Source organism: Chryseobacterium sp. RR2-3-20, from assembly GCF_017808115.1.
GTDB lineage: Bacteria > Bacteroidota > Bacteroidia > Flavobacteriales > Weeksellaceae > Chryseobacterium > Chryseobacterium oryzae.
This window is the reverse complement of the sequence record NZ_JADQBD010000001.1, coordinates 57,672-115,342: the sequence shown is the minus strand read 5'-3', so window position 1 is coordinate 115,342 and position 57,671 is coordinate 57,672. Positions and strand designations below refer to the sequence as shown.

General features: G+C 34.9%; 54 protein-coding genes and 1 pseudogene (1 of these 55 only partly in view). 29 read left to right on the top strand and 26 right to left on the bottom strand.

Translation table 11 applies throughout. The features are described from left to right. Positions 1–98 precede the first annotated feature (98 nt). From IV513_RS00495 to IV513_RS00445, 11 genes are read left to right on the top strand one after another with little or no spacing between them, the layout of a single operon-like run. A complete protein-coding gene (locus IV513_RS00495; RefSeq protein WP_209388555.1) occupies positions 99–863 on the top strand; it encodes a hypothetical protein in 765 nt (254 codons plus the stop codon). Beyond that, the gene (locus IV513_RS00490) at positions 851–1,369 is read left to right on the top strand and encodes an acyl-CoA thioesterase (RefSeq protein WP_209388554.1); all 519 of its coding nucleotides are present in this window, start codon (positions 851–853) and stop codon (positions 1,367–1,369) included. The genes IV513_RS00495 and IV513_RS00490 overlap by 13 nt, the downstream gene beginning before the upstream one ends. Before the next feature lie 36 nt (positions 1,370–1,405). After that, positions 1,406–2,602: a beta-ketoacyl synthase gene (locus IV513_RS00485; protein ID WP_209388553.1), complete on the top strand. Its 1,197-nt coding sequence runs from the start codon at positions 1,406–1,408 to the stop codon at positions 2,600–2,602. Then, on the top strand, positions 2,602–3,663 hold the full coding sequence (locus IV513_RS00480; RefSeq protein WP_209388552.1) for a beta-ketoacyl synthase N-terminal-like domain-containing protein: 1,062 nt from the start codon (positions 2,602–2,604) through the stop codon (positions 3,661–3,663). Before IV513_RS00485 ends, IV513_RS00480 begins: the two co-directional genes overlap by 1 nt. Positions 3,664–3,666: 3 nt before the next feature. Next, a complete protein-coding gene (locus IV513_RS00475; RefSeq protein WP_209388551.1) occupies positions 3,667–4,266 on the top strand; it encodes a hypothetical protein in 600 nt (199 codons plus the stop codon). Between the two features lie 26 nt (positions 4,267–4,292). Then, complete coding sequence (locus tag IV513_RS00470) at positions 4,293–5,048, top strand: polysaccharide deacetylase family protein (protein WP_209388550.1); 756 nt, start codon at positions 4,293–4,295, stop codon at positions 5,046–5,048. Then, on the top strand, positions 5,041–5,667 hold the full coding sequence (locus tag IV513_RS00465) for an outer membrane lipoprotein carrier protein LolA (RefSeq protein WP_209388549.1): 627 nt from the start codon (positions 5,041–5,043) through the stop codon (positions 5,665–5,667). The genes IV513_RS00470 and IV513_RS00465 overlap by 8 nt, the downstream gene beginning before the upstream one ends. Then, a complete protein-coding gene (locus tag IV513_RS00460; RefSeq protein ID WP_209388548.1) occupies positions 5,633–6,268 on the top strand; it encodes a hypothetical protein in 636 nt (211 codons plus the stop codon). Before IV513_RS00465 ends, IV513_RS00460 begins: the two co-directional genes overlap by 35 nt. A 2-nt stretch (positions 6,269–6,270) precedes the next feature. Beyond that, positions 6,271–6,645 carry a 3-hydroxyacyl-ACP dehydratase gene (locus IV513_RS00455; RefSeq protein ID WP_209388547.1) on the top strand — a complete coding sequence of 125 codons (375 nt, stop codon included), beginning with the start codon at positions 6,271–6,273 and terminating at the stop codon, positions 6,643–6,645. A gap of 3 nt (positions 6,646–6,648) precedes the next feature. Then, the gene (locus tag IV513_RS00450) at positions 6,649–7,134 is read left to right on the top strand and encodes a hypothetical protein (protein ID WP_209388546.1); all 486 of its coding nucleotides are present in this window, start codon (positions 6,649–6,651) and stop codon (positions 7,132–7,134) included. Further along, entirely contained in the window at positions 7,134–8,312 is a 1,179-nt protein-coding gene (locus tag IV513_RS00445) for a DUF2062 domain-containing protein (protein ID WP_209388545.1), read from the top strand. The genes IV513_RS00450 and IV513_RS00445 overlap by 1 nt, the downstream gene beginning before the upstream one ends. 63 nt (positions 8,313–8,375) lie before the next feature. On the opposite strand, the gene IV513_RS00440 is transcribed toward IV513_RS00445, so the two are convergent. Continuing rightward, positions 8,376–9,575: an endonuclease gene (locus tag IV513_RS00440; RefSeq protein ID WP_209388544.1), complete on the bottom strand. Its 1,200-nt coding sequence runs from the start codon at positions 9,573–9,575 to the stop codon at positions 8,376–8,378. A 240-nt stretch (positions 9,576–9,815) separates the two neighbouring features. On the opposite strand from IV513_RS00440, the gene IV513_RS00435 reads away from it, so the two are divergent. Together IV513_RS00435 and IV513_RS00430 are read left to right on the top strand one after the other, a co-directional pair. Continuing rightward, the gene (locus tag IV513_RS00435; protein WP_209388543.1) at positions 9,816–12,560 is read left to right on the top strand and encodes a TonB-dependent receptor; all 2,745 of its coding nucleotides are present in this window, start codon (positions 9,816–9,818) and stop codon (positions 12,558–12,560) included. Between the two features lie 10 nt (positions 12,561–12,570). Then, positions 12,571–14,688 carry a DUF5689 domain-containing protein gene (locus IV513_RS00430; RefSeq protein WP_209388542.1) on the top strand — a complete coding sequence of 706 codons (2,118 nt, stop codon included), beginning with the start codon at positions 12,571–12,573 and terminating at the stop codon, positions 14,686–14,688. 456 nt (positions 14,689–15,144) lie between these two features. Here the strand turns inward: IV513_RS00430 and IV513_RS00425 are convergent, their stop codons facing one another. The 8 genes from IV513_RS00425 to IV513_RS00390 all read right to left on the bottom strand — a co-directional run bounded on the left by IV513_RS00425 (position 15,145) and on the right by IV513_RS00390 (position 23,988). Then, a complete protein-coding gene (locus tag IV513_RS00425; RefSeq protein WP_209388541.1) occupies positions 15,145–15,906 on the bottom strand; it encodes a sulfite exporter TauE/SafE family protein in 762 nt (253 codons plus the stop codon). Further along, positions 15,897–16,349 (bottom strand): FixH family protein, encoded by a 453-nt coding sequence (locus IV513_RS00420; protein ID WP_209388540.1) that lies wholly within the window; start codon positions 16,347–16,349, stop codon positions 15,897–15,899. The genes IV513_RS00425 and IV513_RS00420 overlap by 10 nt, the downstream gene beginning before the upstream one ends. Before the next feature lie 10 nt (positions 16,350–16,359). Beyond that, positions 16,360–17,814: a cytochrome c oxidase accessory protein CcoG gene (ccoG, locus tag IV513_RS00415; RefSeq protein WP_209388539.1), complete on the bottom strand. Its 1,455-nt coding sequence runs from the start codon at positions 17,812–17,814 to the stop codon at positions 16,360–16,362. A 92-nt stretch (positions 17,815–17,906) separates the two neighbouring features. Beyond that, on the bottom strand, positions 17,907–18,785 hold the full coding sequence (locus IV513_RS00410) for a c-type cytochrome (RefSeq protein WP_209388538.1): 879 nt from the start codon (positions 18,783–18,785) through the stop codon (positions 17,907–17,909). Positions 18,786–18,796: 11 nt separating this feature from the next. Beyond that, complete coding sequence (locus tag IV513_RS00405) at positions 18,797–18,994, bottom strand: cbb3-type cytochrome c oxidase subunit 3 (protein ID WP_209388537.1); 198 nt, start codon at positions 18,992–18,994, stop codon at positions 18,797–18,799. Positions 18,995–19,011: 17 nt separating this feature from the next. Further along, on the bottom strand, positions 19,012–21,273 hold the full coding sequence (gene ccoN, locus IV513_RS00400) for a cytochrome-c oxidase, cbb3-type subunit I (RefSeq protein ID WP_209388536.1): 2,262 nt from the start codon (positions 21,271–21,273) through the stop codon (positions 19,012–19,014). Positions 21,274–21,278: 5 nt separating this feature from the next. Further along, positions 21,279–21,500, bottom strand: coding sequence for a cbb3-type cytochrome oxidase assembly protein CcoS (ccoS, locus tag IV513_RS00395; protein ID WP_209388535.1), 222 nt, complete (start codon positions 21,498–21,500; stop codon positions 21,279–21,281). A 109-nt stretch (positions 21,501–21,609) separates the two neighbouring features. Continuing rightward, positions 21,610–23,988, bottom strand: coding sequence for a heavy metal translocating P-type ATPase metal-binding domain-containing protein (locus tag IV513_RS00390; protein WP_209388534.1), 2,379 nt, complete (start codon positions 23,986–23,988; stop codon positions 21,610–21,612). An 87-nt stretch (positions 23,989–24,075) separates the two neighbouring features. Between IV513_RS00390 and IV513_RS00385 the strand changes: the two genes are divergently transcribed. The 3 genes from IV513_RS00385 to IV513_RS00375 all read left to right on the top strand — a co-directional run bounded on the left by IV513_RS00385 (position 24,076) and on the right by IV513_RS00375 (position 26,035). Further along, on the top strand, positions 24,076–24,789 hold the full coding sequence (locus IV513_RS00385; RefSeq protein ID WP_209388533.1) for a Crp/Fnr family transcriptional regulator: 714 nt from the start codon (positions 24,076–24,078) through the stop codon (positions 24,787–24,789). 107 nt (positions 24,790–24,896) lie between these two features. After that, positions 24,897–25,712: a 3-methyl-2-oxobutanoate hydroxymethyltransferase gene (gene panB, locus IV513_RS00380; protein ID WP_209388532.1), complete on the top strand. Its 816-nt coding sequence runs from the start codon at positions 24,897–24,899 to the stop codon at positions 25,710–25,712. After that, a complete protein-coding gene (locus IV513_RS00375; RefSeq protein WP_209388531.1) occupies positions 25,712–26,035 on the top strand; it encodes a hypothetical protein in 324 nt (107 codons plus the stop codon). The genes panB and IV513_RS00375 overlap by 1 nt, the downstream gene beginning before the upstream one ends. A 52-nt stretch (positions 26,036–26,087) precedes the next feature. Here the strand turns inward: IV513_RS00375 and IV513_RS00370 are convergent, their stop codons facing one another. The 4 genes from IV513_RS00370 to IV513_RS00355 all read right to left on the bottom strand — a co-directional run bounded on the left by IV513_RS00370 (position 26,088) and on the right by IV513_RS00355 (position 30,054). Then, positions 26,088–26,432, bottom strand: coding sequence for a hypothetical protein (locus IV513_RS00370; RefSeq protein WP_209388530.1), 345 nt, complete (start codon positions 26,430–26,432; stop codon positions 26,088–26,090). 68 nt (positions 26,433–26,500) lie between these two features. Beyond that, entirely contained in the window at positions 26,501–28,546 is a 2,046-nt protein-coding gene (locus IV513_RS00365; protein WP_209388529.1) for a S9 family peptidase, read from the bottom strand. A gap of 88 nt (positions 28,547–28,634) precedes the next feature. Next, positions 28,635–29,375 (bottom strand): uroporphyrinogen-III synthase, encoded by a 741-nt coding sequence (locus IV513_RS00360; protein WP_209388528.1) that lies wholly within the window; start codon positions 29,373–29,375, stop codon positions 28,635–28,637. A gap of 10 nt (positions 29,376–29,385) precedes the next feature. Then, the gene (locus IV513_RS00355) at positions 29,386–30,054 is read right to left on the bottom strand and encodes a DUF4271 domain-containing protein (RefSeq protein WP_209388527.1); all 669 of its coding nucleotides are present in this window, start codon (positions 30,052–30,054) and stop codon (positions 29,386–29,388) included. A gap of 75 nt (positions 30,055–30,129) precedes the next feature. Here IV513_RS00355 and IV513_RS00350 point away from each other — a divergent pair, with 75 nt between their 5' ends. From IV513_RS00350 to IV513_RS00335, 4 genes are all read left to right on the top strand, one after another. Then, complete coding sequence (locus IV513_RS00350) at positions 30,130–30,846, top strand: polyprenol monophosphomannose synthase (protein WP_209388526.1); 717 nt, start codon at positions 30,130–30,132, stop codon at positions 30,844–30,846. Positions 30,847–30,999: 153 nt separating this feature from the next. Next, positions 31,000–31,377, top strand: coding sequence for a DUF4296 domain-containing protein (locus IV513_RS00345; protein ID WP_209388525.1), 378 nt, complete (start codon positions 31,000–31,002; stop codon positions 31,375–31,377). Between the two features lie 52 nt (positions 31,378–31,429). Next, complete coding sequence (gene tgt, locus IV513_RS00340) at positions 31,430–32,560, top strand: tRNA guanosine(34) transglycosylase Tgt (protein ID WP_209388524.1); 1,131 nt, start codon at positions 31,430–31,432, stop codon at positions 32,558–32,560. A 9-nt stretch (positions 32,561–32,569) separates the two neighbouring features. Next, entirely contained in the window at positions 32,570–33,682 is a 1,113-nt protein-coding gene (locus tag IV513_RS00335) for an LptF/LptG family permease (protein ID WP_209388523.1), read from the top strand. Here the strand turns inward: IV513_RS00335 and IV513_RS00330 are convergent. After that, positions 33,676–34,389, bottom strand: a complete 714-nt coding sequence (locus IV513_RS00330) for a biotin--[acetyl-CoA-carboxylase] ligase (protein ID WP_209388522.1) — start codon at positions 34,387–34,389, stop codon at positions 33,676–33,678. The genes IV513_RS00335 and IV513_RS00330 overlap by 7 nt on opposite strands. An 86-nt stretch (positions 34,390–34,475) precedes the next feature. Between IV513_RS00330 and rsfS the strand changes: the two genes are divergently transcribed. The 5 genes from rsfS to IV513_RS00305 all read left to right on the top strand — a co-directional run bounded on the left by rsfS (position 34,476) and on the right by IV513_RS00305 (position 39,191). Continuing rightward, on the top strand, positions 34,476–34,844 hold the full coding sequence (gene rsfS, locus IV513_RS00325) for a ribosome silencing factor (protein ID WP_209388521.1): 369 nt from the start codon (positions 34,476–34,478) through the stop codon (positions 34,842–34,844). Positions 34,845–34,860: 16 nt separating this feature from the next. Then, positions 34,861–36,870 carry an ATP-dependent zinc metalloprotease FtsH gene (ftsH, locus tag IV513_RS00320; RefSeq protein WP_209388520.1) on the top strand — a complete coding sequence of 670 codons (2,010 nt, stop codon included), beginning with the start codon at positions 34,861–34,863 and terminating at the stop codon, positions 36,868–36,870. A 134-nt stretch (positions 36,871–37,004) separates the two neighbouring features. After that, entirely contained in the window at positions 37,005–37,586 is a 582-nt protein-coding gene (locus tag IV513_RS00315; RefSeq protein ID WP_209388519.1) for an LUD domain-containing protein, read from the top strand. Positions 37,587–37,608: 22 nt separating this feature from the next. Next, the gene (locus IV513_RS00310; protein WP_209388518.1) at positions 37,609–38,481 is read left to right on the top strand and encodes a phosphatidate cytidylyltransferase; all 873 of its coding nucleotides are present in this window, start codon (positions 37,609–37,611) and stop codon (positions 38,479–38,481) included. A 56-nt stretch (positions 38,482–38,537) separates the two neighbouring features. Continuing rightward, positions 38,538–39,191: a phosphatidylserine decarboxylase family protein gene (locus IV513_RS00305; RefSeq protein WP_209388517.1), complete on the top strand. Its 654-nt coding sequence runs from the start codon at positions 38,538–38,540 to the stop codon at positions 39,189–39,191. Between the two features lie 139 nt (positions 39,192–39,330). Here the strand turns inward: IV513_RS00305 and IV513_RS00300 are convergent, their stop codons facing one another. The 3 genes from IV513_RS00300 to IV513_RS00290 form a co-directional block, all read right to left on the bottom strand. After that, a complete protein-coding gene (locus tag IV513_RS00300; RefSeq protein WP_209388516.1) occupies positions 39,331–39,678 on the bottom strand; it encodes a DUF1801 domain-containing protein in 348 nt (115 codons plus the stop codon). A 20-nt stretch (positions 39,679–39,698) separates the two neighbouring features. Beyond that, positions 39,699–41,537: an ABC transporter ATP-binding protein gene (locus IV513_RS00295; RefSeq protein ID WP_209388515.1), complete on the bottom strand. Its 1,839-nt coding sequence runs from the start codon at positions 41,535–41,537 to the stop codon at positions 39,699–39,701. Positions 41,538–41,814: 277 nt separating this feature from the next. Beyond that, positions 41,815–42,204 (bottom strand): DUF4293 family protein, encoded by a 390-nt coding sequence (locus tag IV513_RS00290; protein WP_209388514.1) that lies wholly within the window; start codon positions 42,202–42,204, stop codon positions 41,815–41,817. A gap of 144 nt (positions 42,205–42,348) precedes the next feature. Between IV513_RS00290 and rho the strand changes: the two genes are divergently transcribed. Together rho and IV513_RS00280 are read left to right on the top strand one after the other, a co-directional pair. Beyond that, positions 42,349–44,166: a transcription termination factor Rho gene (rho, locus tag IV513_RS00285; protein WP_209388513.1), complete on the top strand. Its 1,818-nt coding sequence runs from the start codon at positions 42,349–42,351 to the stop codon at positions 44,164–44,166. 175 nt (positions 44,167–44,341) lie between these two features. Then, positions 44,342–44,938, top strand: coding sequence for a superoxide dismutase (locus IV513_RS00280; RefSeq protein ID WP_209388512.1), 597 nt, complete (start codon positions 44,342–44,344; stop codon positions 44,936–44,938). Between the two features lie 25 nt (positions 44,939–44,963). Here the strand turns inward: IV513_RS00280 and IV513_RS00275 are convergent, their stop codons facing one another. From IV513_RS00275 to hutH, 7 genes are all read right to left on the bottom strand, one after another. Next, positions 44,964–46,640, bottom strand: coding sequence for a C45 family peptidase (locus IV513_RS00275; RefSeq protein WP_209388511.1), 1,677 nt, complete (start codon positions 46,638–46,640; stop codon positions 44,964–44,966). 10 nt (positions 46,641–46,650) lie between these two features. After that, a complete protein-coding gene (locus tag IV513_RS00270) occupies positions 46,651–48,165 on the bottom strand; it encodes an NAD(P)/FAD-dependent oxidoreductase (RefSeq protein WP_209388510.1) in 1,515 nt (504 codons plus the stop codon). Positions 48,166–48,344: 179 nt separating this feature from the next. Further along, positions 48,345–49,229, bottom strand: coding sequence for a lipid A biosynthesis acyltransferase (locus IV513_RS00265; protein WP_209388509.1), 885 nt, complete (start codon positions 49,227–49,229; stop codon positions 48,345–48,347). A gap of 111 nt (positions 49,230–49,340) precedes the next feature. Then, positions 49,341–49,595 (bottom strand): acyl carrier protein, encoded by a 255-nt coding sequence (locus IV513_RS00260; protein ID WP_209388508.1) that lies wholly within the window; start codon positions 49,593–49,595, stop codon positions 49,341–49,343. Between the two features lie 4 nt (positions 49,596–49,599). Next, positions 49,600–50,820, bottom strand: coding sequence for a beta-ketoacyl synthase (locus IV513_RS00255; protein WP_209388507.1), 1,221 nt, complete (start codon positions 50,818–50,820; stop codon positions 49,600–49,602). A gap of 86 nt (positions 50,821–50,906) precedes the next feature. Further along, positions 50,907–51,638, bottom strand: a complete 732-nt coding sequence (gene fabG / locus IV513_RS00250) for a 3-oxoacyl-ACP reductase FabG (RefSeq protein ID WP_209388506.1) — start codon at positions 51,636–51,638, stop codon at positions 50,907–50,909. A 47-nt stretch (positions 51,639–51,685) separates the two neighbouring features. Continuing rightward, complete coding sequence (hutH, locus tag IV513_RS00245) at positions 51,686–53,203, bottom strand: histidine ammonia-lyase (RefSeq protein ID WP_209388505.1); 1,518 nt, start codon at positions 53,201–53,203, stop codon at positions 51,686–51,688. Between the two features lie 98 nt (positions 53,204–53,301). Between hutH and IV513_RS00240 the strand changes: the two genes are divergently transcribed. Then, positions 53,302–54,546 (top strand): NAD(P)/FAD-dependent oxidoreductase, encoded by a 1,245-nt coding sequence (locus IV513_RS00240; protein WP_209388504.1) that lies wholly within the window; start codon positions 53,302–53,304, stop codon positions 54,544–54,546. An 86-nt stretch (positions 54,547–54,632) separates the two neighbouring features. On the opposite strand, the gene IV513_RS00235 is transcribed toward IV513_RS00240, so the two are convergent. Both IV513_RS00235 and IV513_RS00230 read right to left on the bottom strand, forming a co-directional pair. After that, complete coding sequence (locus IV513_RS00235) at positions 54,633–56,390, bottom strand: ABC transporter ATP-binding protein (protein WP_209388503.1); 1,758 nt, start codon at positions 56,388–56,390, stop codon at positions 54,633–54,635. 151 nt (positions 56,391–56,541) lie between these two features. Beyond that, complete coding sequence (locus tag IV513_RS00230) at positions 56,542–56,883, bottom strand: hypothetical protein (RefSeq protein ID WP_209388502.1); 342 nt, start codon at positions 56,881–56,883, stop codon at positions 56,542–56,544. 87 nt (positions 56,884–56,970) lie between these two features. Here IV513_RS00230 and IV513_RS00225 point away from each other — a divergent pair. Then, positions 56,971–57,671: pseudogene (locus IV513_RS00225) on the top strand (IS982 family transposase); it runs 227 nt beyond the window's last position.

The window sequence follows — 57,671 nt, the reverse complement described above, 5'->3', positions numbered from 1 at the left end:
TATATTTTTACGAATAGTAAGAAATTGAAGTTTTTTATATTTCAACCTGAAAATAAATCTCTCAAAAACTCATTAAAAAATCATAAATTTGTCGCCAAATGAATATTTCAGCATACATTTTAGAATATCTGAAGCAATTCGGAACTGTTGTAGTTCCGCAGTTTGGTGCATTCTCTCTGGAAAACTCCAAAGCAGTTATTAATTCTGAAAACGGGAGTATTCTTCCGCCGTCCAGCCAAATTAATTTTCAGCAGGATTATCATATTCAGGATAGAAATTTTACTGTTTTTTTAAGTCAGCAAAAACAAATTTCTGAAGCATCGGCAGGAAGAGAGCTCGATCTTCAGGTAGATTTTTGGAAAAAAAGATTGCAGTCGGAAAAAACATTAAATATCAATGGTCTCGGAACACTTTCTTTGGAAAATGACCAATTTGTATTTAAAGGAAACCGCTTACAGTCGGACGATCCCGATTTTTATGGGTTAGAAGAAATCCGATTTTCAGAGATTAACGATCAGCATCCAACAGTTTCAGAGGAAAACTCCGAAAAAGATTACAAACTCAATAAATCGATACTTTGGATATTTCTTTTCATTGTTCCGGTTTTGGGAATTTTGTATTTTGCATATACGCAGCAGGAACTTATTTTTGGTAAAAAATCTTTTGATGATCTTTCGGTAAAAACAAAAACTCAGAGAATCGAGAAAAAAGCTCCGGTAAAAATAGATTCGGCAAAAATAAAATTTCAGGATTCTGTAAAGGCTTTCAAAGCAGATTCTTTAAAACAGGATTCTATCAAAAAACAATCAGCAAAAAGTTGGAAACCAACTTCTCATAAAAGAAAATCTAAATGGCAAAAGTAAAAAAGGCATCAGAATCTCTTACAGTAATGACGAATATCGTTCTTCCAAACGATACCAACCAGCTCAGAAATCTTTTCGGAGGCGAGCTTTTGGCAAGAATGGATAGATGTGCTTCTATCTCTGCGACCAGACATTGCGAGAGAAGAGTGGTTACCGCATCTGTGAATCACGTTTCTTTCGATCATCCCATTCCCGAAGGTGGTATTGTTGTGATGGAGTCTAAAGTTTCCAGAGCATTTTCTACCTCTATGGAGATTTATGTAGATGTTTGGTTAGACGATCCTATCAACAGAAAAAAAATTCATACCAATAAAGGAATTTATACTTTTGTTGCGGTTGATGAATTTAACAGACCTATACCCATTCCTGAAATGGAGCCAGAAACAGATTTGGAGAAAGAAAGATATGCCGCAGCTTTAAGAAGAAAAGAGCTTTCCTTAATTCTTTCCGGAAGAATGAAACCGGCAGATTCTGTGGAGTTGAAAAAACTTTTTCAGGAATCTTAATAAAAAACAATCACCAAGAATCACTTCCAATATTATATGAGTCAAAAAATTGCCATAACAGGGATGGGCATTATCTCCGCAATTGGAAACAATGTGGAGGAAAATTTGAGGTCGCTGAAATCAGGTCAGCAAGGTATTTCGGATATTAGTCTATTTGAAACACGTCATTCTGGAACTATTAAAACGGGCGAAATCAAATTGTCTAATGAAGAATTAGCACAAAAACTTCATTTAAACACAGAAAACAATGCAACCAGAACGTCTTTACTGGGAATGGTAGCGGCAAAAGAAGCTGTTGAAAGTGCCGGAATTTCTGATATTAATGAATATAAAACTGGACTGATTTCCTCAACCAGCGTTGGCGGAATGGATATCACCGAAAAATATTTCTACACATACGAAGACTTCCCTGAAAAGCAAAAATATATTGACTCTCACGATGCGGGAAATTCATCCTTACTGATTGCAGATTATCTGGGTTTGAAAGGTATGGTTTCTACCATCAGTACAGCCTGTTCGTCTGCTGCCAATGCAATTATGATGGGTGCGAAACTCATTAAAAATGGCGTTCTCGACAGAGTAATTGTAGGCGGAACAGATTCGCTTTCAAAGTTTACTTTGAATGGCTTTAATACACTGATGATTCTTACAGATTCTTACAACACACCTTTTGATAATGACAGAAAAGGTCTGAATCTGGGTGAAGCAGCCGCTTTCATCGTTTTGGAATCTGATGAAGTCGTGAAAAAACAAAATAAAAAAGTTCTCGGTTACCTTTCGGGATACGGAAATGCCAACGATGCCCATCACCAAACCGCTTCTTCGGAAAACGGACAAGGTGCTTTTCTGGCGATGGAAAAAGCATTGAAAGTTTCGGGTTTGGACAAAGAAAACATCGATTATATCAACGTTCACGGTACCGCAACTCCTAATAATGATTTGTCGGAAGGTATTGCAATGATTCGGATTTTTGGAGAAAATAAAGTCCCGGAATTTAGTTCTACAAAAGCTTTTACAGGTCATACTCTGGCTGCGGCGGCGGGAATTGAAGCGGTTTATTCGTTATTGGCGATTCAGAATAATTTGATTTTCCCGAATCTGAATTTTAAAACAAAAATGGAAGAATTCGATTTGACACCTGTAACGGAACTCAAAAAGAAAAATATCAATCACGTTCTTTCCAACTCATTTGGTTTTGGAGGAAATTGTTCAACCTTAATTTTTTCTAAATAATGAGTGCAGTTTACATCAACAGTACAGCCTGCATCTCGGTTCAGGATACATTAAAGGAAGATTTTTTCAAAAATCTTAAGCCAGAAAATTCAGTACAGATTTTAAAAGCCATTGAGCCGAATTACAAAGAATTTATTCCGCCCGCAGCAAGCAGAAGAATGTCTAAAACGGTAAAAATGAGCTCCGTAGCTTCGCAATATGCTCTGAAAGAAGCCGGAATAGAAAATCCTGACGCCATTATCGTGGGAACCGGAATGGGCTGCTCACAAGACTCGGAAAAGTTTCTGAAAAACGTAATTGAGAACAACGAAGAGTTTTTAACTCCAACTTATTTCATACAATCTACGCATAATACGGTTGCGGGGCAAATTGCTTTAGGTTTGCAGTGTCACGCTTACAATTTTACCTATGTGAACACATCTTCGTCTCTGGAATTTTCGTTTCTAGATGCGAAACTTCAGATTAATGACGGCGAAGTAAACAATGTTTTGGTAGGTTCTTGCGACGAACAAACCGACCGAACTATGGACTTGTACAAACTCAATAATACCATAAAAAAAGAGGGAAATCTTCCCGCAGATTTTCTCAATTCACAAACAGAAGGGGTAATTTGGGGAGAAGGTGCCAGTTTTTTTGTAGTCGGGAAAGAAAAAACTGAAACTTCTTATGCAAAACTTGAAGATATTCAGATTATTAACGAATTAAATTTAGAAGAAACCCAATCATTCATTCAAGATTTTTTAGCTAAAAACAATTTGAAAAATAATGAAATTGATGCTGTAATTCTTGGTTTTAGTGGCGACTCAGAATCAGATATTTATTATAAAAAGGCTTCAGAATTATTTCAAAATTCATCTTTATTATTTTTTAAACATTTGAGCGGAGAATTCAATACTGCAAGCGGATTTTCAATCTTTATGGCTTGTCAGATTCTCAAAAATCAGGAAATTCCGGAAGTGATGATGATTAATTCTGTTAACAAATCAGAAATTAAAAATATTCTTCTCTACAATCATTTGAGAGGAAAAGACCATAGTTTGGTTTTATTAAAAAAAGTTTAAAAAATGAATACTCGAACTCTTACATATCTTTTGTTAATTATAATACCTAATTTGTTTTATGCACAAGATATATTGGAGCAAAACGAAAATTGGGCAAAATATTCTAAGGTAAGCATACGATATGGCAAGTCGGATGAAATGGTAGTTTATGAACTTGAGAAAGGGAAACCCAATTTAGCGAAATTATATAAAAATGATTCGCTTGTTTCGGTTTCTAAAATTAATCTTACCCCAGAAAAATTAGAAAAAGACTCTCTTTCGGATGGTTTTACACCTAATATTAATCTTGATTACAAAGTAGAGATTAAGCGTAATAAAAAAGGGTTGGTTTCAGAAAAGTATCAAAGAAAATTTAATGGTTCTACAGGCTATCTGGAAGAAGAAATCGTTAAATATTCTTATGATCAATGCAATAACATCACCGAAGAAAAACGAAATTTTGCCAGATTAAAAAAAATCGACCAAGCCCGAACCTTTGATAGCTCGAACAAAAACATTATTAAATATCGATACGATTACAACAAAGACTGTTTGTGGACAAAAAAATATGTTCTTGATAAGCAAGGTGAAAAATTACTGTTAGCCACCAGAAAAATTGAATAATTTACATTTACAGAATAGCATACATAGTGAAACATTACCTATTCATCCTGTTTTATGTTTTCTGCAATGTGTTTATTTATGCATTTCAGGGGAGTTTTTGGGTGTATCTGTTGTGTTTTCTGATGTTTTCTGCGGTGGTTGCTTGGGGTTCTTTCGATATTCAGTTGAAATATTTTCTGAATTCGATTACTCATAAAAGGACAAGAATCAAGGAAGTAGCATTAACTTTCGATGATGGACCCACCGAATTTACACCTAAGTTTTTAGATCTATTAAAAGAAAATCATATCAAAGCAACGTTTTTCTGCATCGGAGAACAGATAGAAAAATATCCTGAAACTTTCCAAAGAATCATTGCTGAAGGTCATTCTGTGGGAAATCACACTTTTTCACATTCTAACAATACCGGATTTTTATCGACTTCAAAAATGATTGATGAAATTGAAAAATGTGATGAAGTGATGTTAAAATTTGGGAATATTAGAACTGATTTATATCGTCTACCTTTCGGTGTAACCAATCCGAATATCGCCAAAGCCATCCAAAAAACTCAGAAAAAAAGTATTGGCTGGAATGTACGTTCTTTGGATACCGTGATTGACGACAAAAATAAAATCTATAACAGAATCACAAAAAATCTCAATAAAGGAAGTATTATTCTTCTTCACGACACTTCCGAGAAAACGTATAATGTTTTGGTTGAATTATTGTTATTTTTGGAGCGTGAAAAGTATTCGACTTTCACAATGGATTCAATGATTAATTCTAAAAATAATGATTAAGAATATAGCTTTAGGCACATTCATATTAATTTCAAGTTTCGTTTTTGCACAAAATACAGCAATGTCTGGAGCGGAAGCAAAAGCGTTTGTTGCTAAAGTTTCCTCAGAAACCAAAGGGATAAAAACCCTGCAAAGTGACTTTATCCAAACCAAAAAAATGGATTTTTTAGATAAAAACATAGTTACCCAAGGCAAAATGTCCCTGAAAACCCCCAATACATTAAGCTGGAAATACACGAAGCCTTATCAATACAGCATTGTTTTCAAGGAGAATAAAATCTACATCAACGACCAGGGGAAAAAATCCTCTGTGGATGCAAAAAGTAAAACTTTTGAAAAAATCAATAAACTGATTGTAGGAAGCTCCAACGGACAGATGTTCAATGACCCGGAATTTTCTGTAAGCTATTTCAAAAATGGAAATTTTAATGTCGCAAAATTTACTCCGAAATCTGCTCAATTATTAAAGTATATCAAACAAATCGAATTACAATTTCCGAAAAATGAAACTACTGTTTCTCAGGTTAATATGACGGAAGCTTCGGGTGACACTACGAATATTGTTTTTAAAAATACAAAAATCAATGCGCCGATTTCTGCTTCAGAATTTTCTTTATAGTCTGATTTTTCTGCTGCTTGTTTCCTGTAAAACTTATCAGCTTGCGGACGTAAAACCCATTCCCAATTCTGAAAAAACTGTTGAAAATCTGTTCTTTTCTTCCAATAAAGATTATGTTTACAAATGTCAGATGGAGGTTTACGGAAGTGATATCAGCGGAATTCTCATCATTAAAAAAATTTCTGACTCAACACATCGTATCGTGATGACTACAGATTTCGGTAATAAAATGATTGATTTTGAGATTTCAGAAAACGATTTCAAACTCAATTATGTTCTTCCCGATTTGGACAAAAAAATGGTCATCAATTTCCTTAAAAATGATTTTCAGGAACTTTTAAGGAAAAATTACAGTGTAAATGAAAGTTTCCAAGATAATCTTTCTTACATTTTCACGTCAAAAATGGGTAATAAAATCTATTATTTAAGGAAAAATTCAAACAATAAACTTCTTAGCCAGATTGTAGTTACGAAAAATAAGAAAGAAAAAATTGATTTTAATTTTGAGGCTAAAACACCTACTTTTGCAGAGAAAATAGAAATTCAGCATAAAGATTTTAAAATCAATATCAAACTATTTCAAATCACAGAAACGGAATAAATATGCAAAGCATTCTCAACCAATTTTACACTTTAGATTCGTTTGAAAAAGACGAAAACGGTCTGTTTTCTGCTAAAATTTCACTGAATAAAGACCACGATATTTTCAAGGGACACTTTCCTGGAAATCCTGTAACGCCGGGGGTTTGCATGATACAAATTGTAAAAGAACTGACGGAAGAATTCACCGGAAAATCTTTGTTTTTAAAATCGGCTTCTAATGTGAAATTTATGGCAATCATCAATCCTTTTGAAACGCCAGATTTGCTGGTTCAACTTCAAATTTCTGAAAATGATGAGGACGTTAAAGTAAAAAACACCACCTCGTTTGGCGAAACTATTGCACTGAAAATGTCTGTTAACTATCGCAAATTGTAAGCTATGAAGTTTTTATTTTCAATCGTCGCAACTTTATTTTTGGTCTTTCAGGGTGGAGATCTTGAAGCTTTGAGAAATTCTTATTCTAAAGCCAATCTTTCTAATGAAGGCGCAAAAAACTTTATTGCTGTTGCCGATAAAACCACCTCTTCAGATCCGGTAATATCGGGTTACAGAGCGGCAGCTCAAATTTTGGAAGCTAAAGTGACTACTGAAAAAAATAAAAGAAAAACTTTTGTAAAAAATGGTGCTTCTGCCCTGGAAAGTTTGATAAAGAGTAATGAGAATAATGCAGAATTGCGTGTCATAAGAATGAGCGTTCAGGAAAATATCCCCAAAATTGTAGGCTATTCTAAAAACCTGAAAGAAGACAAAACATTTATCCTAAACAATTATTCCAAGCAAAATGCGGGTTTAAAAACCTACATAAGAAAATTCGCAATGCAGTCTAAAACCATGACGGCTGCAGAAAAAAATTCTTTAAAATAATGACACTCACGGAAGTTCAGAATGCAATCACGGAAAAGAAAATCTGCGTTCTTGTTCCTACGTACAACAATCACAAAACTTTGCGGAGGGTTTTGGATGGTATCTTAGAATACACCCGAAATATCATCGTCATTAATGACGGTTCTACAGATTCCACCTCAGAAATTTTAAGCAGCTATCACAATATTTCGGCAGTTCATCTTCCCCAAAACAAAGGGAAAGGAAACGCATTAAAAACCGGCTTCCGTAAAGCCATTTCAGAGGGTTATGATTTTGCCATTACTATAGATTCGGACGGGCAGCATTATCCCGATGATATTCCGGTTTTTGTTCAGGCTTTGCTGGAGGAAGATGAGGAAGTTCTGCTCATCGGAAACCGAAATATGTCTCAGGACGGAATTCCTAAAAAAAGCAGTTTCGGAAACCGTTTTTCCAACTTTTGGTTTTGGTTCGAGACCGGCATTAAACTTCAGGACACACAATCCGGTTACAGGCTTTATCCATTAAATAAAATCCCCAAAAAGTATTTCACTCCGAAATTTGAATTTGAAATTGAAATCATCGTTAGAACGGCTTGGCGGCACATTCCGGTAAAGAATGTTCCGGTAAAAGTCCTGTATGATCCGGCGGAACGGGTTTCTCATTTCAGGCCTTTCAAAGATTTTACCAGAATCAGCATTTTGAATACGATTTTGGTCTTGATTACTTTAGTCTACATTAAGCCACGAAACTTTATTATTGATTTTAGGAAAAAAAGTTTTAAACAATTTATTAAAGAAGATATTTTAGAAAGTGAAGGATCTAATCGAATTAAAGCATTTTCTATTGCTCTTGGGGTTTTTGTTGGGTTTTTACCGTTTGGAGGTTACCATACTTTATTGGTGATTTCGCTTTCGGTGGTCTTTAAGCTCAATAAAATTCTTGCTTTTGTTGCATCCAATGTAAGTTTGCCTATTTTTCTTCCTTTTATTATCGTAGCCTCGTTATTTCTTGGCTCGCCTTTCGTTGCTAATGATAGCGACATTTTTAATCAGGAATGGAATTTTGATCTGGTAAAAAATAATGTTTTGCAATACATTATTGGAAGTTTAATTTTAGCGGTTACCATGTCTTTAATTTCTGGAGTTGCTACTTTTCTTTTTTTGAATAAGGTAAGTCCGGATAATGAACGGTTATAATTTTTTTGAAGCTAAAAATTTAAACACATAAAAAAAGCACTCTCTGTGGAGTGCTTTTGCTTTTTATTTTTTTATGTATTCTTTCTGAATAACCGAAACAGCAGGAAAGTGATCGCTATAACCCCCTGTGAATCTATCGCCATCCCAAGATCTGAAAGGATAGCCTTTAAACTGTCCTTCTTTGTTTATTAAATAAGAAGGAGCGTAGATTTCAGCCTTAAAAATACTGTAAGTAGGTGTTATTTTTTCGGTTGAATATAAATTCTGAGAAACAATGATCTGATCGAATAAGTTACCAGAATCTCTATAAGCCAAAGAGGCAACACCAGCTTTAAACAGTTTGTACATTAGATTATAATACGGTGTTTTTTCTGATAATTCTGAAGGGCTTCCTACAGCACCTAAATATTTCTTTAAACTCGGACTTACCGGATCGTCGTTAAAATCTCCCATGGCAAATAATTTTATTCCCGGGTTGTCTGCGGAAATTTTATCCATTTCGTTTTTCAAAACCGTAGCGGCTGCATTTCTTTTTGCCTGAGAAACAGCTTCTCCTCCTCTACGAGAAGGCCAGTGATTCATAAAAACAGCAATTTTTTCGCCGTCTAAATAGCCGATAGCTACGAGAACATCTCTGGTGTATTCTCTTCTGCCTTCTTCATTGAAGATTTTTATTTCTTTAGTATAAGAGTTTTCTAAAGTAAATCTGCTTTTCTGATAAATAATGGCAATATCTATTCCTCTGGAATCATAAGAATTGTAATGTACTATGCCATAATTGCTCTTTGCCAAAGCTGGCTGTTTGATGAGATCCTGAATTACCTGTCGGTTTTCTACTTCTATCAGTCCACAGATTACGGGATTATCGTTGGTGTACTGTCTACCCAATTCGGAGATTACTTTTGCCTCATTGGCAAGTTTTTGATTATAGTATTTAGAACCCCATCTTTTTGGGCTTTTTGCAGTAAAATCATCTGCAAGAATCTGTTTTCTTATTACTTTTTTTCCAACCAAATTTTCGTTGCTCCATTCACCGGTGTATTCTTCTGTTGTTTCAAGATACTTCAATGAATCTACAGGTACACTTCTGTGAAATTTTGGGTTAGAAAATGGTACTGTTCCGTCTATGTAATCTGCAGATACAATAGTATCCCATAAGTTTTCAACATTCAGAAAAGCAACAGCTGCTCTTTTTACCTGTTTCTGCTGAGAATAACCTACAAGAAACCACAATATGGCAGAAACTGACAATAATTTTTTCATGATATTATTAAATTCAAAAAATTGAGGGCTTAAAATTACACTTTTTTAAAATAAATAATAGATTAAATTATTTTAATAAATGATTTTTTCATTTCATCCATAAAAAGGGAGGATTGTTGTGATAATTGCGAAGTGTTAAGAATAATTAATAGAATAAAATGCTAAAAATGTTTTACTTAATGAAAATAATACTAAATTTGTTGCCCCTTAATAAAATAAGGTTTTAAAAATAAGTTTATTATGATTAAAAAACTATCCCTAATCTCTTTGTTTACTTTGCTCCCTGCATCGTATTACTACGCTCAAACTACTGTGTATGCGTACGTTAAAGGCCAGGACGGTAAGCCGGTTGAGAGAGCAGAGGTTGATCTTGAACAATCTGTAAATGACGTTACCGCAGACAAAATTGGTTATTTTCAGTTTGTAGATTTAATGCCTGGGCATTATCTTATTACCATTAATAAGCCAAACTTCGAATCTAAAACAGTTGAGTTTGATGTAACTGCAGATGAAAAAAGAAAAGACTTAGGTGTAATTGTTTTGAACAACAGTGCAGCAACCGATGCGGGCGTAGTTGTTATAGACGATTCCGCGGGTGATACCGAAGACGGAGGAAGCTCCATGCAGCCAACGGTTGGTCTTTTAAGCTCTGGAAGAGATGCATTTCAGAATGTTTCTGCTTTTGAATTGGGAGCTTATTGGTTCAGACCGAGAGGGGTAGATTTGAGATTTGAAGACGTTATTTTCAACGGAGTTTCTATGTCTAAAAGCGACGATGGGAAAATAGACTTCAGCAACTGGGGTGGTCTTAACGATGTTACAAGATATCCTTATGAGAATGTAGATAATATTACACCATCAGAATACGCTTTTGGTAATCTTGGTGGAGTTGTATATTATAATACAAGAGCATCATCATTCAGAAAGCAGACTTCACTTGCGTATTCATTTACGAATAGAAGTTACCTTCACCGAGCAATGGCAACGTATTCTTCTGGTCTTAATAAAAATGGATGGGCAGTTACGCTTTCCGCAAGCCGAAGATGGGGAGATAAAGCAATTATTGATGGTGTTTACCAAGATTCTTATGCTTATTTCGGGGCAATTGAGAAGAAATTCAGTGATAGACACTCCATCAATTTAACAGGATTTGGTTCTCCTACTTACAGAGCTTCTAATGCTCCTAACACTCAGGAAGTTTACGACCTTATGGGGAAAAACTATAATTCATTCTGGGGATGGCAAGATGGTGAACAGAGAAATTCAAGAATCAGAAAGGTTTTTGAACCGATGTTTATGCTTACAGATTATTTGAAGTTAGGAAAATCCTCTAATTTAATCAATACAGTTTCTTACCAGATAGGAAGTGATGCAAGAAGCAGATTAGACTGGTTCCATGCAGCAGATCCTAACCCCACTTATTACCGTAAAATGCCTAGCTATGGTCTTTTAACTGCGGATGAATTCAAAGCACAGTCGCAAATCGACTGGAACAGCCTTTATATGGCAAATTATCTGAATCTTAACGATATGAACGGTAAACCTAGAGGTGCTGTTTACAGTTTGGTTGAAGATGTAAATAAGGATAAAACATTCAACTTCTCTTCTCACTTCGATACTCATTTGAAGGATAACTGGAAATTGAATATCAACTTTAATTATCAAAATTTAAAATCGGATAATTTCAGAAGAATCAAAGATTTGCTGGGAGCTAATTTTGCATATAATCTTAATGCTTTCAATAACGATGCAAAATATAATGCCGATGATGATAATGTAGAAAGAAGAGTAGGAGACAGAACACAGTATTCTTACATGTTTACAAGAAATCATTATTCATTAAATGTTTCTTCTGAAGTAGATTTCAATAAGTTTAATGTTGTTGCGTCTATTTTCAGTTCATATTCAGAATCTCAGAGAAATGGAGACTACAGAAGTGGTATTGCCAGATTTGCTGATAACTCTAAAGGAAAAAGTGCTGTTTATGACGCTTTAGATGCAGGTTTGAAAGCGAAAATTACGTATAAAATAAATGGTAAAAACTTTATTGTTTACAACGGTGCGTTTTTCAGCTTAGCTCCAACTCTTAACGAGATTTACATTAACCCAAGAATGGTAGATTATGTAACTCCGGGAGTTAAAAATCAAATTATTAATTCTAATGATTTGAGTTACATTACCAGAGGACAGATTTTGAAGTTAAGAGTTACAGGTTTCTATACCACCATTAGTAATTCTACCGAAATTGCAAGATACTATGCAGATGTAACAGATGCAGTAGGAACATCTTTAAATACGCTTGTAAATGAAGCCATGACTGGTGTAAACAAGAGATATATGGGTGTAGAAGTTGGTTATGATGTTAAAATTACGCCAACCATTAATGCTATCGGTGCTGCAAGTATTGGAGAATACAAATTTACTTCTAATGCTAATGTATCTTCTTTTGATGACCTTAACGGTTTCCGAGGTGAAGAATTCTGGAAAGGACAGGCTAATATTAAAAATTACAAAGTAGCCGGAACACCTCAGAAAGCATTTTCTTTTGGATTAAAATATAACTCGCCTAAATATTGGTGGGTTGGTGCTTCTGCCAATTATTTAATGGATCAGTATCTGGATTTTTCTGCCTTAAACAAGACTCCATATATGTATATAGATCCTAATACGAATGATCCTTATCAGAATGTTACACCAGAACTTATTCAGCAATTAACTGCACAGAAGAAATTCGATGATCAGTTTATGTTGAATGCCAACGCTGGCAAGTCTTTCCTTTTTGGAAAATTCAGAATGGGAATAAGCGTTTCTGTTAACAATATCTTGAACAACAGAAATTATGTAACCGGAGGTTTTGAGCAAGGAAGAAATGTTTCTTTCCCGGCAGCTCTTGCAGATTCTGCAAAAGAATACCCTGCATTCGGACCAAAACTTTGGTATGACAGAGGAAGAACATTCTTCACAAATGTTTATTTAAGATTCTAATATTATAAAAATGAAAAAATATAATTCCATTTTAAAATATATTTTCGTGATGATTGCGGCTCTAATTATATCGGGCTGTGTACACGATGATAAGTATGATGATCCCAATCTTGCAGGAGTACAGTGTATTCAGGATTTTACTGCAAATACTTCTTTGAAAGAATTGAGAGAGAAATATACTCTCAATAACCCGAATAACAATGCTTATGTATTTCCAGCGGATAATACACCCAACGATCCTTCAGACGATTTGTATATTCAGGGGTATGTAAGTTCAACAGATGAAACTGGGAATATCTATAAAACCATTTATATTCAGGATGCTTTAAAGGATCCTACCCATGGTTTTACCATAAGTGTAGATGCAGTAAGTACTTATACCAAGTTTCCTCAAGGTTCTAAAATCTATGTGAAAATTAATGGCCTTGCTGTTGGTGTTTATGGTGGAGTAGTTCAGTTAGGAGTAAAAACAGGTGCAGAAAACCAAAACAGTGCTGTATCTCGTATTCCGGAAAAAATGATTCCACAAACTATTTTCAGATCTTGTAATATAAGAGGAGAAATTGTTCCTAAAATTATGACTTCTTCTCAGATGATTTCTGTAAACGATAATATGATTGGCTGTTTAATTCAAATGGATAATGCAGAATTCGATAATAAAATTTTGTGTACCAATTTTGCACCAAGCGGCGTTACTGTAGACAGAGCTATTAGAGATAATACTTCAGGTACTGCAAGAATTGTAAGAAACAGTGGTTATGCTTCATTTGCCAATCAGACACTTCCTTCAGGTAACGGTAAGTTTGTAGGAATTTACAGCAAATATAACAGCACTTATCAGTTGTATATTAATAAGGTTACAGATCTTGATATGACAAAATTCCCAAGAATTGATGGTATCGATAAAGATCCTTGCCAATACAGCGATAATGGTTTAACACAGAAAACGGTTGCTGAAGTAAAGCAATTAGCGTCTAGTGCATTAACGCCTATTACTAATGATTTTGTTTTAAAAGCTAAAGTTATTGCTAACGATAAATCTTCCAACCTTTTCAAGTATATTTATGTTGAAGATGCAACTGGAGGTATCAGAATTAATATTGATAAAACAAATTTATACAACGATCCTAGATTTGTTGTTGGAAAAGAGGTCTATATTAAATTGAAAGGTCTTTATGTAGGAACTGCATCAGGAGAGATTCAATTAGGATCTACTTCTGGAACAACGGTTGGAACATTAGTAGGAAGAATTCCTGAAGCAGATGTATATAAATACTTTTTCGATTCTAAAAAAGCAACTACTGCTGTTGTACCAACAGAGAGAACAATTAACCAAATTGGTATGGCAGATGTTGGAAGATGGGTTAAAATTAAAAATCTTCAGTTTATTGAAGGAGATCTAGAAAAAGTATATGCATCAGGATCTCCAGCCAATAGAACTTTGGAAGACTGTTCTGGGAATAAAATTTTCTTGAGAACTAATAATAATGCAGATTTTGCAGGACAGGTTATAGAAGCCGGTAAAGGCGATGTATATGGTGTTCTAAGTGTATTTAACGGGACTTACCAACTTTGGATTACAGATGTTTTGGGAGCAGATTTAGACGATCCAAGATGTGATGGTTCTGTTTATGTACCACTTCCTATTTTGTACAGCGAAAATTTTGCGGCGGGAGGATTTAATGCAGACTGGACAACAGTGAATGTTTTAGGTGCACAGGTGTGGACAACTTCTAACCAAGGAAACCAATCTAATTATTATGCAATGATGAATGGTTTTACTGGAGTAAATAATGCAAATGAAGACTGGCTTATTTCTAAGTCTGTAAGTTTAGTTGGTAAAACTAAAGCAGTGGTAAGTTTTACAAGTGATGTAAGATTTAATGGTAATGCTTTACAGGTTTATGCAACAGACAACTTTACAGGAAATGTAGCTACTACAACTTGGGTACAGCTTCCTGCCATTTTGGATACCAATAATGCTGCTTTTGGTGATTGGGTAAGTTCTGGAAATGTAGACTTGTCTGCTTTTCTAGGAAAGAATGTAAGAATTGCATTCAAATATACCTCTACAACTTCTGCGGCAGCAACTTGGGAGATTGATGATTTTAAAATCAAAGGACAGTAATATTTTACTGGATAAATACTCAAAAGACGAACAGCAATGTTCGTCTTTTTTTATTGTCAAAATGACAGATTTTTGCCTGTTTGTGGTATTAATTAGATGAATGTCCTTTTTAATCATAATCCTCAAAAATCAATATGCTTTTGTTATTCTGGAAGAGTCTTGACATACTGAAATACATCAGTTTTGATTGTTGCGGAATGACAAAGTAATGCAGAAAATAATTTGTTGCTGATTGCGGAGAAGCAGTTTAATTATAATATTTTTGATTATTTAATAACTTGAGTTTAAAATAGTGAGATTGTACTGCTTGAATCTTTTCCGATACCCAAATTTTTCTTTATTCCTCTTTGGGATAAAATGATTATGTTTAGAAAATCAAATATTGAAGATTTTCCTTATCGGGAATTTATATTAGTCCGGGTTCGAATAATTTTCCTCTTCTTTTCGGAAGATTTTTCAGTGGCAGGTTTCAGGATTATGCTTGTGATTAGGATCTGTATTGGTACAGTTGATGGCATGCCCAGGAGAAACCTTCATAGCTGCTTTTTTGGGAGAAACGTAAGGAATACCCAGTTCTAAGCCTCGAATAATAAAAAGTCCGCCCAAAATAATCATTACAATAGGAATAAACTTTAAAATTTTCTGTCTGAATGCCTGGCTCATCAGATTTCCCACTAAAACTACCGTAAACATAAAAGGAAGAGTTCCCAATCCAAATAAAGTCATATATAAAGCTCCCGGCCAAACTCCGCCACTTGCCAAACTTGCAGTAAGTGCCATATACACCATTCCGCATGGTAAAAACCCGTTAAGTATTCCGGTAGTGAATCTTGAACGGTAATCTGATTTCTGAAGCAGTTTTCCTAGGTTTAATTTAACCTTAAAAAGAAATTGAGATATGAATGGAATCTTCGAGGCGAAATCTTTACCGCCAAACGAAAACAATGCCATGATTATAAGCAATACTCCAACAGTAATAGTTAAGTACCGCTGAAATCCCGCCATTTCAAATCCTTCTCCCACAATTCCCAGAATCGCACCTAAGAATGCATACGTAAAAATCCTTCCCAATTGATAGGTAAGATTCTGTAGGTAATAATTGGTCGCTTGCTTTTTGGTTAAACCCATTGATAATGCAATGGGACCGCACATTCCGATACAGTGAAATCCGGATGCGAAGCCTAAACCAATTGCAGAGATAATCAATGCTATTTCCATATCACATCATAGTCGAGTCTATAATCGGTTTTATCTTTTACCCAACTTAGTCTTAGAGTATAGTTTCCTGGTTTTAAAACTGAAGCAGGTATCGTAAAAGCGTTATTGGCATCTAATTGAACAGATTTTTTGATGTCTAAATTTTGATCATCAGATCTGTTTAGAACAAAACTCACCTTAGTATCCGAATTTTTGATGTCTTTAGGGAAGGTTAATGTTATTCCGTTTTGAGCTTGAGAATATTTAGGTTTTTCCTGCAATTTATCTGCACGGTTTTTAGCATCAATTACAGATTGATACTGAAGCTCTTCTTCATAGTAATGTTCTGTAACCATTTCAGAATTTTTTTGTCCGTTGGGAAATAAAAATAACATGGCTAAAATAAATATAATAAAAGAGGCTAAGGCTACAACAATACCATGTCCCCAAGTGAAATTTTTCATAATTTTTTCTTTAAAACTGTAATTTAAAAGGTCCTTCGAAGTAAGTTTGGTAAGAGTCTACCAATTTTCCTTTCATATCATAAACCCCGATTGTGATGTTTTGTTTCGACAAATTCATTTCAGCTTCTGGAAAGCTGATGCTTATGGTTCCCTTAGCGATTTTATCTCTTTCAACGGTAATGGTACTCGAACCACTGAAATTAATTTCTGCATGGGAAGGATTAATTACTTTTACGGTAACAATTTTTTTATCGTTGGTTTTATTCAAGAATGTATAATTGTAGGTATTGGTAATTTTACCATCTCGTACGAAGAATGTACTTCCTGCCGGTTTAATGAATTTTGCTTCCATATCTCCTCTGTTGTACAGAAGAAATCCTAAGAACCCTACCAATAGTGCCAATACAATGGCAAAACCTTTCATTCTTCCTGTAAATTTGAAAGGTATTTCTTTTTCAATTTCATTTTCAGAGGCATATCGGATAAGTCCTTTTGGCAATCCTACTTTATCCATTACTTCATCACACGCATCAATACAGGCAGTACAGTTTACGCATTCCAGCTGTTGTCCGTCACGGATATCAATCCCGGTTGGGCAAACCACTACGCATTGCAGACAATCTATACAATCTCCTTTTCCTGCAGCTTTTCTGTCTTCGCCTTTTCTCCATTTAGAACGGTTTTCTCCTCTTTTAAAATCGTAAAAAACGTTGATGGTATCTTTGTCTATCAAAACTCCCTGTAGTCTTCCGTAAGGGCAAACCAAAGTACAAACCTGCTCCCGGAACCATGCAAATACAAAGTAGAAAGCAGCCGTGAACAAAATCATTACCATAAAGTTTGTTGGGTTTGCAAAAGGTCCTTCGGAAATGATTTTTAAAACCTCTTCATATCCCACAATGTACATAAACATAAAATGGGTTATAATGAGAGATATAATGATGTAGATAGACCATTTAAGGCTTCGTTTCCATATTTTTTCGCTGTTCCATTCCTGCCTGTCGAGTTTCATTTGCTTATTGCGGTCTCCTTCTATTGCAAACTCTATTTTACGAAATATAGATTCTAAAAAAATTGTCTGAGGACAAATCCATCCGCAGAAAATTCTTCCGAAAGCAATCGTAAACAAGATGATGAATATAAGAGATGCAATGGCACCCAGTGTAAGTATAAAGAAATCTTGAGGATAAAATGGTTGCCCAACGATAAAAAATTCTCTGTCGATGACATTGAACATAAAAAATGGGTTACCATTAATTTTTATAAAAGGTATCGTAAAATATACCAGCAATAATACAAAACTTACAATATTTCTGTAGTTGGTATATTTACCTTTTGGTTTTTTAGGAAAAATCCATTTTCTTTTACCGGACTGTTCCATTGTGCCTATAGAATCTCTATAAGTCTCAGGATCTAAAACCTGGCCTTGTCCACCACGTGTGGCTTCATTCTCTATTTTTGACATTTCAAACTAGTTTTAAAACGAAAAAAACATAATTCGTTACTATTTTTATCTAATAACAAATTATGTTTTTTCATATATTTTCTAAATTTTAATTACTTTTTTTCCCAATGAGCTTCTGTACCGTATGGAGGAGCTCCTCCTTCAGCAGGCGTAATTGGTTTTTTAAGCTGATTAATTGAGTATACATAAGCTGCAACATTCTGAATGTCGTTTCCTGTAAGTACACCGTTTTTACCCCAAGCCTGCATGGCTGTTCCGGTAACACCGTTCTCCACTACATGAAATACATTTTTGAATAAAGTTTTTTCAGGTTGATTGTGCCAATAATTATCAGTAAGATTAGGACCAATTCCTCCTTTACCTCCGTCTGAGTGACAAGATACACAGTTGGTTTTGAAAACTTCTTCACCGGCTGCAATATTATCTTCAGAAAACTCTGCAGTTTCAATAGTTACAGGTGGCTGTTCTTCCATGTACTTTTTAACGCTGGCTTCCTGTTCTTTGTATTCCGCATCATATTCTTTAAGTGGATGTGCAAAGTCTGTAAAAGAGAATGCAAAAATGTATACTACACAGAAAACAGTTCCAAACCAGAATAATCCGATCCACCATTTTGGAAGCTGATTATCTAGTTCCATAATCCCATCGAACCCGTGGTCGATAAGAATATCTTTTTCTTCAGTTTCAGATTGCTTTTTGAAGGCAGCCATGTACTGTCTTTTTAAGAAAGGTATTTTCTTTTCAGCAAGATAAGCTGCTTTTTCGCCGTCTGATAACTTCCCGAAATTTTTGTTTTCGATTAAATCTCCAATCGCACTGTGAATGTAGGCCAAAATTGCACCAATTATAACAGTACCCCAGAAATAAAGTGAGGAAAAAAACGAATAGTCTTGTACAAATAAATAATAGAAAACAATTAAAAGTCCCGTTATTATTAAAATGTTTACAAAAACTGGTGTTCTTTGTTTCATAATAAAATAGTTTAATTTTTTAAATTGAAATCATCCTCATCATCTCCAAGCGGAGCATGTTCTTCTTCCTTATAATATTTTTTAGGTCGGCTAAAAACATAAATTATAAGACCAACGAAAAACAGCATAAAGAATATCAGAGCCAATGTTTGGTAAAAACCAGCGTTGTCTGTATTGGATAATATGTCTTTAAAGTTTTGCGGAATCATCAGTAACTTTTTAAAATTTAGTTAGTACTTGCTGTTTTAATTTCAGTTGTTTTAATATCTGTACCTAATCTTTGTAGATATGCAATTAAAGCAACTATTTCTTTCTTCTCAAGTTCACCTTGTGGTCTTTTTGCATATGCAGTCTTCAAATCTGCTGCTTGTACAAATATGTCTTTTACAATTTTTGCTGCCTGATTATCTGCCCACTGATTTGCGGTGTCAATTTCAGCTTTTGTATAAGGTACGTCATAAACCTGCTTCATGAAAACAATTTTGTCAACCATTTTAGATCTGTCTAAATTATTAGCAATCAACCAAGGGTAACGAGGCATGATAGAACCGGCAGATGTAGATCTTGGGTTAAACATGTGCTTATAATGCCAAGAACTTGGGTTTTTCCCTCCTTCTCTGTGCAAATCTGGTCCTGTTCTTTTAGATCCCCAAAGGAAAGGTCTGTCATATACAAATTCTCCGGCTTTAGAATACTGCCCGTTTTTACCGTTAAATCTTACGATTTCATCTCTAAATGGTCTTACCATTTGAGAGTGACAAGCATTACAACCCTCACGGATATATAAATCTCTACCTTCTAGCTCAAGTGGTGAATAAGGTTTTACAGCAGAAATGGTAGGTACACTTTTCTTAAGTGATAGAGTAGGGATGATTTCTACCATACTTCCTACAGAAATAGTAAGCAATGATAATACGGTTAATAAAGTTGGCATTCTTTCCAACCAAAGGTGGAATCCTTCCCCTTCTTTTCTCTTATTTCCAATATTTGCCAATGCAGGAGCTTCGGCAGGAACTTCTTTTTGGAATGATCCTTTTCTAATGGTTTTATATACGTTAACAACCATTAATAATCCTCCAGTAAGATAGAACAATCCTCCAACAAATCTCATTTTAAAGTAAGGAATGATTGCTGTTACAGTATCAAGCCAGTTTTTCCACAATAAAGTTCCGTCCGGATTAAACTGCTTCCACATCAAACCTTGTGTAAATCCTGAAATATACATTGGGACTGCATAGAAAATAATTCCTAAAGTTCCCAACCAGAAATGCCAGTTAGCCAATTTTACAGACCATAGTTTCGTTCTCCACATAACAGGTACCAAGTAGTAAATAACTCCAAAAGCCATGAAACCATTCCATCCTAAAGCACCTAAGTGAACGTGACCAATTACCCAGTCTGTGTAATGCCCAATTTTATTTAAAGATTTTGTAGCTAATAATGGACCTTCAAATGTTGCCATACCGTAGCAAGTAACAGCTACTACAAAGAATTTTAGAATAGGATTATCTCTTACTTTGTCCCAAGCTCCTCTTAACGTTAACAATCCGTTCAGCATTCCTCCCCAAGACGGTGCAATAAGCATAATAGAGAACCCGGTTCCTACTGCCTGTACCCAAGCTGGTAAAGCGGTGTATTGAAGGTGGTGAGGTCCCGCCCAAATATATACGAAAATTAAAGACCAGAAGTGAATAATTGATAATTTATACGAGAAAACCGGTCTGTCTGCAGCTTTTGGTAAAAAGTAATACATTAAACCAAGTACTGGTGTTGTTAAAACGAAAGCAACTGCATTGTGTCCGTACCACCATTGTACAATGGCATCTTTTACACCAGCGTATGCAGAATAAGACTTCCAACCTGTAAAAGACAAAGGAACTTCTAAATTGTTGAAGATATGAAGCATTGCAACAGCTACCCAAGTTCCCAGATAGAACCAAATTGCAACATAAAGATGCCTAACTCTTCTTTTCTTTATCGTAAGGAGCATATTTACCCCGAAAATAACCCATGATATAGCAATAAGTATATCAATTGGCCACTCATGTTCTGCATATTCTTTAGAAGTGTTTATTCCCATAAAGAATGTAATGAAAGTAGCAACAATCATAATTTGCCACGTCCAGAAATGAATCCAAGAAAGTGTATCACTATACATTCTTGTTTTCAGTAATCTTTGTAAAGAGTAATAAACTCCTACGTAAACGATGTTACATACGAATGCGAAAATTACCGTGTTGGTATGTAGCATTCTGATTCTTCCGAAGCCTAATGCACCATTCGTATTAATTAAACCTTGCATGTTTCCTGACGCCAGACTTTTGATTGTTTCGTCATCAGTCCCGAACAAAAATTCAGGAAGCTCAGGATAGAAAAGCATCAATGCTGCCGTGAGTCCGAATACAAAACCAATGATCCCAAAGACTATGGTTGCGTATAGGAATGCACGAACAATACTGTTGTCATAACTAAACTTTTGTGTCTCCATATTAACTATTCACTTTTTTCTTCAAATTTATTATTATCTCCTTTTTTATCGTTTTCGTTGCTCGAAACGGGATTTTCTTCTTTGATTTCATCAGAGTCAAAGAGGATTCTTACAGCCGGAGATTCGTCGTCCTCAAACTGTCCTTTTCGGGCATACACTATAAAAACGACCAAAAAAACGGCAGCTAATGAAACGCTGCATAAGATCATTAAATATAGAATATCCATCTGGCAACAAAATTAACCTATTTACGGGGTTCAAATTTAGTGAAAAATAATGACTTTCATCACAAAATAAGGGTTTTGAATAATTTAAAATTAATCTAAATAAGCGATGTTAAGCAGATTTTTTAAAGTGTTTTTTACCCAAAATCCATGTTGAGACTGTAGTAAATGTTATTACAGATATAGAACTTATCGGCATGATAATCGCGGCAAATAAAGGACTCATATTTCCGGTTACTGCAAAGCTCAAACCAATAATATTATAAAGAAAACTGATCACGAATGTAGATTTCACAATGTTTATAGATCCTTTGCAAACATTCAGATAATCATTTAGTTGTGTTACTTTTTTGCCGTTCATAATAACGTCTGACGATGGGGTGAAGCTGTTGCTGTCGTCAGAAATGGCAACACCAACATTGCTTTGTTTTAGAGCACCTGCATCATTAAGTCCGTCACCTAACATCATTACTTTCGATCCGTCATTCTGAAGGTTTTGGATGTAATCCAGTTTGTTTTCTGGACTCTGGTTAAATGCCATTGCGCTACAGTTCGGAATGATTTTTTTAAGCTGATCTTCTTCGGAAGAATTGTCTCCGCTTAAAATAAATATTTTGTAATGGTTAAGTTTTGTAAATAGCTTTTTAAGATTTTCTCGATATTCATTTTTGAAAATGAACTTTCCTAAAAACTGATCGTTTTTACTTATGTAGACGGCGGTTTCAAGATTTTTGGATTCCTGACCGTTGTATTTGGCAGAACCAATCTTGTAAATATTTCCTCTTACATTAGCAGAATAGCCTTTGCCTGAAATTTCTTCAAAATGATCAACCGGGAAATATTCATCCTGAACATTCAGAAATTCGTAAAGTGATTTAGAAAGTGGATGGTTGGAGTTTTTAACTAAAGTTTTAATGTTTAACAAATCAAATTCCTGAATTTCAGAACCTTCGTATTTTATATTGGATTTCTTTCTATGGGTGATTGTTCCTGTCTTATCAAAAACCAGCGTGTCTACTTTTGCTATTTTTTCTATTGTTAAAGTATCTTTTACATAAAATTTATTTCTGCCCAAAATTCTCATTATATGCCCGAAAGTAAACGGAGAAGATAATGCTAAAGCGCACGGACACGCAATAATCAGTACAGCAGAAATAACTTGAAACATGGTTTCCAAATCAATGAAATACCAATAAGTTCCGGAAATAATGGCAATTCCTAAGATAATGAATGTAAAATATTTACTGATATTATTGATGAGCGTATCCAGCCCTGTTTCATGTTTTTTGAATGCTTCTTTATTCCATAATTGTGTGAGGTAACTCTGGTCTACGTTTTTAATTACTTCCAGTTCTAAAGAAGATCCTATTTGCTTCCCGCCTGCAAAAATCTTGTCTCCCGGATTTTTAGAGATACTTGCACTTTCGCCGGTAATAAAGCTGTTGTCGATATTTCCTTTTCCGTTAATCAAAATAGCATCTACGGGAATAATTTCCTGGTTTCTAACCAAAATTCTGTCTCCAATTTTTATTTCAGAAAGAAGGATATTGTCTTGTTTTCCGTTAAAATCAACCTTTGTCACGGCAATTGGATAAAAAGATTTGTAATCTCTGTCGTAGGAGAGCGAGCTGTAGGTTCTTTTTTGAAACATTTTTCCTAAAAGCATGAAAAATAAAAGTCCGCACAAAGTATCGAAATATCCAGGTCCGTAATCTGTGGCAATTTCGTACACGCTTCTACTGAACAATACAAAAATTCCCAGAACAATAGGGACGTCAATATTCACTATTTTATTTTTCAAACCATACCACGCAGATTTGTAATAATCTGATGCAGAATAGAATACTACAGGAATGGAAAGAATAAACATCAATACTCTGAAAAGACCTTTGTAATGCTGCATCCAAACATCTTCGCCACCAATATATTCTGGAAAAGCGAGAAACATTCCGTTTCCGAAAGCAAATCCTGCAATTGCAAGTTTTACCAAAAGAGATTTGTCTAAATTTTCTTCACCTTTATCTGCGGTTTCAAGGCTTATTGCAGGTTTATAACCTAAATTGGTGAGAAATTTTGCAACATCACTCAGTTTGAGTTGGTTATGGTTGAAAGAAATCTGAAGTGTTTTTCTTGTAAAATTTACCTGAGAATAATTGATGTCCGGGTGCAATGTGTGTAGGCTTTCTAACAGCCAAATACAAGAAGAACAGTGGATTACCGGTATTTTAAACGTTACAAGACTCGTGTTGCCTTCAGAAAAATCTGTCAGTCTTTCAAAAATTTCAGGTGTGTCGAGATAATCAAATTGAGAAGCATCATCATCAGAAGGACGAATTCCTGCCTTTTTGTTCAGTTCGTAAAAATTACTAAGATTATTGGTATTCAGAATTTCATAAACAGATTTGCAGCCTGTACAACAGAAAATTTTTTCATCGAAAGAAATTCTTTCCTTTTCTATCTCTTGTCCGCAATGAAAACAGTTCTCGCTCACCTTCATAAATTATTGACTTACAAAATTATAACATTTTTTTTGTTTATCGGGTTAAAATGTTCTATTTTTGTGATAAATGTCATAAAAATGCCGCAAGAACAACAGATAGCCATTGAAGAAAAATTTGCTAAAATATTTAATGATGAATCATTCCGAGAAAGGCTGAATACCGAAGATTTTGAAAAATATATTAATGCTAAGAAAAAATTCAGTTTTGGAAAGCATGACGTTATTTTCGAAGATGGTGAAACGCCAAAAGGTGTTTTTGTTTTGGAGAAAGGTGCGGCGAAACTCTCAAAATCGGGTGCATTTGGTAAAGATCAAATTCTTAGGTTTATAAAAGAGGGAGATATTATCGGTTACCGGTCTTTGCTTTGCGGAGAAAATTTTCAGGCAAAAGCAGAAGCAATGACGGATATTGAAGCTACTTTTTTACCTGCAGATGTATTTATGTACCTTCTTGAAGTAGATTCTCAGCTTTCTTTTGTAATGCTTCAGAAAATTTCTTACGAACTTGGAGAATCTTCTAATACGATTACATTTCTGGCACAAAAAACAGTTAGAGAAAGACTTGCAGAGATTTTATTGCTTTTGGAACAGAAATTAGGAACCGATCCTGAAGGTTTTATAAAAATTTCGTTAACGAGAGAAGAAATAGCTAATATTATTGGTACTGCCACAGAAAGTGCTATCCGTTTGATTTCTGAATTTAAAGGAGATCATCTGATTGAGGTTGACGGAAGAAATATTAAAATTCTGAATCACGAAAAATTAATGAAACTTGGGCACGTAGTTTTGTAGATAACAAATGATGGTTGATTGGTTAAATCAATCATTATTTTTTTATACACAAAATTTGGCAGAACAGGAAAGTTCATTTATCATACTTATTACTCATTTATTATATTATGTCTGTACATTCTGAAATTAAAAAAGTTACGACTGAAACCTTACGAAAAATGAAGTTCGATAAGGAAAAAATTACCATGCTTACCGCTTACGATTTTACCACGGCGAAAATGGTCGATGCCGGAGGAATTGATGCTGTTTTAATTGGAGATTCCGCAGCAAATGTAATGGCAGGTTTCGAAACTACACTTCCTATAACGCTGGATCAGATGATTTATCATACACAAAGTGTTGTAAGGGGTATAGATAGAGCTTTGGTTGTTGCAGACCTTCCTTTTGGTACCTACCAGAGTAATCCGGATAAAGCATTGGAGTCTGCTGTAAGAATGATGAAAGAAGGTGGAGCTCACGCTGTAAAAATAGAAGGCGGAAAAGAAATTTCAAAATCTATTAAAAAAATTATTAATGCCGGAATTCCTATTATGGGGCATTTGGGATTAACGCCACAGTCTATTTATCAGTTCGGAACTTATAAAGTAAGAGCTAAGGAAGAAGCCGAAGCTGAAAAACTGATTAGCGATGCGAAATTACTCGAAGAGCTTGGCTGTTTTGCGGTGGTTTTAGAAAAAATACCCGCAGATTTGGCTAAAAAGGTTACCGAAAGTATTTCAATACCAACCATCGGAATCGGAGCGGGTGCCGATTGTGACGGGCAGGTTTTGGTATATCACGATATGGTTGGGATGAACAAAGGTTTTTCTCCTAAATTTTTAAGAAGATATCTAGATTTGTATACAGAAATTACCGGAGCGGTTTCGCAGTTTGTAAAGGATGTAAAAACTTCAGATTTTCCTAATAAAAACGAAAGCTATTAATGAGAAATAATTTACAGGCAGCACAAGGAATACTTTCTATTTTAGCGATCATCTGTATTGCTATAGGTTGGTTAAATCTATTTTCTGAGAGTGTTAACTCGCTTATATCCGGTAGATTATTTTATATTCTGATAGGGTTGAGTTTTATCTTGCAGGCGCCATTGCTGATTAATACTAAATTTAAATATCCGATGTATGCAGCCGCTGCGTTATGTATTATCGGAGCATTTTTACCATTAGATTCCAGCTTTTCTTACATGAAAACTGTAGGATTGTTTGGTGGAGTGATTATTTCGTTTACCAACAGATCTGCTGTTAGATAATGTAAAAAATTCCATTAAAGGTATTGCATAAATAGCTTTAATGGAATTCTTTTTAAATCAGTTCTTCATCCTGAAAATACTGAATAATAGCTTTTTTCATTAAAAGCTGCTGTTCGTTGGGCTTCAATTCCGGAAGTTTTTCGACTTCTTCAAAATGGGGATAGCCATCATCATCATAATGTGAAAATTTAAAATATCCGAAAGGCTCCAACAAACGGCAAACCGCGATATGAAGGAGGTTTACTTTATCATCTTTGGTGTATTTCTGCTGTCCGCTTCCTAATTCCTGCACTCCGATTAGAAAAAGATATGTTTCTATCGGTGCATTTTTTTCAGTTTCGAAATTTTCGCTGAAAAAGTGTTCTATTTTTTGCCAGTATTCTGCTTCGTTAATCATAATTGGTATTTGATAAATGATGATTGATGAAAGTTCTTAATAATAATTTAAAAAATTTAATCTTTTAATTATTGTCTTTTATCAATCATTAATAAAAATGCATATTCTAGAGCGTCTTCCTTTAAAGATTCGAATCTTCCGCTTGCTCCTCCGTGTCCCGAACTCATATCTGTTTTGAAAATAAGGATGTTGTCATCAGTTTTCAGTTCTCTAAGTTTGGCTGTCCATTTTGCGGGTTCCCAATATTGAACCTGAGAATCGTGGAAACCGGTTGTTATGAGAATATTCGGGTAATGTTTTGTTTCCACATTGTCGTAAGGCGAATATTCTTTCATGTAATGGTAATATTCCTCATCGTTAGGATTTCCCCATTCATCGTATTCTCCGGTGGTTAAAGGAATAGTTTCGTCTAACATTGTGGTAACAACATCCACAAAAGGAACTTGTGCAACAATCCCGTTGAATAAAGTAGGTTCGTAATTCATTACTGCACCTACCAAAAGTCCGCCTGCGCTTCCTCCCATCGCATACAAATGTTTCGGTGAAGTGTAGTTTTCCTCAATTAAAAATTTTCCGGCATCAATAAAATCAAAAAAAGTATTTTTCTTGAATAGCATTTTACCGTCTTCATACCATTCTCTTCCCAAATATTCTCCTCCTCGTATATGGGCAATGGCATATATGAAACCTCGGTCGAGAATAGATAATCTCACATTCGAAAAACTGGCATCCACAGTATGGCCATAGCTTCCGTAGCCGTATAAAAGAAGTGGCGTTTCTTTAGTTTTTTTGGTGTCTTTATGATAGACAAGAGAAATTGGTATTTTAGTTTCTCCATCCCGAGAATTTGCCCAAATTCTTTCGGAAATATAGTTTTCCGGATCGAATTTTCCTCCCAAAACTTCCTGCTGTTTCAGCATTTTGGTTGTTTTGTCTTTCATATTGTACTCGTAGGTAGTACTTGGTTTTGTAAGAGAAGTGTATCCGTAGCGAAGGATTTCTGTGTCAAATTCAAGGTTAATTCCGATATAAGCAGTGTAAGTAGGATCGGAAAAATTCAAATAATGAGATTCCTGATTTTTTTCGTCAATAATTTTTATCTGAAGCAAACCTTCTTCTCTTTCTTCAAGAACCAGATAATTTCTAAAAATTTCAAAACCTTCCAATAAAATTTCCGGTCGGTGCGGGATAACATCTACCCAGTTTTCCATTCCGCAATGGTCTATTTTTGTTTTTACAAGTTTGAAATTGGTAGCATCATCGGCATTTGTAATAATATAAAATTCATCTTCGTAGTGCTCCACAGAATATTCAAGATCGTCTATTCTTGGCTGAATTACTTTCCAGTCTGCAAAAACATTATCTGCCGGAATAAAATGATGTTCATCTGAAATTGTGCTCGAACTCGCCATGAAGATATATTTCATGGATTTTGTTTTGAAAACATTTACATCAAAAGTTTCATCCTCTTCATGAAAAATAAGTACATCTTCAGAAGAATCGGTTCCCAATCTGTGTCTGTAAACTTTATATGCACGAAGACTTTCATCTTTTCTAATGTAAAAAACATGCACATTATCGTTTGCCCAAACTGCTTTTCCGGTAGTATTTTCTATCGTGTCAGGAAGTATTTCGCCGGTATTTAAATCTTTAAAATTAAGATTGTAAATTCTTCTTCCCACATTGTCGGAGGAAAAAGATGCAAGATTATTATCTGGACTTACGGCAACATTAGCTACTTCGAAGAAATCCTGTCCATCGGCAAGAATATTTACATCAATAATTATTTCCTCTTCATGATCGAGAGATTGGTATTTTCGGCAGAAAATAGGATATTCTTTTCCTTCCTCGTATCGTACAATATACCAGTAGCCATTAAAAAAATAGGGAAGAGATTCATCATCCTTTTTGTAGCGAGCTTTCATTTCTTCGTAAAGTTCTTCCTGCAGCTGCTCTGTATGTTTCATGACAAAATCTGCGTATGCATTTTCTTCTTCCAGATATTTAATTACATCGGGGTTTTCTCTTTCATTCATCCAGAAATAAGCATCGTTTCTTTTATCATCATGTATTTCCAGTATTTTTTCTATTTTTTTTGCCTTTGGAGGTTTCATCTATGTAAATTCTTGTTCAAATGTAATTAAAAAAAAACCATCTTACCTTTTGGGAGCAAGACGGCTTAATTGTGTGAAATTTTTAGCTTTATTTATGCAAAGCTTTAATATATTTTTCCAATGCCATAGTCATGGAAGGCGTTTCTTTTGTAGGAGCCATTAAATCTACTTTTAATCCTGCTTCTTCAGCCGCTGCAGAAGTGGTTGGTCCAAAAACTCCAATTTTGGTATCTTCTTGTTTGAAATCTGGAAAGTTTTGCTGTAAAGATTTAATTCCTTGCGGACTGAAAAAAATCAACATATCGTATTCCTTTATGTTGATGTCGGTAAGGTCGCTGCAAACGGTTCTGTACATAATTGCTCTCGTCCATTCTACATTGGATGCCTCCATTGTTTTTACAATATCCGGACTTAAAACGTCTGAAGATGGCAGTAAATATTTTTCGGCAGGAAATTTTTTGAAAAGAGGCAATAGATCTGAGAAATTCTTCTCACCAAAGCTAATCTTTCTTTTTCTGTATACAATATGCTTTTGAAGATAATTGGCAATGGCTTCCGATTGGCAGATATACCGCATCGTATCGGGAACTGCAAAGCGTAATTCTTCAGCAAGTCTAAAGTAATGGTCTATCGCATTTTTACTGGTAAAAATAATACCGGTATACTGCGTAAGATCTATTTTTTGTGTTCTGAGTTCTTTATTGTCTACACCTTCTACGTGGATAAACGGGCGGAAGTCAATCTTTATTTTTTCCTTCTTCGCAATTTCCATATATGGAGAAGACTCACTCGGCGCTGGTTGAGAAACCAATATTGATTTTATTCTCATCTGTACTCTATTAAATAAATAATAACTTCCATAGCATCAGAATTGGTGCCATTTGGAGCGTGCAAATATACAAAAATTTATAATACCATTTTTGAGGTAATATGTTGTTTCTGTGAAACAAATAGAAAAACAGTTTGAAAATGAATACGAAACCAAAGAAACAGAGATAGTAAACAAATGCTCTATTTCTGTCGATAGGGAAATAATAATGTGCAACACAGAGAATTATCATCAAGATAGAAAAAATGAAGTAAAACTTGGTCGCTGTAAAATAGAAAATACTCCATTTTTTGCCATCGCCTATAGACTGATAAAGTAAATAACCCAAACAGGATCTAACTAGATAGAATAAAGAAACTACAATTAAAGTATATCCTATTTTATTAAGCTGATAACCAAAAGGCTGAATTTCTGCAACGTATTTCGGAACAAAAGGAATGTACTGTGAGACCAATACACTGAAGCAAGATACCGTTATTACCGATGTGATGATCCAACTCGGGAAATTGTTGCTTGCATCGTAATATTTCTGAAGAAGAAAATCTTTTAAATTCGCTTCACGTTCTACCACATTCATCATAAAAATATAAAGAAACAGGCACACAACTATAATAAGAACAACCCAATCGTTATTTTCGGGTATTCTTACTTGGTTTACAAAATTCTGGGTTGATGGCAAAAGAAATTTTTTGCAAAATTATAGATTATTTTGTATAAAATAAAAAACTTAAATAAACTATCTTTGCAAACTGAAATGAAAAAACTTGTCATAATTCCAACTTACAACGAAAAGGAAAATATAGAATCTATAATTTCTGCAGTTTTTGCATTGGAAGATGATTTTCATATTTTGGTGGTAGACGATACTTCTCCCGACGGAACTGCAGATCTGGTGAGAGCTTTGCAGAAAGACTATCCGCATTATCTTCATTTGTCTGTAAGAAAAGTAAAAGATGGTTTGGGCAAGGCATATATTCATGGTTTTACATGGGCTATAGAAAATCAGTTCGATTATATTTTTGAGATGGACGCCGATTTTTCTCACGATCCTAAAGATCTTCCAAGACTTTTTGAAGCTTGTAAAAATGCAGACATGGCAGTGGGTTCGAGGTATTCTAAAGGAGTAAATGTGGTTAACTGGCCTATGGGAAGAGTACTGCTTTCATATTTTGCTTCGAAATATGTGAGATTTATTTTAGGATTGCCCATACACGACACGACTGCAGGATTTGTATGTTTTTCAAGAAAAGTACTTGAAGAAATTGGGCTGAATAATGTTAGGTTGAAAGGATATGGGTTTCAGATTGAAATGAAATTCAGAGCTTTCAAAAAAGGGTTTAAAATTGTTGAAGTTCCCATTATCTTTACCAACAGAATTTTGGGCGAAAGTAAAATGAATGGCGGTATCATCCACGAAGCTGTATTTGGAGTCTTAAATTTAAAATGGAAATCTTTAATTAACAGATTGTAAAATTCAGGATAGATTTTCTAACTACGATTTCAATCTGAAAAAATAATTCCAATAAAATAGCAAGATTTATATTTGTACTAAGTTCTTCAAATATTTAAAATCAACAAAAATGATCTGTCTGTACATAATTTTAAAAACAAAAAAAGTAAGTTGATGAAGAAGTTTATAGGTTTTTTTATCTTTTTGTTTGTTTTTTCCTGCACGGAATATGTTGATAAGCCTAAAAATCTTGTCAGTAAAAGTACAATGGCAGAAATTATTGCTGAAATGGCAATCAACGATCAGATTATGTTTTTGTATCCGGGGAAAAGTTTGGAAAGCGAAACCCGTTTTATTCTGAAATCCCACAACATTAGAACAGCAGATTTTGTCGAAAGCTACAAATATTACGTTATTAAACAGGAAATGAGAGGTGTTGTAGAAGATGCCCAGGAAATTCTTAAGGATAAAGATCCAAAAGCTGCGGAGAAAATTGAAAAAGAATCTGGACAGATTATTAATAAAGAACTGCCTACTTTAGAACGTAGGTAATGGATGTTTTGCCGAATTGTAAAATCCGGTAAACAATGATAAAAGTAATAGAATGAATTTTTTTAATATAGAGAAAACCTCAGAAGGAAAAGCGAGAGCGGGAGTTTTATCTACCGAGCACGGAAGTATTCAAACGCCTATTTTTATGCCTGTTGGTACTGTTGCTAGTGTAAAAACGGTTCATCAGAGAGAAATAAAGGATGATGTGAAGGCGCAGATTATTTTAGGAAATACCTATCATCTCTACCTTCGTCCAGGAATGGAAGTAATGCAGGAAGCGGGTGGTTTACATAAATTTATGAACTGGGATCTTCCCATTCTTACCGATTCAGGAGGTTTTCAGGTGTTTTCACTTTCTGGAAGCAGAAAAATGTCTGAAGAAGGGGTTAAATTCAAGTCGCATATAGACGGAAGTTATCATTTGTTCACGCCGGAAAAATCAATGGAAATCCAAAGACAGATTGGAGCCGATATTTTTATGGCATTCGATGAGTGTGTTGCATATCCGTGCGATTACAACCAAGTGAAACTGTCTATGGAAATGACGCACCGTTGGTTGAAGAGATGCATCGACTGGAATGAGAAAAATCCTGAACTTTATGGTCATAAACAAAGATTTTTTCCAATTGTACAAGGTTCCACATATTCAGATTTAAGAAAAATTTCTGCTGAAGTAATTGCCGAAGCAGGAGCAGAAGGAAATGCAATTGGCGGACTTTCTGTGGGAGAACCAGAAGAAGAAATGTACAGAATTACCGATGAGGTTACCGATATTTTGCCAAAAGAAAAACCTAGATATTTAATGGGAGTAGGAACTCCTTGGAATATTCTGGAGTCTATTGGTTTGGGAATTGATATGATGGATTGCGTAATGCCTACCAGAAATGCAAGAAATGCAATGCTGTTTACTTGGCAAGGTGTTATGAACATGAAAAACGAAAAATGGAAGAAAGATTTTTCTCCGTTGGATGAGTTTGGGACAAGCTTTGTAGATCAGGAATATTCTAAGGCGTATGTAAGGCATTTATTTGTGTCTAAAGAATATCTTGCAAAGCAGATTGCATCCATTCACAACCTAGCCTTTTATTTAGATTTGGTAAAAGTTGCAAGAGAGCATATTTTGGCGGGAGATTTTTATCAGTGGAAAAATTCTGTAGTACCTGTACTCAGACAAAGGCTTTAGAAAAGATTTATGCTTAAAATTGTAGACGGATATATCGTAAAGAAATACCTCGGAACTTTCGGGTTTATGTTGGTATTGCTTTCTATTGTTGTATTGGTTATAGATGTTCAGCAGAAAATCCCACGTATAGAAAATGCAACAGCGTTGGATCCTAAACTTACGGTAAGCTATTTTTTGGTTCATTTTTATCCCTATTGGATTGTTAATCTTGTTGTTACGTTCCTTTCCATTCTTGTTTTTATTTCGGTAATTTATTTTACCTCAAGAATGGCAAATAATACGGAGATTGTTGCTATTATAAGCAGTGGTGCGAGTTTTCACAGATTCGCCAGACCTTATTTGCTAACGTCATTATTTATCGCAATTATTTCTTTGGTGGTAAATCATTTTGTTTTGCCTTGGGCAAATATTAAGAAAAATGAGTTAGAAGCCTATACTTATAATACCGCCAACAAAGAAAAAATCCTTGGAACTGCACCCGTTTCTGCACAGCTCAGCAAAAATGAGTTTATATTTATTAATTCGTGGAATAAAAGAGAAAAAAGAGGTTATGGTTTTCTCTATCAGAAATTTGATAAAAACCGAAAACTTACTTACGAACTGAAGTCATCTGATGTTTTGTGGAATAAGGATAAAAAAAGTTTTATTCTGAACAGCTACCTTGAGAAAACGATTAATAAAGATGATTCTGAATTACTTGGGCAGGGTTTTGAGCTGAAAAAAAATTTTGGTCAGGATCCGCAGGAATTGTTTCCCAATGAATTGTTGGGACAAAATAAAACAACTCCTGAACTGATGAAGTTTATTGAAAGAGAGCGTTCTAAAGGAAACAGCAATCTTAATTCTCACCTAAACGAGTTTCATCAGCGGACTTCGATGCCTGTATCTATTATTATTCTTACATTTTTGGCACTCTCGCTTTCTTCTCAGAAGAAAAGAGGAGGACTCGGGATAAATCTTGCTGTCGGGATTTCTCTTGCATTCATCTTTGTGTTTTCATTTGAGGCACTCAAAGTGGTTTCGGAAAATAAAAGCATCCCACCTGCATTGGCAATGTGGATTCCGAATATTATTTTCTTCCCGGTTACTTTGTTTTTATATTTGAAGCGAGCCAATCAGTAAAGAAGTTTTATTTCTTTTAAAGAAAAAGACTGTAATCCGGATTCAAGTTCAATCCATATTTTTCCATTTTCATCAGCGTTGCGTATAATGCCATTTTGTCTTGTATTGTTCAGTTCAAACACAGAAATGATGTTTTTTCGGAATAAACTGGAATTCAGCTGATTCAAAATATCTCCTTCCGAAGGAATATTTTCAAGTTTTTCTATCAAAAATTGATGAAAATTTTCAGCAAAAGATTTTAAATTGAATTTCTCTCCAGTCTGGGTTAAAATAGATCCTGCATTAGATATTTCATCAAAGGTTTCCTGTAAAATATTGATTCCTATACCGATAATAAAATAAGGTTTCCTGCGAATATTTTTTTTCTCAATTAAAATTCCGGCAATTTTTTTTCTGTTTAAAATAATATCGTTTGGCCATTTAATCTCTATCTTGTGATGTGTCAGATTGGCAATATATTGTCGGGTACAGATTGCGGTATAATAATTGAACAAAAAATCGGAATAATGAAAGACCGAACTTCGTACCGCTAATGTGTACGCCAGATTTTTTTCTGATGTAAAAATCCATCGATTTCCATATTGTCCTCTTCCGTTTGTTTGGGAAAATGTATAGAGACCTGTAAAATCTGAAGAATTATAAAGTAAAAAATGGGTTATTTCGTCATTAGTAGAAGAACACTCATTTACATAAAAAAGGTCGTTCATTTAAGAAAACTTTAAGACATTAAAGCGCTAAAAATAAGGCTAAAGTAAAAGAAAAACAATAAATTTGCAGATTATAGTATATTTTAATGAATAAAACGGCAGAAAAGCAAGCACTAATAGATAAAATTATAGAGGCTATCCAGGATGTGAAAGGTGAAGATATCATGATTTTTGATCTTTCCAACATCGAAAATTCAGTTGCAGAAACATTTATCATTTGCAGCGGTAACTCCAATACACAGGTTTCGGCTTTAGCAGGAAGTGTTGAGAAGAAAGTGAGAAACGAACTTCACGACAGACCTTGGCATGTAGAAGGTACAGAAAACTCTATGTGGGTTTTGGTAGATTATGTTTCGGTAGTAGTACATATTTTTCAGAAGCAAACCAGAGAATATTATGATATTGAAGAACTTTGGGGTGATGCTAAAATCACAAGAATTGAAAATACAATATAAATTTTAAAAAAAATAAATGAATAATAAAGGATTTAACTGGTTTTTCCCAATCATGATTATAGCACTTTTGGGGTTTGTTGTAGCCAATTCACTTGGCGACAGCGGAGCAAAGTCTATGGATGAAGATACTTTTTTCAAGACCATGCAGACAGGGAAAATTCAGAAAGTTTTAATAGATAAACAGGCACAGAAAGCAGAAGTATATTTAACAAAAGATGCTAAAGTAGAGTCTGTTAAAGCTCAGGATAAAACACCTAATCCGTTTTCATCACTCGGGATGTCTCCAAAAGCAGACTATTCTGTGAAATATGGAGATCTTCAGCTTTTCTTAGCAAAATTTGAAACTCTAAAGGCAGAAAATCCAGCGATTAAAACCACAAAAGATTATGCTGAAGGCGAAAGTCCGCTTGTTGGCTTCTTAATTCAGGCTTTGGTATGGATAGCTATTTTAGGACTTTTCTATTTTATTCTTTTCAGAAAAATGGGAAGCGGAGGCGGTCCTGGAGGTCAGATTTTCTCTATTGGTAAGTCTAAAGCTAAACTTTTCGACGAAAAAGAAAGAATTCAAGTAACATTCAAAGATGTTGCAGGACTAGAAGGGGCTAAAGAAGAGGTTCAGGAAGTGGTAGATTTCTTGAAAAACTCAGAAAAATATACAAAACTGGGAGGTAAAATTCCTAAAGGTGTTCTTTTGGTAGGGCCTCCGGGAACTGGTAAAACTTTACTTGCCAAAGCTGTTGCAGGGGAAGCAAAAGTTCCTTTCTTCTCTCTTTCGGGTTCAGATTTTGTGGAAATGTTCGTTGGAGTAGGAGCTTCAAGAGTAAGAGATCTTTTTGCTCAGGCAAAAGCAAAATCTCCCGCAATTATTTTTATTGATGAGATTGATGCGATTGGTAGAGCAAGAGGTAAAAATAATTTCTCTGGAGGTAACGATGAAAGAGAAAATACCCTTAACCAGCTTTTAACAGAGATGGATGGTTTTGGAACAGATACCAATGTAATCGTAATGGCGGCAACAAACAGAGCCGATATTTTAGATAAAGCATTAATGAGAGCTGGTCGTTTTGACCGTTCAATTTATGTAGATCTTCCGGAACTGCATGAAAGAAGACAGATTTTTGATGTTCACCTGAACAAAATTAAACTGGATGAAAATGTAGACAGAGAATTTTTGGCAAAACAAACTCCTGGTTTCAGTGGTGCAGATATTGCCAATGTATGTAATGAAGCGGCACTTATTGCAGCAAGAAATAATCATGAAGTGGTAACTAAACAGGATTTCTTGGATGCAGTAGACAGAATTATTGGTGGTCTTGAGAAGAAAAATAAAGCTATAAAACCATCTGAAAAGAGAAGAGTAGCATATCATGAAGCAGGACACGCAACTATTTCCTGGCTTGTAGAGCACGCTTCACCACTTTTGAAGGTTACTATTGTTCCGAGAGGGCGTTCTTTAGGTGCAGCTTGGTATCTTCCGGAAGAAAGACAGCTTACCACTACAGAGCAATTGTTGGATGAAATGTGTGCAACATTAGGAGGAAGAGCCGCAGAGCAGGTAATTTTTAATAATATTTCTACGGGAGCACTTTCAGATCTAGAAACTGTTACCAAAAGAGCTCAGGCGATGGTTACCATTTATGGGTTAAGTCCTAATATCGGGAATATTTCTTACTACGACAGTTCAGGCCAGTCAGAATATAATTTTGGTAAACCATATTCGGAAGAAACGGCTACTAAAATTGATGCTGAAATTAAATCAATTATCGAAAATCAATACGTAAGAGCCGTTCAGATTCTTACGGATAATAAAGATAAACTAGATGCTTTAGCAGGAAAATTATTAGAAAAAGAAGTTATTTTCCGGGAAGATTTAGAAGAAATTTTTGGTAAAAGAGCTTGGGATCCGGAATTAACCGAAAAACCGGTTACCAATACCATTCCCGAAAACGGTCAGGAGCCTAAAGATGATGAGGGAAAGATTGCTGAAGGAGAAATTCAGGCGCCAGAAAGTTCTGCACAGATCTAATATTTTAGCTAATATTTAAAAAAATCCTGATAAATTTTTATTTATCGGGATTTTTTTTGTTTTTACACTATATTTTTAGAGCCAATAAGATTATATTTTCTATTTTTGTACTAAGTTGACTAAATTATACTGACTTGAGTTTTTTTAAAAGAATTGTAAGCAAACTTACCAATCAGCCCGAGGATGACGAAAAACAAAGTCTGGAAAAACTTGGAGATTCGCTGAAAAATGCAGATCTCGATTACAAGTTTGCCCAGTTGTTTACGCATTCCGGTGGGTTTTTCAACTATTGTGCAGATGAAGCTGAAGCTTTGCAGACGCTTAACCAGATTATTAAAATTGAAAGAGTAAACTCTTTGTTCTGTTGTGATAAGGATCTTCAGGGATTTTTGAATGTCTTAAAGGTAGATCATAATCCGGAACTTCAGTCTTACAACGATGCGGCATTTATTACTTGTGAGTATTTAATTGCCTATGACGGAAGAATTATGCTGTCTCACAATAATATTCTTCATTATCATTCATCAAGGCTTCCCGGTAAAATAATTATTATGGCAAATGTATCGCAGATTGTAAATAATCTGAATGATGCTATGGGGAAAATAAAAAGAACGGGAAACATCAAAAATCTTACATCAATCAGCGGAGGTCATTCTAAACTGGATGCGGCTGCCAATAATAATACAAAGCTTTTTTTACTTCTTTTGGAGGACTAAAATAGCGATTAAATTTTAAATTTTGGACAAGAATCTTATTCAGAGAACACTTTCAGGACTGGTTTATGTAGCGGTAATTTTTCTTTGTACAACTCCTTTTGGAGCACAGCTCCTGGATTTGGTTTCGCCGGGACTTATTAAGCAGCAATATCTGTTTTATGGTTTAATCATTTTTTTTATGCTGGTGGGAACTTGGGAGTGTATCAAAATTATGCAGTTTGGAAAGGGATACGAAAAATGGATTGTTTTCCCGGTTGTATTATTTATCTTTTACACATTTTCCAAAAGGTTTTTTCATCACGATTTTTATTTCGATTTCAGGCTTTACGAAATTCTTGCGTTATCATTAATCGTAATAGCGGTAGTAACATTATTTAAATTTTCCAGTGAACTGTATTACGATAGCGGAAAGCTTATTTTTACCGTTATATATGTTGGGTTACCCTTTTCATTAGCTTTAGGTTTGCCTAAATTCTCAAGTTTTGATAATGCTTTTACTTTGGAGGTATTCTTTCTCTTTCTTTTGATTTGGAGCAGTGATACCTTTGCGTATTTGGTAGGGAAATTTTTCGGAAAGCACAAAATGGCTCCAAAGATTTCACCAAAGAAAACCTGGGAAGGCTATGCGGGAGGAGTCGTTTTAACGCTTGTTCTTTCTTATTTTGTAGAGCATTACCAACCACAGCTTCGTGGAAACTGGATGATAGTAGGTTTTTTGATTGCAGCATTTGCACCATTGGGAGATTTGGTAGAAAGCCAGCTGAAGAGAAATTTCGGGGTGAAAGACAGCGGAAATATCATTCCGGGGCATGGAGGAGTATTGGATAGGCTCGATAGCTTCATCATTTGTGTGCCTGTAGTATATTTGTACTTTATTTTAGAAAAGTTTATTTAAAAATTATATTATTACTTATCCTCAGTAATGAGTAAAGAACAACAATTAGCATTATTATGAAATTACATAAAGAATCGAAAGGAACAATTGCGGTAGCCACCATAATTTTTACCATTATTTCGGCGGTTTCTATTTATTATTTGGAAATGTTTTCCTTATTGATTATTGTGCCTTTATTGGTAATATACTGCCTTGTTTTTTGGTTTTTCAGAGTGCCCAACCGCGAGATATTGGATCATGTGGAAAATGTAATTGCACCTGTTGATGGGAAAGTAGTAATGATTAAAGAAGTAGAAGAATCCGAATTTTTGAAGGAAAAAGCAATTCAGGTTTCTATTTTTATGTCTCCTCTTAATGTTCATATCTGTAGATTTCCAGTTTCAGGAAAAGTAATTTACAAAAAATACCATCCCGGAAAATATTTGGTTGCATGGCACGAAAAATCTTCTACAGAAAACGAAAGAACTACAATGGCTGTGGAAAGTTTAACCAACCATAAAGTTGTTTTCAGACAAATTGCAGGATATGTTGCCAGAAGAATTGTTTTTTACTGTAATGAAGGAGATTCAGCAAAAGCCGGGCATGAGTTCGGATTTATTAAATTCGGTTCCCGAATGGATGTGTTTTTACCCTTAGATACAGAAATTATCTGTAAAATTGGTGATAAAACAAAAGGCGGAATTGATGTTATAGCGAAAATGAAAAATTAAAATTTAATCTCACATCGTATATCGCAGGAACATACCTTTTGGATATTACATTAGAAGGTGGAACTCAGTTTAAACATAAAGTTATCAGAAAATAAATTCTATAAATGAAAAAGAGAAACCATCGAAGTTTCTCTTTTTTTTATTTAATGTATATTTTAACGTCATTAAGGATATTCAAAATCGACTCAAAAGGCAAATCTGAATCTGCATCAATTAATAAGATTTTAAATTTCTTTCTGCCTTCGCTAATAAGCAAAGGATGGTTTAATCGGTCGCCGTTATAAAAACTGATGTAATATTGCTTATGCTTTTTGCTGAAGTAAAAATAGCAGAGCATTTTCTTTTTATACTTGAAAAAAGGAACACCGAAACTCAGCGTTTCGGTAATATTTTCTACATCAGATTCCAGTATTTTTTTTCTTAAAAACAAAAGAATACTTCTTTCTGGTTCACAGATTTTGTAGAAGTATTCTTGTATAGGGTTCATTTTAAAAGTTGTGCAACGAATTAATCGAAATTTTGAAGCTCTACCAATTTATGATAAACTCCATTTTTTGCCATAAGTTCTTGGTGGCTTCCCTGTTCTATGATGTCGCCTTTTTCCATCACAACAATCCAATCTGCTTTCTGAATGGTAGAAAGTCTGTGGGCAATTACCAGTGAAGTGCGGTTTTCCATCATTTTTTCTAGTGCATCCTGTACAAATTTTTCAGATTCTGTATCTAAAGCAGAGGTTGCTTCGTCCAAAATCATAATAGGAGGGTTTTTAAGAACAGCTCTTGCAATGGAAACTCTTTGCTTTTGTCCGCCCGAAAGTTTACCGCCGTCATCACCAATATTGGTTTCATAACCATTAGGAAGCTGAGAAATAAATGTATCTGCGTTGGCAATCTTTGCGGCAGCAATAACTTCATCTCTTGTTGCATCCGGTTTGCCCATTAAAATATTATTATATACAGTATCGTTAAATAGGACAGATTCTTGAGTAACCATCCCTAAAAGCTTACGATATTCTGTAAGTTTTAAATGTTTGATGTCGACACCATCAATTAAAATTTCGCCTTCCGAAACATCATAAAAACGAGCCAGAAGATTAGCGATTGTAGTTTTTCCGCTTCCGCTTTGTCCAACCAATGCGACGGTTTTTCCTTTAGGAATTGTGAGATTGAAATTTTTTAGAATTAAATTAGATTTATCATAATAAAATCCGATGTCTTTAAATTCAATTTGATTATCAAGAGTAGAAATCGAAACAGGCTCTGCAATTTCCTCTATTTTTACATCTGCTTCAAGAATTTCCAGAACCCTATGCAATGAAGCTTCACCTTTTTGTATGTTAGAAATAGAAGAAGATAAACTCTTTACCGGAGGTAAGATTTGAAAGAACATGCCTAAAAATACAAGAAAATCTTGCGGAGCAATGCTGTGCTCTACTACAATCTGTTTACCACCATACCACGCAATAATTAAGAAAGTAACAGACCCTAAAAATTCGCTGATGGGCGAAGCAAGTTCTTTTTTTCTTCCCAATCTTATGGAACTGTTGATCCATTTGTTCATAGAACCCATAAATCGGTTGTTCATAATCTTTTCAGCACTGAAAATCTTAATTACTTTAGAAGATTTTAAGGTTTCATCTACGATAGAAAAAATAGTTCCCATTTCATGTTGAGCTTCATGAGAGTCTTTTTTAAGGCTTTTTCCAATTATGGCGATTAAAGTTCCCATTACAGGTAAAACGAGAAGGGAGAACAGTGTCATTTCCGGGCTCAACCAAAATAGCGTGAGCAAGGTACTGATTAACATAAACGGAGCATTGATTAATTCCACCAAACTACCTAAAATATTTCCTTCTACTTCGCCAACGTCATTAGACATACGCGACATCATATCGCCTTTTCTACTGTCTGTAAAAAATGATACCGGTAGAGATAATACTTTACGGTACATTTCACCTCGAAGGTCTTTAGTAACACCTACACGATAATTAATCAAAAGATAAGAACCAAGATATCGGAATAAGTTTCTTAGAAAAAACATAAATGCAGTGATGAAACAAAGCCAAGCCAAAACATTTAAAGTACCATAATCATCCACTAAAGTTTGTATATAATAATTGGCGTATGATTTTAGATATTTAAATAAATCGACTAGATTCCCGGAATATACTGGTACAGCCTCGAACTTTTCACGTTTAATAGTGCCAAAAAGCATTCCCAAAACGGGTAAAATTGTTCCCAAAGAAGCAATCTGAAATGCGGAGTATAGTAAGTTGAAAAATAAACTTCCGTAGATATATTTACGGTGCGGTCTTGCGAACTTGAGTATTTTTTTATATTCGTTCATTAATTATAATTGGATTAGCAAAAATACTTAAAAATATAATGATGAAACATTTTTAGTATACTATTAATAACTTTTTATTCGGGATTAAATTTCCTGTTTTCAAAAATTGGTTATATTGATTGACGTTGTAAACAAATTATTTACTTTATATAAGTAACTTTTTTTTGAAAAATGTTTCAAGCAGAGCATTTTTATTTCAGATTGAATGGAGTGTTTAGGTAAATAAAAAACAGCTCCTTATAAAGAAGCTGTTCTCACTCAAAAAATCGTTGTTAGGTTATCGGAGTCTGTCTACAGATTTTACGAGCCTCTCATCTTTTCGGATAAAAATATTTGCGATAAGCAAACAAATTATAGCGATAGACGGGAAAATTGGCTCAATACCCTTCTCAGGAAAATTCATTCCTCCGGATAAATTTTGCAACCAGTACGCCAATATGCCAATCAACAAAGCGTTTATAATAATGCAGATGGTATTCAGCATTAATTGTCTCTTTCTGTTTTTAAAGCTGAACAGACTGAATGCACCCAGTAAAACAAGAACAACGGAAGCAACATCAATTACCGGAAATGCTCCGAAAATATCTACATCCTTTCCTGTTATAAATAGAAATACTGCACCCAAAACGGCAAGTAACATCCAAATTGTCTGTATTCTTTGTAGCATAGAATTTAAAATTCTCAGCAAAAATAATATAAATTTTGCAAAATTCAAAAATAAGTGTAGATTTGCATTATACAATGTACTTGAAAACAAAAGTCACCCGACTTACTTTTCTTACTCACAATTAATTACATTTTTACATAATATATGTTTAACATAGAAACGTTGAGGTCAAAATCCGTTACGGAGTTGACTAAAATCTTAAAGGATTTGGGCGTGAAGGTTGCAAGAACAAGCAATGAAAATGATAAAATCTTTGCTATTTTAGATTTTCAGGCTTCTAACCCTAAGGTAACAAAAGAATATTTCAGTTCTACAGAAGTTTCTGAAAACAAAGTAGAAGAAACTGCAGAAAAACCTGTAAAAAACACTTCCAGAAAAACACCGGCTCCTAAGAAGACTACTAGAAAGCCAGTTGTAGAGCCCGAAGCAAAAGAAGAGGAAATGCAGATTGCAACACAGGATGATATAAAACCAGAAGAAATTGTTTTGCCTGAAGTTCCCGAAAATAAAGAAGCTCAAGAAACTTCTGAAGAAAAACCGCAAAACGCTCCAAAGCAAAAAAGAAAAAGAGTTTCTGTTACTCCAAAAACAGAAACAACAGTTGAGGAAACTTCCGAAACTCCTGTAAATACAGATTCTCAGCCGGTTCAGGCTAAAGAAGAAAGGCCTAAAAGACCACAAGGACAAGGTCAGCTCCAAAATCAAAAAGGTCAGAATCATCCGAATCAAAATAACGGAAATTCTCAAAATAGAAATCAGAACAATCACCCTAATCATAATCCTAACCAAAACCCTAACAGGAATTCAGAAAAACATGAAGAAGCTGAGCCTAAAAAGGAATTCAGTTTTGATGGGATGGTAAGTATAGAAGGAGTTTTAGAAATTTTACCGGATAATTACGGGTTTCTAAGATCATCCGATTTCAGTTATATTTCTTCGCCGGATGATGTATATGTTTCTACGGCTCAGATAAGAAATTATGGTTTAAAAACCGGAGATACTGTAACGGGAATTGTACGTTTGCCAAAAGAAGGAGAAAAATATTTTTCTCTTCTGAAACCTACCGAAGTAAACGGGAGAGATTTGGCTTTCATTAAAGACAGAGTGGCTTTTGAATATCTTACGCCGCTTTTCCCCGAAGAAAAATTTAATCTTGCAGGAAATAATTCTACCATATCCACAAGGATTGTAGATCTTTTTGCACCGATAGGAAAAGGTCAGAGAGCAATGATTGTCGCTCAGCCTAAAACCGGTAAAACCATGTTACTGAAAGATATTGCTAATTCTATTGCATCCAATCATCCTGAAGTTTACATGATGGTTCTTTTGATAGATGAGCGACCTGAAGAGGTAACCGATATGGAAAGAAGTGTGAATGCCGAAGTAATTGCATCTACTTTTGATGAAGCTGCGGATAAACACGTAAAAGTTGCCAATCTTGTTTTGGCTAAAGCACAAAGAATGGTAGAATGTGGCCATGATGTAGTAATTCTTTTAGATTCTATTACAAGACTGGCAAGAGCTTATAATACCGTAACTCCTGCTTCCGGAAAGGTACTTTCTGGTGGTGTTGATGCCAATGCGCTTCATAAGCCGAAAAGATTTTTCGGAGCGGCAAGAAAAATTGAAGGTGGCGGATCTTTAACGATTATTGCAACTGCTTTAATAGATACAGGATCTAAAATGGATGAAGTTATCTTTGAAGAATTTAAAGGTACAGGAAATATGGAACTTCAGTTAGACAGAAAAATTGCCAACAGAAGAATTTATCCTGCCATAGATTTGGTTTCATCCAGTACCCGTCGAGACGATTTGCTTTTGGATGAAGTAACTTCGCAAAGAATGTGGATTCTTAGAAAATACCTTTCTGAAATGAATCCGGTGGAAGCTATGGAATTTGTAAATAAAAATATTAAAGGAACTCTGAATAATGAAGAATTCCTAATGTCTATGAATAAATAAACGAAATTTAGTTTTCATTTACTAAGCACGGATTAATTCCGTGCTTTTTTTATTTTGTTGAATCTTATTCACGAATTAAAATATCAATGTTAAAGATTTATTAAAATAATACTGTTTTTTTGAACTTGGCTTGAATATTGGCTAAATTTACATATTAACATTAAAAACAAAACTTATGTCATTCGAATTACCAAAATTAGGATATGCTTATGATGCATTAGAGCCGACTATTGATGCAAAAACAATGGAGATTCACCATACAAAACATCATCAGGCTTATGTAGACAATCTAAATAAAGCAATTGAAGGTACAGATTTAGACGCATTATCTATTGAAGAAATTTGCAAAACTGCTGTAGAAAAGCCGGCAGTAAGAAATAATGGAGGAGGACATTTTAACCATACATTGTTTTGGGAAATTTTAACTCCAGGAGGAAGTAAAGAACCAGTAGGAAGCGTAAAAGCTGCCATTGAAAATTATGGCGGTTTCGAAAAATTCAAAAATGATTTTTCTGATGCTGCTAAAACAAGATTTGGTTCTGGATGGGCTTGGCTTGTAAAAAATGAAGACGGATCTGTTTCGGTAACTTCTACTCCAAATCAGGATAACCCATTAATGCCGGTTGCAGATGTGAAAGGTACTCCGGTTTTAGGATTGGATGTTTGGGAGCACGCTTATTATTTAAACTATCAAAACAGAAGACCAGATTACGTTTCTGCATTTTTTGATGTAGTTAACTGGGATAAAGTTGAAGAATTGTTCAACAAATAATCTCCGATTATATAAATTTTAAAGCTCAGTTTATCTGAGCTTTTTTTGTTTTAATATAATTGAGTTTTCTTAATGTTTTGTTCAAATATTTCTCAACATTCTTTTTATCCGGAATGGTGGTGATTTCTTTAGTCAAAGCTTTTTCAAATTCTGATTTTGCTTTAGAATAATTTTTCTGATCATAATAATATTTTCCCGCCTGATAATACACCAGCCAAAAATCCGGATTCAAAGATTGATAATAATTGATAAACTCATCTGAGAGCAATTTTTTACCATCAAACTGAGTGTTAAGAGTTTTAAATTCTTCATAATTTTTATATTCCTGAGAATCAACAAAAGGATCTTTGGCAATATTCAATTCCGATTTGGCTAATCTTTGATTTTTCAATTGCTTATCAGAGAAAATTTCATTCAAATCATAACAGACAAATTCTCCCAACTGATACGGATTAGAAGAAACCCAGACCAGCCGTTTCTCCGGCGAAAAAATCACTGCGTGGTGCGCCAAAAGTTGATTGATCGCTTTTTCGTTCCCGTATCCAATGCTTTTTTCTTTAAGCCCAGATTTATCTCGAAGAATTTTAGCCATTTTTTCAGGATTCAACTTTTTATTTTCATTTAAAAACTCCTGTAATTTTTCATAACGGTACTCAGAATGGCTTTCTGCAATCTGCTTTTGATTCCGCTTGTCGTCTTTGTAAGCCGCAGACTGAAAATGATTGGTACAAACCAATGTATTGGAATTTTCAACCTCATAAACGCCAAAATTATCTGGTGATACTTCAATAGTAACCGCTTTTTTGTCGTTGGCACTTCCTACCAAAATAGATTCGGACACAAAGACCTTTCGTTTTTTTGCGATGGCAATGGCTTCGTCAATAGTTTTGGCAAATTGCAAAATCTCTCTAGTCACAAATGATATCGGTGTTTTTGCCGTCAAAGGAATTTTTGATTTTCCGGCATTAATCGTGACTGTTATACCTTCTTTATTCATCCCAGAAACCACTCCAATCAGTCCGGGCCAGCTTACAGACATGTACGGAATTCCTTCTTCCGGTTCTACAAATTCTATCAGTTTATTTTTGGCAAAATCATCGCCCACATAAAAATCAAAATTTCTTCCGATCAGCAGATCACCGTCTTCTGATTTGTCCCCCCAAGCGGCTAAAGACGAGCACCCTACCATTGCCAAATCCTGCATAGCATGCCCAATATCATGTGCGCCGTGCAAATACATAACCCTTCTGAATTTGGGTGCAATAAAATCATATTGATCCGATGAATATTGAGATAAACCGTACAATTCTGCCTGCAAATCGTTGCGTACGTTCAGGTACATTTTTCGGTTGTACCATTTGAGAAAACCTCTCAGAAGATTCTGCTTAAATTTTGATGGAACAAAATTTTCTACCTTAGAAAAGAAAATTTCCTCTTGTCTCTGCATTAAATTCTGTGTTAGAGCTCCGTTGTTATAACCCAGCTGTAAAGGATTTCCTTTGATATAAAGCTCCCAAAGCTGCTGTTTGTTTTTGGTTAAATAATTTTGATTAAAACTGAAGGTAGAATCGTTAATTTTCTGAACTTTTGGGACTTCTAAAGAATATTGCTTTATATCCGGAAGATGTTTCACCGAGTTTCTTGTTCCGCAACCCATAAAATGCAGAATCAGAATGAAAAAAATGATCTTTTTAATTTTCATCGGTTAAACTTTACAATTTTGACAGACGTTCATCAATCAATTCTTTACCTAAAACCTCTGCACAGGTATTGAAAGCACCAATAGTACAACCCAAAATCCCGTGCATATTGACGGACTGACCGGTGAGAAATAAGTTAGGAATCTTGGTACGTGGTGAAACCATGGTTTTTAAAGGGTTTTCTGAGGTTTTTGAATAACCGTACATATTTCCTTCAAAACTCCCGATGTAATCGCGATATGACAGTGGTGATGAGGTATAAATGCTTTTTATGGATTCTCTAAGATGAGGCATCTTTTTTTCCAAAGCCTGAAGCATTTTTTCGGCTTTTTCATTTTTAAATTTTTCGTAACATTCTCCTCTTTCACGTTCATCAGCAATCGTGTTGAAAGTCTTTTCCCATTCTTTCACTTCCTCAAAGCTCATATAGGAAATTGCCGTTAAACTCTCTGCAAATTCTTGATTTTTCTTAGATGGCGTAGATGAAAGCATGTAGGTTTCTGGCCAGTTTTCTTTTTTATATTGAAAAGCTTTCCAAACTAAATCTTTAGACGAAAAATGATAAACATTGTAATTGAAATTTGAAATCGTGTTCGGTTTTAAAACAAAATAAACACTGAAGCACGAAGAAACCGGTTCCCAACTGCTAATTCTATTGACAAATGATTTTTTAAGTCGATGTTCTCCGATCAATTTGATGATGGAACGAATTTCAATATTTGAAATAAACAGGTTTGAATAAAACTGTTTTCCCGAACGTATTTTCACTCCTCTAAGAATATCTTTTTCGTCAAAGATCATTTCAGAAACCTCAGCATGTTTAAAAATATCAGCACCATATTCCCTCAATTTTCTGATGAGTAATTTTGAAATCTGGCTTCCGCCTTTTACACATTTATAAGCACTCTGGATGTAAGAATTTACCGTTAAAGCATGTACGTAAAAAGGGATATTTTCAGAATCACCTGCATAGAGAAAATTAGAACCCAACAAAATCGCCCGCAATTTTTTATCGGCGGTAATAGACTCAATAAATCTCTTGGTATTCAGATGAAGAACTTCTTCATTATACCTGTTTTGTCCCACTACATTATATCTGGGAAAATTACTGCAAACCCGCTGGATTTCTTCACAGTAATTCTCCAGATTTTCTTTTTCATCAGGAAAATGTAAAGAAAGTTGTTTTACGAAATTTTCATAACCTTGTGCGTGGGGATATTCGGTTTTATCATCACCAAAAGTAATTTTGTCATAAGCATCTTCATCCATTTTATGAAGTTCAAGGTCGTCTATGATTTCCAGATAAGAAAAAAACTGATGAAGGTTTTGCCCTTCGGAAAGTCCGCCAAGATAATGAACTCCGGTATCAAAAATATGCTTATCACGGGAAAATGTCTGAAGATTACCGCCGTATTGATTATTTTTTTCTAAAACACAGATTTTCAGACCTTCTTTTGCAAGGATCAGTGCGGAAACAAGCCCTCCGATACCGCTCCCGATGACTAATATGTCGTAGTGTTTTTTCAATTTTAAGATATTTTGGCTTCCGTTTTTATTTTAAATATGTATAAAACCACCCCGAATTTCAAAATTCTAAATTTTGAAATCCACCCCTCCAAGGGAGGGGGATTTTTAAGTGTGTAGTTGTTTATATCCTAATCGCAAATCTTTTTGTTGACGGAAAAGTACCTTAAAAATATTAAATTTTAATCTACACCGTCCCAAAAATCGAAGTAATTAAACCATTGAAGCGGATATTTTTTCACCATAGATTCAAGATTCTGAACGTAGGAGTTTAAAAGTCCCTGAGAATCTCTCTTTTTGATATTCTGGGCAACTCTTGCATAAAGATGATAATGTAGATTTTTTTCTTTCATCACGTACACATAAACCACCGGAACGCCCAGCCTGGAAGCTATAAGAAATGGACCAGCAGGAAATTTAGCAGCTTTCCCTAAGAGATCAGCTTCCAAAAATTTTGAACCCTCGAAATAACGGTCACCTGTAAAGCAGATGAGTTCATTCTTTGAAAGAGCTTCGTTAATCTCGAAAATATGCGACATATCTTCTTTGATGTAAATGAACTTCATATTGCTTTTCTTCACAGAAACGCTTTCCAAGTATTCTTTTATAATGGTAACTTCCTGATCTGTTGTGATTAAATTAATCTGACAATCGAAATCTATCTCTGCGAAAAAATGTTCTGCCACTTCGAAATTTCCGATGTGTGCACTGATGAGGACGCCGCCTTTTTTTTCTGATAAAAGGTTTTTTAAATTTTCAATTCCGTCAAATTCATAGGTGTATTTGTTGCGCAAACCAGCTGAAATAGCAGTTTTATCGATTAAAATAGTTCCGAATGTGAAGTAATTTTTAAATTGAGAAAGCTTTGTTTTCCAAAAACCATACTTAAGGCGTTTCTGAAAATAATACCTGTAATATCTGTTGCTCTTCTTTTCGAATAAAAAGTAATAAAATGCGACAAAATAAAGTACAAAATATGAACTGCGGATGCCTAAATTCCTAATGCACCAAACAAAAATCCGGTATCCTAAAATAGTACCTTTAGATTTACCTTTCCATTTGTTCATAGCATTAGTTTAATAATGTATCAATCTAACAAAACAGCAATCTTTTTAAATATTGCATTACTGTCAGATGTTATATTATTATACATTTTTGAGTAAAATTTTAATCAATAGTTAAGCGTTTTTTTCTTCAATTTTTTTCTCAATCGTCGAATAGAAATCGTCGAAAGTGATGATGTCTTTAAAATCTGCTTCGCCCAGTTTTACGCCAAAATTAGATTCGATAACCACTACCAGATCTATATAATCTAAACTGTCTAATCCCAAAGTTTTTTTGAAGTGCGCCTCGTTATTTATTTCGTCTCCATCTACCTCAAATTCATTGATTAAAAAATCATTTGCAATGGCAACAATTTTTTCTTTTTCCATGTTTTTATTCAAATTTTTTAACGATTAAAGCGGAATTGGTTCCGCCAAATCCAAAAGAATTCGACAAAAATACGTCAATTTTTTGATTTTTGGTTTCGGAGATTAAATTTATCTTTTGTGCTTCTTCATCAGGATTTTCCAAATTGATATTCGGAGCCACAAAATCGTTCTGCATCATTAGGATAGAATAAATCACCTCGCTTGCTCCAGCCATCCAACACTCGTGCCCCGTCATTGATTTTGTAGAACTTACGGGAACGTCACCACCGAAAATTTCGTAGATTGCTTTTGCTTCATTAGCATCACCAATTGGGGTAGACGTAGCGTGAGCATTAATGTAATCAATATCTTTCACCTGCAAACCAGATTGTTGCAAGGCTCTGTTCATCGCCAAAGCAGGACCATCTACATTAGGAGTAGAGATATGACCACCGTTGGAAGAAAATCCGTAACCGACAATTTCTGCAATAATATTGGCTCCTCTTTTTTGAGCAGATTCTAAACTTTCAACAATTAAAGTTGCAGCACCACCGCTGGGAATTAAACCATCTCTTCCGGAATCGAAAGGTCTTGAAGCTTTTGTAGGCTCATCTTCACGAACAGAAAAAACGCCCAGCCCATCAAAACTCGCCATCGAATATTTATTGGTTTCCTGTGCTCCGCCACAGATAATCATATCCTGAAAGCCATTCTTAATCATCATAAAAGCAAGACCTAACGAGTGAGAACCGCTTGCACAAGCTGCACTGATGGTAAGATTAATCCCTCTTAATTTAAAAATGGTTGAAAGATTCATCGTAACAGTAGAATTCATCGACTTGAAAATTGCTCCCGAGCCCATGAGCGTTGTGTCTTTTTTTTCTCTTGCAATGTCGATAGACTCTACAACTGCCTGAGAAACACTGTCATTTCCATATAAAATACCCACCTCATTCTCATCTAAAAATTCCTGAGTGATATTAGCATGTTTCAATGCATCGAGCGTAGCGATGTAAGCATACTCGCTTTCTTCACCCATGCTGATGCGCTGTCTTCTGCCGAGAAGGTTTTTGAGGTCAGGCTTCGGAACCACTCCGGTAAGACCCGAGCGGAAGCCAAATTCTTTTCTGTTTTCGTCTAAAACAATACCAGATTTGCCCTGATAGAGAGATTCTTTCACCTCTTCCAAAGAAGTTCCTATGCAGGAATAAATTCCCATTCCGGTAATCACAACCCTGTTTTCCATCTTTTTAAATTTAACAATGTATCAGTCTAGCAATGTAACAATTTGAATCATTGGTAAACTGGTAATTTTTTAGATTGTTACATTATTTAAGAGTAAATTCCTCCGTTGATATTGATGATTTCTCCTGTAATATAAGATGACTTCTTTGATGCTAAAAATGCAACCAGATCTGCCACCTCTTCCGCTTCACCAAAACGGTTGGCGGGAATCATTGCCTTCAGCTCATCTTCGTTAAAATCCTGCGTCATATCTGTTTTTATGAAGCCCGGAGCAACAGCGTTTACGGTAATATTCCTTTTGGCAACCTCCTGTGCCAAAGCTTTTGTAGCGGCTACCAAAGCCCCTTTTGCAGCAGAATAATTCGTTTGCCCAGCCGTACCTTTCACGCCGGAAACGGAAACCATATTGATAATTCTTCCGTATTTATTTCGCAATAATTTTTGAATAAAGAAATTGGTGACGTTGTAAAAACCGTTCAGACTTGTATTAATCACAGAGTTCCAGTCTTCAGGACTCATCCACATAAACAAGCCATCTCTGGTAATCCCGGCATTATTTACAATGACCTCCACGATGGCGTTGGGATGAGTTTCCTGCCATTCTGTTAAAATATTTTTGGTTTCTTCGGCATTTCCAACATCAAATTTCAAAATTTCTCCTGTAGAACCTAGAGCTTTAACCTTTTCTAAAGTTTCACTTGCGGCAGCTTCATTGGAAGTATAATTAATTAAAATATGGTAATTTTTTTCTTCCGCCAGCTTAAGGCAAATTGCTCTTCCTATCCCTCTGGAACCGCCGGTTATGATTGCACATTTCATGCGTTTTGTTTTTAGTTTTTTAATTGATTTCCCGAACTTTAAACCAATTACTTTTTAAGGTAATCTTTTACTTTTTGCAGGTAAGGATACATGACCATATCATCCGAAAAAGCAGGAATAATGTTTCTTATCTCATCATACAGTTCTTTTGTTTTTGAAGAGATTTTATCCTGAAAACCAAGATATTCTATTGCCTGCACAATGGTGATTGCTTCAATGGAAAGTACTTCGAATGCGTTCCCAATTACTTTTCTGCAGATCACCGCAGAGTTGGTTCCCATGCTTACAATATCCTGATTATCATTGTTATTCGGGATACTGTGAACGTACATAGGATTTGATAACATCTGGCTTTCTGCCGTTGTGGAAGTTGCTGTAAACTGAACGCCCTGCATTCCAAAATTGAAACCTAGCTTACCCAGATTTACGAATGGAGGGAAAATTTCGTTAATTTTTGCATTTAGAAGATAATTAAGCTGCCTTTCTGCCAACATTGTCAGTTTTGTAACCACAATTTTCAGTTTATCCATTTCCAGAGAAATATAATCGCCGTGGAAATTTCCGCCATGATAAACATGCTGCTCTTCTACATTAATAATAGGATTATCATTCGCAGAATTGATTTCGTCTTCCAAAATCTGCTCAGTAAATTCTAAAGTATCTAAAACAGGTCCTAAAATCTGTGGAACACACCGTATTGAATAATATTCCTGGACTTTGTCTTTAAAAATTTTCTCTTGTTCATCAAAGCGGGTGTACAGGTGGTCTGCTCTTTTTCTGATCAGCTTACTGTCTGCAAGATGATTTCTCATTTTCTCAGCAATTTTTTGCTGCCCGATATGTCTTTTAGTGTTATTGAGAGATTCAGAAAGATGATCGTCATACGCCTGAACAAGCTCATTAATTGCACAGGAAAGCTGCAGAGAAATTTCGGTAAGTTTTCTTGCTTTATATGCATTTACAATTCCTATTCCCGACATTACAGAAGTTCCGTTCATCAAGCCAAGACCTTCACGTATTTCTACTTTGATAGGCTGTAAATTTTCAATCCCAAAAACTTCTTTCGTTGATTTTCTTTCGCCTTTATAGAATACTTCACCTTCCCCAATCAATACCAGAGCCAAATGAGCAAGCTGTACCAAATCTCCACTAGCACCAACACCGCCATGCTCAAAAATAAGCGGCGTAATATCTCTGTTTATTAAATCTTTAAGCAAAAAGACAACCGACGTATGCACACCCGAATTTCCTCTGGAAAGTGTGTTTAGTCTTGCTAACATGGCAGCTTTCACTTCATCTTCCGGGAGTGGATTTCCTATACCCGAAGAATGGCTTCTTATAAGATTGTACTGGAGCTGATTTTTGTCTTCATCGCTGATCTTGAACTGTGCCATAGGACCAAAACCGGTATTGACTCCATAAATTATTTTATCTTTTGAAAACTCTTTCAAAAACTGAAAACTTGCCTCTACTCTTGCAATGAGAGATTCATCAAGATCAATTTCTTTATCGTTGAATATAACTTCCTGAAAATCTTTCAGCTTTAAAAAATCGTTTATTTTCATTAATTAAAAACTAATAATGGCTAATTTTGTAGAAATTTAAAATCTCTACTCTATATTTTGACAAAGATATAAGTAATTATCAAAATAAAAAATTGAAGATGAACAAAGAATTTGTTGACGTTCTTGTGATTGGAGCCGGTCCTTCGGGATGCGTATCTTCTGCATTTCTTAAGAAGAACAACATCAATGTAAAAGTTGTTGAAAAGACAAAATTCCCACGGTTGGTAGTAGGCGAAAGCCTGATTCCTCGTGTGATGGATCATTTTGATGAAGCCGGACTCTTCCCCGCATTGGATAAGATGGGTTTCGAAAAAAAACTCGGAGCCCGTTTTCTGCGTGGCAAAGAGGTTTGCATTTTTGATTTCAGTAATAAATTTGGAGAAGGCTGGGATTGGACTTGGCAGGTTCCGAGGGCAGATTTTGATAATACACTTGCACAGGAAGTCATTAACAAAGGGATAGATCTTGAGTTTGAGACGGAAGTTATAGGAATTGAGTTCAGCGGAACAGATTCTATCACCACTGTTAAAGATAAAAATGGTGATACTAAAGAAATTCATGCCAAATTCGTCATAGATTCCAGTGGTTACGGACGAGTGTTGCCCAAACTTTTAGATTTGGAAAAGCCATCAAAATTATCACCTCATTCTGCTATTTTTTCTCATGTAAAAGACATTAACAGAGAAGAAGGAACAGAAGGAACACTTATTTCTTTTGATATTATAGAAACTGAAGTTTGGCTTTGGGTAATCCCATTTTCCAACGGAAATACCAGTGTGGGAATTGTAGGACCTACCGAATACATTGAACAATTGTCTCATAATGGCAACACAGCAGAAGCTTTGAGAAAGGCAATCTCTTTGTCAGATTATTACGTGAAACGTTTTGGTGATGTAGAATTTTTGTTTGAGCCTAAGCATCTAAAAGATTACTCGTGTTCGGTAAAAAAATTATACGGAGACGGTTTTGCGCTAACCGGGAATGCTTCTGAGTTTCTGGATCCTGTTTTCTCTTCAGGAATGGCTTTTGCCACAGAATCCGGAATGCTTGCTGCAAAATTGGCCTTAAGACAATTGAACGGTGAAAAAATCGATTGGCAAAAAGACTATTCGGATTATATTTTGTACGGCGTGGATGTTTTTACCACTTATGTAAAAGAATGGTACACCGGCAATCTTCAGGAATTATTTTTCCACCAGCCAGAGAATCCCGATGTCAAGAAAAAAATCTGTGCGGTTCTCGCAGGATATGTCTGGGACAAGAAAAATACATTTGTGAGAATACACGATTCTGCCATTAAAAATCTGGCTGAATTTATTAAGGCTGAAAAATTACAATCGTAAAAAAAATGTGTCTGAGAGTTTAGACACATTTTAAATTTTACTACTTAAGAATATATTTTCATTAATTTTTCACAGAATTTAAATCTTTATTTCGCTTGATCTTCGTCTTCCTCTATTTCATGCTTTAGTTGGGCTTTGTATAGAGTAGAGTAATATCCGTTCTTATTGAGAAGTTCGATGTGTTTACCTTCTTCTACAATTTTTCCGTGCTCCATCACTATAATCTTGTCTGCTTTTTCAATAGTGGAAAGTCTGTGGGCAATAATAATAGAAGTCCTGTTTTTTGTAATTTTTTCGGTAGCTCTTTGTATTAATTTTTCACTTTCGTGGTCGATAGATGAGGTCGCTTCATCCAGAATTAAAATTTTAGGATCAGAAAGGTAGGCTCTCAGAAAGGATAATAACTGTCTTTGCCCCAATGAGATGGATGAACCTCTTTCACTTACAACATAATCGTATCCACCGGGAAGATGCTCTATAAACTGATCCACTTCAATTTCTCTGGCTGCTGCCTTTATTTTGTCTAAAGTAATTTCGTCGTCTCCAAAGGCGAGATTTTCGTAAATACTTCCATGGAAAAGAAAAACATCCTGTAAAACAACACCGATATGGCTTCGGAGATTATACAGTTCGTAATTTTTCAGATTAACATCATCAATGAAAATTTCTCCGGAATTAATGTCGTACAACCTTGTAATTAAACTGATGATAGTAGATTTTCCGGCTCCGGTTGCTCCTACAATAGCAACGGTTTCTCCGGGATTTACTTTAAAATCAATCCCTTTTAAAACTTCCTGTTTTTCATCATAAGAAAAATGAACGTCTTTAAATTCTATCTTTCCTGCAAAATGATCTTTTTGTACGGTTCCTGTATTGGGCATTGCATAGTCTTCATCCATAATTCCTAAAACTCTTTCTGCTCCTACAATACCGCGCTGAATATTATTGAAACGGTCTGCAATCTGTCTCAACGGGCGAATCAGCATCGAAATAAACTGAATGAAAGCAATAACAACACCTGCGCTAATTGTGATATAACCGCCGTAAAAAAGTACAAAACCTATAAACAGTGAAGAAATAAGCTCTACAACTGGAAAGAACAATGAAAAAATAAATACAGTTCTTAAAAGTGCTTCTTTCAGAGTAATGTTTATTTCATCAAACTTTTTAAATTCTGCTGTCTGTCTGTTGAAAACCTGAATAATAGGCATTCCCGCTAAACGTTCCTGTACAAATGAGTTTTGAGTGGCAGTCCAAGATCTTTCGTCTCCAAATGCTTTTTTCAGTCTTTTCTGAAAAAATCTCGTAATAACTACCATTAATGGTAAAATTGCCAGTGAAATGTAACTAAGATGTACATCCACCTGAAACATCATAAATAATACAAATACGATTCTTAAAACATCTCCAAAAACCATTAGAAAACCATCTGTATACACAGTAGCAATGGTTTCTACATCTCCAACTGCTCTTGTAACCAGTTGCCCAATAGGCGTTTTGTCGAAAAATGCAGTTCTAAAATAAATAAGTTTGTGATATAGTCTCTCGCGTATATCTCGGATAACATTCTGAGAAATGTAGTTGGAGAAGTAAACTAAAAAGAAATTCAGAACAGTTTCTGCAAAAACCAATCCTACAAGCATATAAATATGCTTCATCATTAAGGCTTTATCTTTCAGTTTGGTAATATCATTATCTACAATCTGCATTGTAAGATAAGGTCGGTATGTAGATACTATAGAAAGTATTACAGATATTATAAGGGTGACAATAAACCACGACCGGAATTTCATCCCGATGGAAAAAAGTCGTTTTATGATTGCCCAGGTGTCTTGTTTTTTCATTGTACGATACTTCGCAGGTAATTATTTACAAAAAAATCTCTGCAAAAATACAGCTTTATAAATTGAATGGCGGAAGAACTAAATAGAAAATGACAGATGATGATTATTGATTTTCTGAACTTATATCCAAATGAATTATCCAAATTTAAGATTAATTGTTTTTTCCGATATTCTCAATTTCGGATTCTTTACGAATTTCGGCTTCTTTTTTCCACTTCTTTTCCAGGAAAACACGGAGTCGCCAAACGACAATTAAAGAAACAATACAGCTTAAAATACTTACGATAGAAAAAGGCCAGAATTCTATTTCCTGAGAAAAATGATTCAGATCTAGGATTAATCCTGCCAATCCATACATCAACCAAAATAAAAATTGAACAGCAAGACAAACTCCCATTCCCAACAAGCCATATTTCCAATGAATTTTTCCGTATCGAACGGCCAAAGTCTGATAATATCTGAAAACGCCAATGGCAATAATAATTGAAATCACCTGTTGTGCATTTAGGAATTAAAAAAAAAAGATTGTCCATTTGATTAAAAAATCGTATATTTAATTGATTACCAAGTCATTAAATACATGAACAATCTTATTCAAAACTACAAAATTATTTTAAAAGAATTGACAAACACCTGTAAATATATTACTACAAGTAAGCAAATTAGGCTTCCAAAAATGTCTGATTTGGAACTTGTGGCACTCAACCTCACCGCAGAATATATGTCTATTAACTCTGAACTACAGTTATTTAGATGCATTTCAGGGACTGATTTGGAGGGAAGAATTGAAAGGAGTGTCTACAATAAAAGGAAAAGAAAACTTTTTCCCTACATTGAAAAAATCAGAGAAACCTTGAGCAGCAAGTTTTCGGATTTCACCGACGTCTTTATTGTGGATTCCACGCCAATTGAAATCTGTAAAATAAGTCGGGCAAATCGTTCTGCAATCTGTTCCACGGATGAGATCAAACCTGCATATGGATATTGTGCCGCACAAAAATCTAGGTATTTTGGCTATAAACTTCATGCGGTTTGTGACAAAAATGGAATCTTCCACTCGTTTGATTTTTCCCCTGCAAACGTTCACGACGTGAACTATCTGCACGACATTAAGGAGAATTTTGAAAATTGCTTATTAATCGGCGACAGAGGGTACATCAGCAAAGAACTCCAACTGGATTTATTCAACTATTCCAAGATAAATCTTTCGGTTCCAATGCGTAAAAACCAGCATAATTTTGTGGACTTTTGCAAGACAAAATCAAAAATCAGAAAGAGGAT

Coding starts and splice junctions, on each gene's coding strand:
- IV513_RS00495 (WP_209388555.1), top strand. CDS start 99: ATGAATATTTCAGCATACATTTTAGAATATCTGAAGCAATTCGGAACT.
- IV513_RS00490 (WP_209388554.1), top strand. CDS start 851: ATGGCAAAAGTAAAAAAGGCATCAGAATCTCTTACAGTAATGACGAAT.
- IV513_RS00485 (WP_209388553.1), top strand. CDS start 1,406: ATGAGTCAAAAAATTGCCATAACAGGGATGGGCATTATCTCCGCAATT.
- IV513_RS00480 (WP_209388552.1), top strand. CDS start 2,602: ATGAGTGCAGTTTACATCAACAGTACAGCCTGCATCTCGGTTCAGGAT.
- IV513_RS00475 (WP_209388551.1), top strand. CDS start 3,667: ATGAATACTCGAACTCTTACATATCTTTTGTTAATTATAATACCTAAT.
- IV513_RS00465 (WP_209388549.1), top strand. CDS start 5,041: ATGATTAAGAATATAGCTTTAGGCACATTCATATTAATTTCAAGTTTC.
- IV513_RS00460 (WP_209388548.1), top strand. CDS start 5,633: ATGCGCCGATTTCTGCTTCAGAATTTTCTTTATAGTCTGATTTTTCTG.
- IV513_RS00455 (WP_209388547.1), top strand. CDS start 6,271: ATGCAAAGCATTCTCAACCAATTTTACACTTTAGATTCGTTTGAAAAA.
- IV513_RS00450 (WP_209388546.1), top strand. CDS start 6,649: ATGAAGTTTTTATTTTCAATCGTCGCAACTTTATTTTTGGTCTTTCAG.
- IV513_RS00445 (WP_209388545.1), top strand. CDS start 7,134: ATGACACTCACGGAAGTTCAGAATGCAATCACGGAAAAGAAAATCTGC.
- IV513_RS00440 (WP_209388544.1), bottom strand. CDS start 9,575: ATGAAAAAATTATTGTCAGTTTCTGCCATATTGTGGTTTCTTGTAGGT.
- IV513_RS00435 (WP_209388543.1), top strand. CDS start 9,816: ATGATTAAAAAACTATCCCTAATCTCTTTGTTTACTTTGCTCCCTGCA.
- IV513_RS00430 (WP_209388542.1), top strand. CDS start 12,571: ATGAAAAAATATAATTCCATTTTAAAATATATTTTCGTGATGATTGCG.
- IV513_RS00425 (WP_209388541.1), bottom strand. CDS start 15,906: ATGGAAATAGCATTGATTATCTCTGCAATTGGTTTAGGCTTCGCATCC.
- IV513_RS00420 (WP_209388540.1), bottom strand. CDS start 16,349: ATGAAAAATTTCACTTGGGGACATGGTATTGTTGTAGCCTTAGCCTCT.
- ccoG (WP_209388539.1), bottom strand. CDS start 17,814: ATGTCAAAAATAGAGAATGAAGCCACACGTGGTGGACAAGGCCAGGTT.
- IV513_RS00410 (WP_209388538.1), bottom strand. CDS start 18,785: ATGAAACAAAGAACACCAGTTTTTGTAAACATTTTAATAATAACGGGA.
- IV513_RS00405 (WP_209388537.1), bottom strand. CDS start 18,994: ATGATTCCGCAAAACTTTAAAGACATATTATCCAATACAGACAACGCT.
- ccoN (WP_209388536.1), bottom strand. CDS start 21,273: ATGGAGACACAAAAGTTTAGTTATGACAACAGTATTGTTCGTGCATTC.
- ccoS (WP_209388535.1), bottom strand. CDS start 21,500: ATGGATATTCTATATTTAATGATCTTATGCAGCGTTTCATTAGCTGCC.
- IV513_RS00385 (WP_209388533.1), top strand. CDS start 24,076: ATGCCGCAAGAACAACAGATAGCCATTGAAGAAAAATTTGCTAAAATA.
- panB (WP_209388532.1), top strand. CDS start 24,897: ATGTCTGTACATTCTGAAATTAAAAAAGTTACGACTGAAACCTTACGA.
- IV513_RS00375 (WP_209388531.1), top strand. CDS start 25,712: ATGAGAAATAATTTACAGGCAGCACAAGGAATACTTTCTATTTTAGCG.
- IV513_RS00370 (WP_209388530.1), bottom strand. CDS start 26,432: ATGATTAACGAAGCAGAATACTGGCAAAAAATAGAACACTTTTTCAGC.
- IV513_RS00365 (WP_209388529.1), bottom strand. CDS start 28,546: ATGAAACCTCCAAAGGCAAAAAAAATAGAAAAAATACTGGAAATACAT.
- IV513_RS00360 (WP_209388528.1), bottom strand. CDS start 29,375: ATGAGAATAAAATCAATATTGGTTTCTCAACCAGCGCCGAGTGAGTCT.
- IV513_RS00350 (WP_209388526.1), top strand. CDS start 30,130: ATGAAAAAACTTGTCATAATTCCAACTTACAACGAAAAGGAAAATATA.
- IV513_RS00345 (WP_209388525.1), top strand. CDS start 31,000: ATGAAGAAGTTTATAGGTTTTTTTATCTTTTTGTTTGTTTTTTCCTGC.
- tgt (WP_209388524.1), top strand. CDS start 31,430: ATGAATTTTTTTAATATAGAGAAAACCTCAGAAGGAAAAGCGAGAGCG.
- IV513_RS00335 (WP_209388523.1), top strand. CDS start 32,570: ATGCTTAAAATTGTAGACGGATATATCGTAAAGAAATACCTCGGAACT.
- IV513_RS00330 (WP_209388522.1), bottom strand. CDS start 34,389: ATGAACGACCTTTTTTATGTAAATGAGTGTTCTTCTACTAATGACGAA.
- rsfS (WP_209388521.1), top strand. CDS start 34,476: ATGAATAAAACGGCAGAAAAGCAAGCACTAATAGATAAAATTATAGAG.
- ftsH (WP_209388520.1), top strand. CDS start 34,861: ATGAATAATAAAGGATTTAACTGGTTTTTCCCAATCATGATTATAGCA.
- IV513_RS00305 (WP_209388517.1), top strand. CDS start 38,538: ATGAAATTACATAAAGAATCGAAAGGAACAATTGCGGTAGCCACCATA.
- IV513_RS00300 (WP_209388516.1), bottom strand. CDS start 39,678: ATGAACCCTATACAAGAATACTTCTACAAAATCTGTGAACCAGAAAGA.
- IV513_RS00295 (WP_209388515.1), bottom strand. CDS start 41,537: ATGAACGAATATAAAAAAATACTCAAGTTCGCAAGACCGCACCGTAAA.
- IV513_RS00290 (WP_209388514.1), bottom strand. CDS start 42,204: ATGCTACAAAGAATACAGACAATTTGGATGTTACTTGCCGTTTTGGGT.
- rho (WP_209388513.1), top strand. CDS start 42,349: ATGTTTAACATAGAAACGTTGAGGTCAAAATCCGTTACGGAGTTGACT.
- IV513_RS00280 (WP_209388512.1), top strand. CDS start 44,342: ATGTCATTCGAATTACCAAAATTAGGATATGCTTATGATGCATTAGAG.
- IV513_RS00275 (WP_209388511.1), bottom strand. CDS start 46,640: ATGAAAATTAAAAAGATCATTTTTTTCATTCTGATTCTGCATTTTATG.
- IV513_RS00265 (WP_209388509.1), bottom strand. CDS start 49,229: ATGAACAAATGGAAAGGTAAATCTAAAGGTACTATTTTAGGATACCGG.
- IV513_RS00260 (WP_209388508.1), bottom strand. CDS start 49,595: ATGGAAAAAGAAAAAATTGTTGCCATTGCAAATGATTTTTTAATCAAT.
- IV513_RS00255 (WP_209388507.1), bottom strand. CDS start 50,820: ATGGAAAACAGGGTTGTGATTACCGGAATGGGAATTTATTCCTGCATA.
- fabG (WP_209388506.1), bottom strand. CDS start 51,638: ATGAAATGTGCAATCATAACCGGCGGTTCCAGAGGGATAGGAAGAGCA.
- hutH (WP_209388505.1), bottom strand. CDS start 53,203: ATGAAAATAAACGATTTTTTAAAGCTGAAAGATTTTCAGGAAGTTATA.
- IV513_RS00240 (WP_209388504.1), top strand. CDS start 53,302: ATGAACAAAGAATTTGTTGACGTTCTTGTGATTGGAGCCGGTCCTTCG.
- IV513_RS00235 (WP_209388503.1), bottom strand. CDS start 56,390: ATGAAAAAACAAGACACCTGGGCAATCATAAAACGACTTTTTTCCATC.